General features: G+C 56.7%; 47 protein-coding genes and 2 CRISPR repeat arrays (2 of these 49 only partly in view). Of the genes, 12 read left to right on the plus strand and 35 right to left on the minus strand.

The window, feature by feature from the left end:
- The 19 genes from AAHA39_RS02745 to AAHA39_RS02835 all read right to left on the minus strand — a co-directional run.
- On the minus strand, nt 1–138 hold the 5' end (the start) of the coding sequence (locus AAHA39_RS02745) for a hypothetical protein (RefSeq protein ID WP_320656809.1). 363 nt of this gene lie to the left of the window's left edge; only the first 138 of its 501 coding nucleotides appear in the window; its start codon is at nt 136–138; its stop codon lies beyond the left edge, outside the window.
- Entirely contained in the window at nt 122–1117 is a 996-nt protein-coding gene (locus AAHA39_RS02750) for a radical SAM protein (protein ID WP_320656808.1), read from the minus strand. The genes AAHA39_RS02745 and AAHA39_RS02750 overlap by 17 nt, the downstream gene beginning before the upstream one ends.
- A 104-nt stretch (nt 1118–1221) precedes the next feature.
- Nucleotides 1222–1722 (minus strand): hypothetical protein, encoded by a 501-nt coding sequence (locus AAHA39_RS02755; RefSeq protein ID WP_088869031.1) that lies wholly within the window; start codon nt 1720–1722, stop codon nt 1222–1224.
- 96 nt (nt 1723–1818) lie between these two features.
- A complete protein-coding gene (locus AAHA39_RS02760; protein WP_320655059.1) occupies nt 1819–3507 on the minus strand; it encodes a GTPase in 1689 nt (562 codons plus the stop codon).
- Nucleotides 3500–3871 (minus strand): hypothetical protein, encoded by a 372-nt coding sequence (locus AAHA39_RS02765; RefSeq protein WP_320655057.1) that lies wholly within the window; start codon nt 3869–3871, stop codon nt 3500–3502. The genes AAHA39_RS02760 and AAHA39_RS02765 overlap by 8 nt, the downstream gene beginning before the upstream one ends.
- A 7-nt stretch (nt 3872–3878) precedes the next feature.
- On the minus strand, nt 3879–4643 hold the full coding sequence (locus AAHA39_RS02770) for a GTPase (RefSeq protein WP_320655055.1): 765 nt from the start codon (nt 4641–4643) through the stop codon (nt 3879–3881).
- 35 nt (nt 4644–4678) lie between these two features.
- A complete protein-coding gene (locus AAHA39_RS02775; protein WP_320655053.1) occupies nt 4679–6157 on the minus strand; it encodes a GTPase in 1479 nt (492 codons plus the stop codon).
- A 90-nt stretch (nt 6158–6247) separates the two neighbouring features.
- A CRISPR array of direct repeats spans nt 6248–6648; the repeat unit is 38 nt; unit sequence GTCTTAATCCCTTTAGTCAGGGCGTGGTCCAACAGGAC.
- 223 nt (nt 6649–6871) lie between these two features.
- Nucleotides 6872–7171, minus strand: a complete 300-nt coding sequence (locus tag AAHA39_RS02780) for a CRISPR-associated endonuclease Cas2 (protein ID WP_088869025.1) — start codon at nt 7169–7171, stop codon at nt 6872–6874.
- On the minus strand, nt 7161–8051 hold the full coding sequence (gene cas1, locus AAHA39_RS02785) for a CRISPR-associated endonuclease Cas1 (RefSeq protein ID WP_320655050.1): 891 nt from the start codon (nt 8049–8051) through the stop codon (nt 7161–7163). The genes AAHA39_RS02780 and cas1 overlap by 11 nt, the downstream gene beginning before the upstream one ends.
- A 74-nt stretch (nt 8052–8125) precedes the next feature.
- On the minus strand, nt 8126–9436 hold the full coding sequence (csm6, locus tag AAHA39_RS02790; RefSeq protein ID WP_201991563.1) for a CRISPR-associated ring nuclease Csm6: 1311 nt from the start codon (nt 9434–9436) through the stop codon (nt 8126–8128).
- 26 nt (nt 9437–9462) lie between these two features.
- Entirely contained in the window at nt 9463–9753 is a 291-nt protein-coding gene (gene csx16, locus AAHA39_RS02795) for a CRISPR-associated protein Csx16 (RefSeq protein ID WP_088869022.1), read from the minus strand.
- A gap of 11 nt (nt 9754–9764) precedes the next feature.
- On the minus strand, nt 9765–10991 hold the full coding sequence (locus AAHA39_RS02800) for a Card1-like endonuclease domain-containing protein (RefSeq protein ID WP_320655046.1): 1227 nt from the start codon (nt 10989–10991) through the stop codon (nt 9765–9767).
- Nucleotides 10992–11066: 75 nt separating this feature from the next.
- Complete coding sequence (gene cas6, locus AAHA39_RS02805) at nt 11067–11939, minus strand: CRISPR system precrRNA processing endoribonuclease RAMP protein Cas6 (protein ID WP_320655044.1); 873 nt, start codon at nt 11937–11939, stop codon at nt 11067–11069.
- Entirely contained in the window at nt 11939–14236 is a 2298-nt protein-coding gene (locus AAHA39_RS02810; protein ID WP_320655041.1) for a TIGR03986 family type III CRISPR-associated RAMP protein, read from the minus strand. Before AAHA39_RS02810 ends, cas6 begins: the two co-directional genes overlap by 1 nt.
- Nucleotides 14236–14769 (minus strand): hypothetical protein, encoded by a 534-nt coding sequence (locus AAHA39_RS02815; protein WP_320655039.1) that lies wholly within the window; start codon nt 14767–14769, stop codon nt 14236–14238. Before AAHA39_RS02815 ends, AAHA39_RS02810 begins: the two co-directional genes overlap by 1 nt.
- Before the next feature lie 6 nt (nt 14770–14775).
- Entirely contained in the window at nt 14776–16176 is a 1401-nt protein-coding gene (locus AAHA39_RS02820; protein ID WP_320655037.1) for an RAMP superfamily CRISPR-associated protein, read from the minus strand.
- On the minus strand, nt 16173–17807 hold the full coding sequence (locus tag AAHA39_RS02825) for a hypothetical protein (protein ID WP_320655036.1): 1635 nt from the start codon (nt 17805–17807) through the stop codon (nt 16173–16175). Before AAHA39_RS02825 ends, AAHA39_RS02820 begins: the two co-directional genes overlap by 4 nt.
- A gap of 3 nt (nt 17808–17810) precedes the next feature.
- A complete protein-coding gene (locus AAHA39_RS02830; protein WP_320655034.1) occupies nt 17811–18398 on the minus strand; it encodes an RAMP superfamily CRISPR-associated protein in 588 nt (195 codons plus the stop codon).
- Entirely contained in the window at nt 18395–20137 is a 1743-nt protein-coding gene (locus tag AAHA39_RS02835; RefSeq protein WP_320655032.1) for a Cas10/Cmr2 second palm domain-containing protein, read from the minus strand. The genes AAHA39_RS02830 and AAHA39_RS02835 overlap by 4 nt, the downstream gene beginning before the upstream one ends.
- A 306-nt stretch (nt 20138–20443) precedes the next feature.
- Between AAHA39_RS02835 and AAHA39_RS02840 the strand changes: the two genes are divergently transcribed.
- From AAHA39_RS02840 to rplY, 9 genes are all read left to right on the plus strand, one after another.
- Nucleotides 20444–21553 carry a hypothetical protein gene (locus AAHA39_RS02840; protein ID WP_320655030.1) on the plus strand — a complete coding sequence of 370 codons (1110 nt, stop codon included), beginning with the start codon at nt 20444–20446 and terminating at the stop codon, nt 21551–21553.
- A 62-nt stretch (nt 21554–21615) separates the two neighbouring features.
- A CRISPR array of direct repeats spans nt 21616–22377; the repeat unit is 38 nt; unit sequence GTCTTAATCCCTTTAGTCAGGGCGTAGTCCAGTAGGAC.
- Nucleotides 22378–22698: 321 nt separating this feature from the next.
- Complete coding sequence (locus tag AAHA39_RS02845; RefSeq protein ID WP_320655028.1) at nt 22699–23373, plus strand: vWA domain-containing protein; 675 nt, start codon at nt 22699–22701, stop codon at nt 23371–23373.
- A gap of 73 nt (nt 23374–23446) precedes the next feature.
- On the plus strand, nt 23447–24292 hold the full coding sequence (locus AAHA39_RS02850) for a PP2C family serine/threonine-protein phosphatase (protein WP_320655026.1): 846 nt from the start codon (nt 23447–23449) through the stop codon (nt 24290–24292).
- Nucleotides 24293–24440: 148 nt separating this feature from the next.
- Nucleotides 24441–25085, plus strand: a complete 645-nt coding sequence (locus AAHA39_RS02855; RefSeq protein WP_320655025.1) for an ADP-ribosylglycohydrolase — start codon at nt 24441–24443, stop codon at nt 25083–25085.
- Between the two features lie 709 nt (nt 25086–25794).
- The gene (locus AAHA39_RS02860) at nt 25795–27075 is read left to right on the plus strand and encodes an HD domain-containing phosphohydrolase (protein WP_320655023.1); all 1281 of its coding nucleotides are present in this window, start codon (nt 25795–25797) and stop codon (nt 27073–27075) included.
- Nucleotides 27076–27173: 98 nt separating this feature from the next.
- Entirely contained in the window at nt 27174–27593 is a 420-nt protein-coding gene (locus AAHA39_RS02865; protein ID WP_043850900.1) for a CBS domain-containing protein, read from the plus strand.
- A gap of 215 nt (nt 27594–27808) precedes the next feature.
- On the plus strand, nt 27809–31708 hold the full coding sequence (gene hrpA, locus AAHA39_RS02870; RefSeq protein ID WP_320655020.1) for an ATP-dependent RNA helicase HrpA: 3900 nt from the start codon (nt 27809–27811) through the stop codon (nt 31706–31708).
- A gap of 94 nt (nt 31709–31802) precedes the next feature.
- Complete coding sequence (locus tag AAHA39_RS02875; RefSeq protein WP_320655017.1) at nt 31803–32648, plus strand: hypothetical protein; 846 nt, start codon at nt 31803–31805, stop codon at nt 32646–32648.
- Nucleotides 32649–32750: 102 nt separating this feature from the next.
- Nucleotides 32751–33038 (plus strand): 50S ribosomal protein L25, encoded by a 288-nt coding sequence (gene rplY, locus AAHA39_RS02880; protein ID WP_042030867.1) that lies wholly within the window; start codon nt 32751–32753, stop codon nt 33036–33038.
- Nucleotides 33039–33148: 110 nt separating this feature from the next.
- On the opposite strand, the gene AAHA39_RS02885 is transcribed toward rplY, so the two are convergent.
- Nucleotides 33149–33544 (minus strand): MerR family transcriptional regulator, encoded by a 396-nt coding sequence (locus tag AAHA39_RS02885; RefSeq protein WP_033112630.1) that lies wholly within the window; start codon nt 33542–33544, stop codon nt 33149–33151.
- Between the two features lie 122 nt (nt 33545–33666).
- On the opposite strand from AAHA39_RS02885, the gene AAHA39_RS02890 reads away from it, so the two are divergent.
- Complete coding sequence (locus AAHA39_RS02890) at nt 33667–34830, plus strand: thiolase family protein (RefSeq protein ID WP_320655013.1); 1164 nt, start codon at nt 33667–33669, stop codon at nt 34828–34830.
- Here AAHA39_RS02890 and AAHA39_RS02895 read toward each other — a convergent pair.
- The 11 genes from AAHA39_RS02895 to AAHA39_RS02945 form a co-directional block, all read right to left on the minus strand.
- The gene (locus AAHA39_RS02895; RefSeq protein WP_033112632.1) at nt 34827–36050 is read right to left on the minus strand and encodes an EAL and HDOD domain-containing protein; all 1224 of its coding nucleotides are present in this window, start codon (nt 36048–36050) and stop codon (nt 34827–34829) included. The two genes, AAHA39_RS02890 and AAHA39_RS02895, sit on opposite strands and share 4 nt — an antisense overlap.
- A 116-nt stretch (nt 36051–36166) precedes the next feature.
- Complete coding sequence (locus AAHA39_RS02900) at nt 36167–37423, minus strand: OmpP1/FadL family transporter (RefSeq protein WP_320655010.1); 1257 nt, start codon at nt 37421–37423, stop codon at nt 36167–36169.
- Between the two features lie 252 nt (nt 37424–37675).
- On the minus strand, nt 37676–38953 hold the full coding sequence (locus AAHA39_RS02905; RefSeq protein WP_320655008.1) for an outer membrane protein transport protein: 1278 nt from the start codon (nt 38951–38953) through the stop codon (nt 37676–37678).
- Nucleotides 38954–39342: 389 nt separating this feature from the next.
- On the minus strand, nt 39343–40101 hold the full coding sequence (locus AAHA39_RS02910; RefSeq protein WP_320655006.1) for a DUF3379 domain-containing protein: 759 nt from the start codon (nt 40099–40101) through the stop codon (nt 39343–39345).
- A complete protein-coding gene (locus AAHA39_RS02915; protein WP_320655004.1) occupies nt 40094–40687 on the minus strand; it encodes a sigma-70 family RNA polymerase sigma factor in 594 nt (197 codons plus the stop codon). Before AAHA39_RS02915 ends, AAHA39_RS02910 begins: the two co-directional genes overlap by 8 nt.
- A 29-nt stretch (nt 40688–40716) precedes the next feature.
- The gene (locus AAHA39_RS02920) at nt 40717–42216 is read right to left on the minus strand and encodes a hypothetical protein (RefSeq protein ID WP_320655003.1); all 1500 of its coding nucleotides are present in this window, start codon (nt 42214–42216) and stop codon (nt 40717–40719) included.
- Nucleotides 42210–43673, minus strand: a complete 1464-nt coding sequence (locus AAHA39_RS02925; RefSeq protein ID WP_320655000.1) for a VWA domain-containing protein — start codon at nt 43671–43673, stop codon at nt 42210–42212. The genes AAHA39_RS02920 and AAHA39_RS02925 overlap by 7 nt, the downstream gene beginning before the upstream one ends.
- Nucleotides 43664–44653: a VWA domain-containing protein gene (locus AAHA39_RS02930; protein WP_201966275.1), complete on the minus strand. Its 990-nt coding sequence runs from the start codon at nt 44651–44653 to the stop codon at nt 43664–43666. Before AAHA39_RS02930 ends, AAHA39_RS02925 begins: the two co-directional genes overlap by 10 nt.
- Nucleotides 44650–45192 carry a DUF4381 domain-containing protein gene (locus AAHA39_RS02935; RefSeq protein ID WP_320654996.1) on the minus strand — a complete coding sequence of 181 codons (543 nt, stop codon included), beginning with the start codon at nt 45190–45192 and terminating at the stop codon, nt 44650–44652. The genes AAHA39_RS02930 and AAHA39_RS02935 overlap by 4 nt, the downstream gene beginning before the upstream one ends.
- Nucleotides 45177–46079: a DUF58 domain-containing protein gene (locus tag AAHA39_RS02940; protein WP_320654994.1), complete on the minus strand. Its 903-nt coding sequence runs from the start codon at nt 46077–46079 to the stop codon at nt 45177–45179. The genes AAHA39_RS02935 and AAHA39_RS02940 overlap by 16 nt, the downstream gene beginning before the upstream one ends.
- Nucleotides 46070–47020 (minus strand): AAA family ATPase, encoded by a 951-nt coding sequence (locus AAHA39_RS02945; RefSeq protein ID WP_320654992.1) that lies wholly within the window; start codon nt 47018–47020, stop codon nt 46070–46072. Before AAHA39_RS02945 ends, AAHA39_RS02940 begins: the two co-directional genes overlap by 10 nt.
- 183 nt (nt 47021–47203) lie before the next feature.
- Here AAHA39_RS02945 and fadI point away from each other — a divergent pair, with 183 nt between their 5' ends.
- Nucleotides 47204–48514 (plus strand): acetyl-CoA C-acyltransferase FadI, encoded by a 1311-nt coding sequence (fadI, locus tag AAHA39_RS02950; RefSeq protein ID WP_320654990.1) that lies wholly within the window; start codon nt 47204–47206, stop codon nt 48512–48514.
- Nucleotides 48514–50637 (plus strand): fatty acid oxidation complex subunit alpha FadJ, encoded by a 2124-nt coding sequence (gene fadJ / locus AAHA39_RS02955; protein ID WP_320654987.1) that lies wholly within the window; start codon nt 48514–48516, stop codon nt 50635–50637. Before fadI ends, fadJ begins: the two co-directional genes overlap by 1 nt.
- Before the next feature lie 165 nt (nt 50638–50802).
- Here the strand turns inward: fadJ and AAHA39_RS02960 are convergent, their stop codons facing one another.
- The 4 genes from AAHA39_RS02960 to AAHA39_RS02975 all read right to left on the minus strand — a co-directional run.
- Nucleotides 50803–52323, minus strand: coding sequence for a SpoVR family protein (locus AAHA39_RS02960; protein WP_041207641.1), 1521 nt, complete (start codon nt 52321–52323; stop codon nt 50803–50805).
- 9 nt (nt 52324–52332) lie between these two features.
- Nucleotides 52333–53604 carry a YeaH/YhbH family protein gene (locus AAHA39_RS02965; RefSeq protein WP_104014735.1) on the minus strand — a complete coding sequence of 424 codons (1272 nt, stop codon included), beginning with the start codon at nt 53602–53604 and terminating at the stop codon, nt 52333–52335.
- 23 nt (nt 53605–53627) lie between these two features.
- Complete coding sequence (locus AAHA39_RS02970) at nt 53628–55550, minus strand: PrkA family serine protein kinase (RefSeq protein WP_033113275.1); 1923 nt, start codon at nt 55548–55550, stop codon at nt 53628–53630.
- Between the two features lie 581 nt (nt 55551–56131).
- Nucleotides 56132–57671, minus strand: partial view of a RecQ family ATP-dependent DNA helicase gene (locus AAHA39_RS02975; RefSeq protein ID WP_320654982.1) — the 3' portion only. Its footprint extends 374 nt past the window's final position; only the last 1540 of its 1914 coding nucleotides appear in the window; its start codon lies beyond the right edge, outside the window; its stop codon occupies nt 56132–56134.

The following is a 57671-nucleotide window of genomic DNA, read 5'->3' on the forward strand; positions in this document are numbered from 1 at the left end:
ATAGCGCGATTCCATGGCGCCAATGTGATAGTTGGCCTCCTGTTGTGCTTCATGAGCACCTGCGATGGCCAGCTCGCACATCCGGTGCAGTTCCTGTTGCAGCATGGTGAGCAACTGCAACTTAAGCGTTCTGGACATAGATCCGCTCCTCATTTATCGCTGCAGGCTGACGGGGCGGAAAGCTAAACCCTCGCCCTTGCTTGAGGCACCACGAGCGGGTTGAGCCAGGAAAACCGCAGTTGAAGTTGCATTGGCCGGTTAGTACCAGCCGCAGCGGCATCTGCAGTTCCTGCTGATGTTGTGCCAGCCAGGCTGGCAGGGTTGCCAGTTCTGAAGAGGGCATCGAATGACCAAGCTCCTTGCGCATATAGCAGAGCGAGATACTCTCGTCAGGAAATACCCGCAGATAATCAGCGAAGCCCTCCAGGCAGTCAGCCTGTTGCGGACAGTGCCGGCACTGCTGCGCGCCACGGCGCGCCTCATCCCCTAACTTGTACTCGACAATGCCACCGTGCCGGGTTTGATAGCGAATACGGTCACGTCCTCCGTGCTGACTTGCGCTACGGCCAGGGGCATTCAGCATGCTGATATCGGCAAACTGGTTAAGTGCTTCATGTGGAGAGATATAAAAGCGTTCATATTGCTCCGCCATGCTGGGCATCCAGTAGAGATCCAATAATTTGAGCCTGAGCTGATGGCGATCAATAAATGCGATCTGCTCTGGCAGATCGGCGCAGTGGCCTTTCAGCAATACCCGATTGATGGCAAGAGGAAGCCTATTGGCGATAGCACTCTCCAGACCATCGATAAAGCGGTGATATAGGTTTTGACCTGTGATCTGGGCAAAGGTGTCGGGGTTCATGGTGTGCCAGCTCAAACGTACGAGATCAACGCCGGCCTGCTTGAGCGGCAACGCATGACGAGCCAGCAGGCTGCCATTGGTAGTGAGCGATACCGTACAACCACATTCTTTAAGGTAGGCGACGAGATCAGCCAATTGATGGTTGCCATCTCGCCATAGCAAGGGTTCCAGTGCGGCAAGCTCGATTTTTCGGTTACCACCGTGGGCCAGCCAAACCGTGATCAACTGGCGAATATAGTCAAAACGAAGTTGCATTTGCTCTCTCCTGAGTCCATTTCATGGGGGGCAAGATAACGCCGTGTGGGCCGCATTTAGCGGCGTGCTAAATGGTGGGCCGTCATGGCGAAGCGGGGGCGGGGTTAGCAGGGGAGCGGGGTTCCCACGATGACCTTGGCTTTCAGCAGCCCTGCTACGGTGCGGCGGTAGTGATAGCCATCCTCAGCGACAGGTTCTACGGGTTTGTCCAGCAAGGTTGCGGCCAGACTGGCATGGATCAGGTAGTGATGCCCCCCGCAGCAACGCAGAACAAAGCGTTCGGCGCGCTCAGAAAGTTCCATCCAGGCTCGGGGCAGATCGGCACAAATAAGGCGACGAAGAGCATGACGAGCCCGCAGGCCATGTTGTCGGCAGCTGGCCATGGCAACCAGTTTCCAACCGCGCTTGGCCTTGAACAGGGTGCTGGCTATGACCCGGCCACGATAGGTCACCAGCCGCCAGCGTTGGGTCTTGCTCAGCAGATCCGCTGGCTCTGCATAGTGCAGGCCGCCACTCACCTCGGCATAACTGGCGACCAGCAACGCCCAGACCTGGTCCAGATAGGGTTGCATCTGGCGGCTGTTAGTCAGGGTCAGTGTCTTCATGTAGCCTCCGTATGGGTGATTGACAACGTGGATATCCTAATGTTGTCCGGGAGGCACTGAAGACATCACCAGTTGGTGAGCGCGTTTCTGGATGATTTATGAAAATGCACTCTGTTCGACAAGCGTGGTGCAATGGGGCAATGCGGTGATGCACTGGGTCACGTCATCCAGATAGCTTTGCAGGGGGGAGAGGTAATCTTGCCGGATCTGTTCGATCAAGGTATCGATTGCCCTCTGCAGATCCTGCTCGATGGCCGAGCCCCCTTTACCGAGCAGGTCGCTGTTATCAAAACCAACCCGTTGTCTGCGGGTATGCTCGGTCGGCGCTCCCATAAATTTATCTGCGATAGCTGCAGCTGCCAGCGCGGAGATTGCGCTGACAACCGGGCCACCCAGTGCTCCCGCCAACCCTCCCAGCAGGCCGGCGCCCAGGCGGGTTAGGCTGTGCCTGCCCTGATGGGCAGGCTCCTGCCAGGTAACATAGCGATCCCGGTACTCCCCCAACTCGCTCACCTGAAGCAGGCTGGCTGGGGTGGGGAGTGTGGCCAGCAGTGGAGCGAGATGGCGCTCGATCAGCGTTGCCAGTGTCTGTTCACGCAGCGTCCGATAGTCGTTGAGAAGTTGGTCTCGCTGCTGTCCCTCTTGATGGCGTTCAACCAGTGTCGGCCAGGCGTCAAGCAGCGAGATCAGCGCTTCTTCTTGCAGGGTTTGCCGCAGGATGGGGAGCGCTTGCTCGATCCGCCACAAGGCCTGCTCCAGCCGGGTCAGTGCTGGTTTTAACTGATGCTCAAGGGGAGCGATTACGCTGCGCTGAATAAAATAATCGAGCTGAGCTTGCCACTTGGCGGGTTTATAGCGCAGTGATTGCTCGGTGAGGGTGGCAAGCGCCTCTCCCAGCCTGTCCAGACCATGATCAGAATCAGGAGCTGTTTTGGCGCAGGCCACGGAGAGACTGATAGCCTGACGTAGAGTCCCCTTGCTGAGCAGGTGCTGCTGTGCGCGCTGATAGAGATCCTCCTCTTGTTGCTCACGTCGCTCGGGGGACTTGGCAACCAGCTTGCTCACCACCTGATGGCTGGCTTCATCCCAACTCTCTTGCTGGATGTCGCTGCGACTGATCACCGGCAGCAGGGGCTTGCCCAGGGTCAGCTCTGCAGCAAGGGCATCGAGTTCATGGATCAGTCCCGGATTGGTGGAGGGGGTGATCCAGAGCAGGGCATCGGCGCTATCGGTAAAGCGCCTTGCCAGCTCGCCGTTGGCCCGGGTGACCGAGTGCAACCCCGGGGTATCGATCAAGGCCAGTTTGTCACCGATCAGGATCACCGCAATCTCGCGGGTGGTTTCAGTGGCCCCTTCCGCAAGTGGTAAAGGGTGGGGGAGAAGGCTGCCTTCACGCAGGATAAAGGCCTGCGCACTGGCCATCAGTGTGGCGCCAAGTCGCTCGCTGAGATAGTTGATAAGGCTCGATTTTCCGGCGTTCACCTTGCCATAAATCAGCAGTACCAACCGGTCGGCCAGTTGTTCGCTCAGGGCTCGCATCGGTGCTTGGTTTTGCCACTCTTGCTGCCAGCCGGTGGCCAGATTGCTGAGAGTCGTCGTGAGCTGCGCCGCATCGGCTGCCAGCGCAGAGTTGGCGGCTCGCGCTGCCAACGGGGCGGGCAAGGCCAGTTGTTGTTGCAACTGGTCAAGCTGAGCCAGTAACCCCGCCTCTCTATCATGGGCAGCCCGTGAGGCGTCGGTCAACTTGGCCAGTCCCAGCTGAAAAGGGGTGAAGGGATCACTCATGGTCTGCTCCTCGGGTTGGCAGGGCCAACGCCGCCAGCGCAGCTTGTAGCTGAACCAGCTGGGCCAACTCCCGTTCCAGCGGGGCGGCGGCCTGCTCGGCCTCTCGCTCAATCCTGTGCAGTAGCGCCTCATAACAGCTTTGCGGGTCTGCCTGCAGTGTTGTGATGCCAGGGCTGGCCACATTCAGCTCGCGGCAGAGTTGCTCCAGCATCAACTCGCCCTGATGGCGGCTGGCGGGGTTGGGTCCTTGCGGTGTCGGATCCTCATATTGCTCGCTATCGGTGTTGCTCTCACGGGTGGCCAGATAGGTGACTACGCCGCTCACCAGGAGACCGCCGAGCCAAAAAAGAGGTGCTGCCATCATGTGCTCCTTAACGGTTGAGGGTATCGATGATCTGGTTGAGACGATCGGCCAGGTTTTCCCGAGCCGACAGCGGTTGCAACTGCGCCTTCAACATCCTGGCTTGCAGCTGGATCTGGCGAGCCTGCAGGATCTGCTCGAGCGCACCCTTGAGTCTGGCAAAGCGTCGGTGACGGCGGGCAAGCCAGCCGGCAGCGTCAGCCATCAATTGCTGGCGCAGGGCCGGGATGCCACTGCTGGCCAGCACAGACGTTTCACCCACTCGTTTACCCAGTTGCCAGCGGGTACTGCTGCACAGTACCAGCGGGCCATCCCACTGCTGCAAAATGGCGGCCAGTGCGGCTTCCTGCGCCTCCTCGCTGCACTCGTCGATCCGGGTTAACACCAGGGTGGCATCGTGCTCATCCAGCAAGGGAAGCAGGTCGGGGGCCAATTCACCGTTGCCGAGGGCATGGAGGATCAACAGATGATCGGCCTGCGCCATCGCCTGCTGGCTGGCCATATCATCCGCGCCGCTCGGGTCGGCATTGAGCCCGGGGGTATCGAGCCAGCAGAGGCCGTGGGCCACTCCTGTTTGCAACTGTCGGGTCTCCCGGCGATCGGCCACGGTAAACAGGTCACGCTCCATCAGTGCGTTGAGCAGGGCGCTCTTGCCGGTGTTGTAGTCGCCTATGGCGGCGACGGTTGGCCGCGGATCGGCGCGGTACAGTGCCTGCAGCGGGGCGATCTGATCATGCAGGTCCGGATAACGGCCAAGCAGGGTATCGAGCAGCATGGGGGTCTCTCCTGTCACTAGGGTATGAGTCAGTATCACGCCGCACTTGGGCTGTCGGTGATGTCACCAAATGGTGCATCCTGCGGGGCCAGCATGATGGCTATCTCCTCCAGCCACTGCTGCCACATCAACCGCTGTCGGGCATCGGCACTGGCTTGGCGAGCCAGTTCGGCCAGCTGTTGCTCAAGTCTCGCCAGCGGCTCGGCCAGGGTGGCCCGGATCGCCTCGTCCAGTGCCAGTGCGATCGTGCTTTCCAGCTGTTGGCTGAGGGCGCTGAGTTGTTGCATCTCAAGCAGCTTTGCATCGCGGGCCAGCTCGGCTTGCCGTGACTGTTCACGCTGTTGGCGATAGATCTCGGCAGCACCCAGCAGCAGGGAGATAGCCAGATTAAGCCGCCCTCCCACCTTGGCGAGCCCCCCCTGTAATAGCGGCATACCGAGCTTCATTGCCTCATCGACCGGATCGGTGAGCGGCCCCGCCGGGGCAGTGTGAGGCAATGGCTGCGTCATCGGATTAAGGGCGCGCCACTGCCGATCGGGTTGTTCGCTGGCAAGCCAGCTTTGCAGCCCGTGACAGAGCGTTTCAACCAGCATGGCAACCTGGGTTTGTGGGTCAGTGCTGTGGAGCGCCGCCGTCAGCGCGGGGCGCAGCGCGTTCAACTGGCAGGTCAGTTGTAACCGCCCCTGTTTTTGTAGCCGCTGTGCCAGATGTTGCAGTTGTTGACGCGCCGTCAGCAGCGACTGACTCGCCGGCTCTGCTGCCCCCTGTTGCAACAGCTGGGTCAGCCCTTGTTGCAGGCAGGCCAATAGCGGGGCTCGCCAGGGTTCGCCGGCCAGTTGTCGGGTGGCCCACTGTTGTAAGGTGCTTGCCAGCAGTGGGTAGCCGCTGGCGGCCAGCAGGGGGCCGCCTTGTTGGCGGGCCTGCCAGGCGGTCTCCAGATTAAGGGGGATCACCGGGATGGCGGCCAGTTGCGCAGGGGGGATCCCCTCCTGCTCCAGCGCCAGCAGATGGCGGCAGAGCTGCTGCTGCCAACAGGCGAGTAAAGCGGGTTCGCTGCTATCGCCATTGAGCACGATCAGCAAGGGGTTGCCACGTTGCAGCAGGGAGGCCAGCTGGTGATAGAGGCACGCCTCATCCACATCACCGCTGCGCACCACCACGACCACCAGATCGGCGCTGGCCAGCGCCGCCTCGGTGACCGCCTGATGGGGAATGGGGGCGTTCAGCCCCGGGGTATCGCGCAGGCAGAGCCCCTGCCAGGGGTAGTCGGTCACCCGGTCGGTCAGCGGGATATCGCCGGTCGGTGCCAGCTCTTCGCCGCTAAGTACATTGACCAGGGTGCTTTTGCCTGCGTTGTAGTTGCCAAGCAGCAGCAAGGTGGCGGGCTGGTCGTGTAGTCGGGTCAGCCAGCTGGCGAGTGTCCGGGCCAGCGGCATGCCAGCCGGGGTGGCCTGCAAGGCCTGCTGCAGGGCTATGAGACGCTGTTGCAGCTGGGCCTGGGGAGTATGGAGCATGGTCGCTTCCTCGGTGATAAGCACAGGAAAGAGGATAGCGGTGGCGAGTAAAAAAAACGGGCTGGCCAATTGGCCAGCCCAGGGGGCATTTCTCTCATCCCTTTAGTCAGGGCGTGGTCCAACAGGACCGGAGTGTGAGGACTGGGTTCTCGACGGAAGAATGTCTTAATCCCTTTAGTCAGGGCGTGGTCCAACAGGACCCAAGCGTACTGGTACCAAAGGTAACGATTAAGTGTCTTAATCCCTTTAGTCAGGGCGTGGTCCAACAGGACTCAGTCCGACACTTACATGGTTTCAGCCAGCTTCCGGTCTTAATCCCTTTAGTCAGGGCGTGGTCCAACAGGACGCCTGTTCTATCAGGTTATGGAATCTCCGGCAGCGGTCTTAATCCCTTTAGTCAGGGCGTGGTCCAACAGGACAATTTCACAACCTGAAAGAAACCTGCGAAGCAAGGTCTTAATCCCTTTAGTCAGGGCGTGGTCCAACAGGACCGAAGCCATTTATAACTCATTGTTTTTATTGATGCAACTTATCCACTGGTGTGGACAGGGTTGTGGATGAAAAAATGCCATTTTAAGCATTTTTTATGCCCATTGGTTTATGGTGTTTTTCAACCAACTGTTTTTAAAAAAGTTATATTTACCACCATTTTTATGAGGCCTCACTGCAGGCCTCTCGTTTTTTTATCTTGCAATGGCGAGGGATTTGTGAGTGTCAAAATACATAATCCGCCAGCCGGGGATCGTCGTGAAAGAGCAGTACCGGACCACGAGGGCCCAGATGAAAGCTTCCTTCGACGACTGAAAAGGGCAGGCAGAGCAGGCGATCCTGCTCCGGCTCGATCAGCCCCTTCAGCTCATCACAGAGGGCGAGGCGTTCTGCAGAAGTCAGCGGCAGCAGATAGAGGGATTTTTGCAGTGGCCAGCCGGCCTCGGCACAGCGGCGTTGCATCCGGCGCAGGCGCCGTGGACAACTGATGTCATAGCCGATCAGCCAGAGCGGTTTAGTGGTCATGGCCAACCTCCCGCTTGAGGGTCTGCTCCAGCACCTTGCGACAGACTCGGGCCAGTTGTCTGAGCCGTGGCTTGCGCGTTTTTTGCCAGCCAAACCAGAGGGGATAAAAGAGCTGCTGGCCCGCCCGGGTCAATCGACAGCCCTGATCCGAGGTGGTGAAGTGCTCCGCCGTCAGGGTATGACTCTGCCACAGCTGCAGTAGCCAGCGTTCCAGCTCGGCCCGGGTCAACTCCTTGATATCTAGCAGCAGGCTGGGCCTGCGGTAGCCGGTCACATGGTGCAATCCCAGCTGGGGATCGAATCCTTCGGCCAGCAGCGGTGGCAGCAGTGCTCTGTCCTCCAGGGTGGAGGTCAGCGAGAGCAGGGCATTGACGGGATCACGTGGTGGTTGACGCTGACGCCCGGTAAAGCCGGTGCCGGCCAATTGCCTGGCCCATCCCTGCCAGTAGCGCAGACTCAATTCGGCTTCAGCCAGCATGGGATGGTGCAGCGGCTTGAGTGGTGGCAGAGGGGGTTCGCCCAGTTGAGCCAACACGCAGTTCTGCCCGATCCGCCGGGCGTTGAGCAAGCGGCGTACCAGTTGTTGCTGGCAATCAGGTTGGGTGATGGCACGATACTGGATCAGGCGCAAGCTGTCGGGGGCATGGTGCAGTGAGCAGAGATGAGTGCAACTGCGGCGCCCCATGGCAATAAAGTCGATGCCTCGCTCGGCCAGCTTGAGCAACAGATCGCTGGAGAGGGTGATGCCTTGGCCCACCATCAGGCGGCTGATCTGGCCAAGACTGTAGAGACGGGAGGGGAGGTCAGGGTGGGCGAGATGGAGCAAACCATCTTGCAGGGTGAGTTGGTAGTCGGGGTGATCGAGTAGCAGGGTGGTCATGGCGGCGCTCCGGCAGGGATTTGCTCCATGCTAGCGTGCCGCCATCGGCCCAACTGGCTGACCGGTTGGTGGGATTACCGGAAGTGAATATGGTCAGGCTGCAGTTTGAGCCCCTTGCATTCGTAAGGGGTACGTTGGCCCTTCTCCTTGATGCTGCTGACAGTGACTATTTGGTAGTAGCTGGCGAGACGGGGTCCCAACGCATGGATCAGCGCTTCATTGGTATCTTTTTGCAGCCGTACCCAGAGGTTTTTATGGTTTTTGAGCAGGGTCGCCAGATCGCGCTGGGGATGTTCTGTGTACAAAAATTGGGTAGTGCTGTTTTCTTGCAGCAACCATTTGCTGCGATATACCCGCTTGTCATCGGGTATATCGCCTGCGTTAAAACGCTCCGCTTCTCTTTGACACATGCGAGAGACGGCATCAGTGGCCAATTCAAAGAGATCTGCGAGTGAGATCTTGTCATCCACTAGGGTCGCGGGATGAATTGCCCCTCGGAAGAAGGCGGCCAGGCGTCCGTCAAGCTCTCGCTCTTTCATCCCTTCGCGCGGTGCATCCAGCCCTTCGCCCGGGTTCTCCTTGCTGTCTTGGGCCAGCCAACTATAGAAGGCAAAGCAGTCCGGTTTCAGGGGCACTTCGATGTCATCACACCAGAGGCTCATATGGTCAAAATCGAGGGTGACGCTGGCGCGTTCAAAGGTAAGGGCATTGGCCCGGTTGATGCGATCCACCGTCTGGGTGTAGCTGAGCTCATCACGGCGGATCAGGTCGGTTGGCATCTCCTCCCGCATCAGCACCAAGGGGATGGTTGCCAGGGTCACTTCGGCCTGACTCAGGTCATGTTTTCCCTCTTTTTTGGCATCCGCGCGCCAGACTGGGGTCGGCGTCGGGTAGTAAAAATCGGGCACCCGCTCATAAGGTTCGCTTACCAGCACATGGCTCAGGCAATCTTGCGGGCGACCAAAAAGGCTCATGGCATAACCCAGAGCAAAGCCCATAGTTTTGCGGCCACCGGCCAGCGAGGCGTGAATTGCCAGATCCGGATCGGCGGTGAGGGTGCGAACATGACGGGTGATGAAGTCGGTAATGATCTCCTGCTCGCGCTCGCTGCGTACATCCTCGAGGGGCAGACCATCGTCACCGCAAGGCACCTTGATGTCGGCCAAGGTAAAAATAAGCGGTGGCAGTTGGTAGTCCTGTTGCAGTCGGGTCAGCGGATTGTCATCACCCAACAGATTTTTGACCAGCCGCTCGCGCCCCTCGCCGGTTGTAATCACCTCGATGCGTGAGGGATATTTGGCGGGATCCTGGCGGTAGATACCATAGAGGGTCTCGGTGATGATTTGCGGGGTCATGCCCGAAACGGCCAGCAGTATGTGTTCCATAGCGATTCCTTGATGAGTCGGGATATTCAAAGCAGTGCCTCAACCTGATATTCGGTCAATGAAGCACCCAGTTGTTCCAGTTGATCTGCACTCAGTTCCTGACCCCGCAGCTCAGGGGGAACGGGCACCGACAAGTGCAGATAGCGGGCGCCACGTCGCTGTACCTCTGCCACCATGGGGAGCGGCAGGGTTCCGATCACCCGATCGCCTGCACAGATAAGTGCCGGATCGAGGTGGGGCAAGATGGCATCGATGGCCAGCGGCTGGCGTTGGCACCATGCGATGGCGCCGGGATGACGGCTGACAAGGTAGTTCATGACGCCCCCGCTTATTGCATCTTGTTGAAGTAGCTCTGCAAGGTGGTGTGGATTGCCTGGCCATCCGCCCTGTCGCAGATTTCGATACGGTTATCCTTTGCTCGCTGTACCATCTCGTCCGGCAAGGGGCGGGCGCTGATCAGCAGGCGCTCGCCAAACAGTCCCCCCAGTTTGCGTCCCAGGCTCTCGAGCTTGAGTACCACATCCTGATTGGTGCTCTCTCCCTGCTGGTGTGGTCCCCAGTTCTTGGCCTTGCATTCGATGGTGAGCAGCTGGTTGTTGTGACAGATCAGCACATCGAATTCGTTGTTTTTACCGCGAACACTCTGTTGCCGGAGCGCTTCGGTCTGCCACTCACCTTCGACACTCATGGCCACCTCGCTAAAGCCGCACTCCTGTGCGGTGAGGTAGGTCAGCTCCTCGAGCCAGCGACCGGCCAGATAGCGGCAAGCGTCTTCGCTGGCAAAGCGGATCTGCCGGCTACAACCATCCCAGTGCAGCAGGCTTGCCTCGACCAGGTGCTGATAGAGCGCAGCATAGGGTCCAAAAGGCACACTTGGCATGTTTTGTTCCTGCTGTTGGGGAAAATCCTTGCAGGCATCGGTAGCCATCCCTTGCAAACCACTTTGCATGTTCTGACATGGCCCCTGAAACTGCTTGCCCAGATAACGGGTCAGCTCGGCGCGAGCCCGGATCTCGTTATCATTGTGCGGGCCTATCCAGGTTTGACGTTCAAACCCGTTGGCGGCCAGCATCTCGTCCATAGAGAGCGCGGCTGGCCAATCCAGGGCGTAATCGACCCCGTCATTGAGCAGCAGGATCTCGCGATTTTGGCTGTCGGTATAGAAGATCAGGGCGCGGGGAATGCCGCTGCTGGCGCTCTCGGGATGCTCGTTGTTAAAGCGGTTGAAGGCGTTGGCAAAGACCAGTGCCATCGGCTTGGTGCCACAGGTAGCGTTCAGTATCCAGCGTTTGTCGCCATGGTGAGTCGCCAACCAGTCGATTAGCTCCCTGGCTTGCTGTTGCAGTTGTACCGGGCGGTGGCTGCTACGTCCTTCGCTGATCCTGAGGGTCGGTAGTCCATGTCCCTGATAGAGTCGGGTCAGGTTGTCTGCCTTGTCGCGCAGGGTATTGTCGCCCAGTACCAGTACGACTCCCCGACACTCTTCATCGGCAAAGGCCGGGATCAGATTGGGCAGCAACTGATCGGAGACCAGATTGATATGGATAGTCTGCATGGGAACTCCTTGAGCTTGAATGGTTGCCATTATGCGCCAGCGAACCTTCTTGCTGGCGCTGGCCAATTGGTGGGATCAGGCGATTAAGCGATAGCATCCGAGTCCAAATGTGGTTTTGCCACCAACCTGGAGCTGTTGGCCGATTTGTAACCAAGGTATTGCAGGTGCAATGTCGCCTTGATAACAGAGTTGACCAATAAGACCCCCAAAAGGAAGTTGTTCGCCTTGGCGTACCGAGAAGCGCTGCCAATCTTCAAAACGAACACAGGTGCCTTGTTGCTGATACTCACCCAGTGAGGGGATAGCCAGTGGTATGGTGGATAGCAGATGTTCACTTTCATCCACCCAGTAGTGGGTGAGTAAAGCCAAGCGACGAGCGATCTGTTCGAGTAAAAATGGCAATGGTAGAGGGATTTTTTTGACAATGTTGCCCTGATATTTCATCCGCAATGGACTTTCCAGTTGCAGAGCTACTTCATGCCAGATTGAAATCGGCTGTGGTTGCAACCAGTGATACAGTTGCCCAATGTGGATGCCAGGGTGAAGACCAAAGGGCGTGACTGTCGCGATACTGTGAATGGTGACCGGGATCTTTTGTGCTCCCAGTGGCAGGCATGGTGAACGGCCGAGGCAGGCGACCAGCTCTTCTGCTGCCTGACATGCAGCTCCCAACAAGACCAGGTCAAATGAGACAATATCGTCTTGTTGCCACAGTTCTTGCCGATTGCCATCTGTTTGGATTTGGTAGGGTTTGGGCTGTTGAACGGCATGATTGCCGTACAAAAGCTGATAAAGGGGGGGGGCCCCCTTTATCATATGACCCAGCCAGCCATGCCAAAGCGACCCCTTGAAAGGGGGGAGGCGGCCATCCTGTTGCAGGCGAATATAGAAACGTAATCTGAGATAGGAAAATCGCTCGGTGACTTCATAGATCTCTTGAGGCAACATCAAGCCAGCACCTCAGTGGCACAAAACCGTTGCTGTAAGGTAGTCAATCGCTGCTTTCGCAGGAGATATTTTTCTTTTGCTTTCTTGCTGAGCTCTTTTGGTTTCACTGTGGTATCGAAATAGCCGCTAAAAACCATATCCAGCGCAAAAGCTAGGATATGTTTCCATTCATGGGGGCTAACGTTGCTATCGTTGCTTACCATATCCAGCAGGCGGTCAATCTCGCCCGCGGCCCCCTCTCGCTGGTGGTTGGCATCTTGCGTGGTTTGGCCTTTGTAAGGTTCTAAACGTTTTTGTAAACGTAAACAGATTTGAAAAGGCTCTGACGCTGAATCAAACAAGGCTTGCTCTTTAGCGTGCGCTTGCGCTTGTTGCATTTGCGCTAGGCTCTCTTTTTCGAATTGAGACAATTCGTCTTGTGGCAGGGCTTGTAGCAATGCGGCTAAACGGCCTTGACCGATCGGCGTTACCGGGTTAGTTAACGACTCACTACGATTGAGTTTTTCCCCGTTTTGTTGCCATGCCGGTAACAGAGATTTAATACGGCCTTTTTGCGAGTCAGTGTATGACATCGCATCACTGAATTTACCGCTCGTTAATGGCATGTAGGTGAGGTTTTTACCTTCGTTATCCTGCTGGTCACCAAAGGCCAGTAAATGGCGCACTTGTGGGCTGTCTTGCCATTTAGTGGCTGAAGGGTATACCTGATTCATGTGCTCAACAAACAGGCTACGCAGGCTTTCGACAGTATGGTGACTCTCAAGACCCCGAGTACGTGCTAAACGGGCCGTGAGTTGCACTGCGCCGGCTCCCAATGATTTACCATGCCCCAAACCATGACAGAAATGTGCAATATCGTGCTCATTACGTGTTGGGGTAATGGCCCAAAGCAGTGCACCAAGCTCTACAGGGTTGAGATTATGAAACACAATGCGCCCCGTGAAACGGCTGCCCGGTTGCATCAACTCTAGGGTGCTTTGTACGTTGGTTTTGCTTTGTAAATCAGCAGGAAGATGTGCGTTGAACGCGTTTTGAGCCGGATAGCGTTTCCAACCGGCAATTTTGTTGCCTGTTGTATAGCCTTTTAGCTCACTGACCTGATCCTGTTGCTGGCTTTGCTCCAGATACGCATTCAGGTAACTGGCTCTCGGTTGTCCCAAAATCACCGGCGTTGATGTGGCTGTGCCCTTATTTTCTCGGCAGAGTGCATCGCCAATGGCGACGCGGCTTTTTAATGAGAAGCCGGAGTGCGATAAGGTGCCAAACATCAGTCCTGGCAGGTCAAAAATGCTGGTGCTATTGAGGGCTTTTTGTTGCTGCAAGAGTAAATCACCCACACTCTTTTCGTATGGCATGCGCGGCATTTTTGCCAATCCCATGGCCAGTATTTTCCCGCTTTGTTTATGCTTGCGCACAAAAAGTGGGATCCCCATGCTCGGGTAGGCACTGTGTTTGAGGTAGTTCACTAATTGTTCATTGTGAGCAGCAAACATACGGCAAATGCGTAAGGTGTCTTCTTCCGAATCCCAACGCTGGCTTTCGTTTCCTGCACGGTAGAACAGGTAGTGAAAGTTCAGTCGCTCATTTTGATACTTTTTGTCACCTGGGCGATAGCCAACAAAAACCGGATAACCTTCTAGCTCTGCGGTGCGTTCTAATTTGGCACAGGCCACGGTAACCGGTTTGCCTTTCGTTCCTTGTAGCGTACGCTCGCTCAAACTAAAGGGCAGAGTGTGGGTTGGCCAGTTTTTCTGGAACTTTTGGTATTTTTCCAATGCATCAAGGCCACTCTCATTGGGGATTTTTACTTTGGTGAAGCGTTCAATATCATCGCTAAAGAGCACCGTATGCTGACAAGGGGTGAACAACCATGCCTTGCTTTCGGCACTGTATTTTAGCCAGCCAGCTTGCAGAACAGAGTCTTGTAGCGTTTTGCTGTAGGCCGTATAAGCGGTAGATATATCACGAAACGAAAATTGAGGATCGTCGGTTTCGCTAAATTTGGCAAAACTGGCAATTTCCAACACATTACGCAGCATGCCTTTAAGGCTACTGCCAGGGATAATCGGATTACCCTGAGGATCGCGCGCCCAGTGGACATGGGCCGGATGATGTTCACGCGTGCGATCACTGCCTGCACCCACCAAAAGTGGGGTCAGGTTAGTCAGATCGAATTCGATAATGCCATCAACGCCGTCTTGCAGAGGATGGTCATGGCTGATCTGATGTGCCCAGTCAGGTGAATAAACCCACTGTGATAACGGAACAAAGTGGTAAGGGGCATGAACCTGCGTCATTACTTATCTCCTTGCGCAAAGCCGGCAAACTGTTGCGCCAGCGGCTGCCACAGGCCTTCTGTTGTGGCGGTTTGTCCTTGCTGCCACCACAGGCGGTAGACCAGCTCTCGGCCTTGGGCGTGTGGCAGATCTTGGCGTAATACCAGACGCTGCTCACGGTAAGCTTGAATGAGCGTGCTGTTGCCATGGCTATTGCCATTACAATCAAGGCTATTCAACAAGGTGATCCGATAGGTTGTACCGTGCTCGTGCTGAATATGCAGGCTGTTTCCGTTTTGGTGCCATTGGCCTTCGAGCAGAGCTGCCGTGTGGGCGGGTAAGCCCAGAGCTAATTGGCTGGCGGTTTGATACCAACCTTCAGCCTGCTGCCATTGTGCCAATAAGGCGTTTAACTCTTCACGTTGGCCACGGCGACTTTCAATTTGCAGATGCCCGCTGATGAGCGTAGGCAGTTGGCAACCGAGAACTTCCGGTTGCTGTTGGCTGCATTGCGCGAGCGAGTTATAGGTTTTCAATGAGGATGCTGCTTGCATGTGTATTTACTCCTTGCCGCTGCCAGTTAATTGCGCAAAGTCGATGTCCCACGGTTGATGTGGCTGATGCATCACCAGAGATAAGCCTCGCCCACTGGCTGCGCCTAATGGCAATAAGCCCTCTTTGAGATCGTTGAGCGTTTCCTCGAAGGCTTGTTGTACCTTCGCAGATAACGGTTTTCCCGGCAGTACGTGCAATGTCAGCGTTATTTCCGGTTGCCACAAAATCTCTTCACTGAATAATCGGCCCTGACGAACCCCACCGGTAAAGCGATCAATGCTGGTATGCGTGCGATGCAGGGGATGTGGTTGCAAAATCACGCAGTCATCCACAATTAGTCGGCCCGCTAAGGGTGCATCGCTATCTTCGCTACCAAACAATTCAGCCAGTGCTGCTGGGCGGTTTTCCCAGCTCTTGCTATCGGTTTCGGTAAGCTGTTCGGCAAAGTCACCGTTAAGTCGGCGCAAGTTATACGCGGTACGGTGCGCGAGAATACCTTTAATAGTGCTACCACAGAGCACAGCTTGAGGCTTATCGCACCAGGTGGCGTGCTGTTTTTGCCATTGAATGGCACTTTCAGTGAACGTGAAGGTATCCGTATGTTCAGTGGTATCATTCCCGATTGGGCGAGCACCACTTCCCGCACGCCAGCCGCCTAGTGCCGTCACGCCGAGGCGAGCAAAAGGTGTGGCCTCTGAGGGGGGCAGAGCTTGGCCTTGCGGTAAGGTATCGCGCTGGGCAAAACGCAGCATTTGTGCGCCCGCCTGTGGTTGGCCTTGCAATGTCAGTGGCGTGATCTCACTGCTGACTAAGCCTAATTTGCCTAACCCATTGCGGGTTGATGCGCCGAGTGCAAAGGCCGGATCGGCTAACAGCGCCAGTAATGCATGCCACTGTGCTTCACGCTCGGGTGACTCATCACATTGCATCCAACGAATATCGACGACAAAACGTAATCCGCGCGGCAGTAATACGGTATCAAATTTTCCTTTATCCGCAGCGCAGCCTCTATCGTTAATCCGAACGCGTTCACGGTGTAACGGGTTGGCTTGGTATAAGCGGCTAAGTAGAGGGTCTTGATGAATATCTTGCTCGGTCATCAAACCTTGAACCGGTTTACCTTGGCTGTTCAGTAACAAGCCATGATGTACCGAAAGCTGTGCGGATTCATTATCGGTAGTGCCAAACCAGTAATCGGCAATGGACTGACCCAGCGTGGGTGATGTGCCCAGCTGTTGTGTGGCTTTTTGACGCCATACGCCGACGAAGCTGGTGGCAGGAATATAGGGCAGCCCGTTGGCATCTCGCACTAATTGTTGATCAAATCCGGTATCGCGGTCACCAGAATGGATAGCAAGCGGTGAGCGGGTTTCAAAAAGTAGTCTGGCTAACCAAAGACGTTTCATTGTCCGGCCTCCTGCTGGTTGTCTGCATGATGGGTAGCATTGTTGGCCGCATATTTTTTACGGTAGGCGCGCAGACCGTCATCAGTTGACAGATCGTAACGGCATAACTCTTCAAGCAGTAAACGCAGATCATCAAGATCCAGTTGGTGACGCGTTACGGCCGCATCAAACTGTTGTGCAAAGGTGACTAATCGATCACCTTCTGGCCATTCGATACCCCAACCGCTCGGATCGTTGGTGGTTTTACAGATGGCACTTTCTGACTCAAAGGCAGCACGTCGCCAATCGAGAATGCCGTGGTGCTGGGCTCGGTCGGCATGCGATGAGCGAGCAAGATCGGCTAAACGACGCCACTGGCTGCTGCTAGGTCCGGCCTGATAAGCCGGTGGTGTGCGGTGATAGCGGCGCAGAGTCTGGTATGCATCGGCAATGTGGTGGTGCATGGATTGGCAACGCGTTTTGCGTTCAATAGTGCGAGTTTGCTTTGCCTGCTTGCTTTGCACCCATGCCAGCAGTGGGCTAGATGTTGCGTGGTTGGTCGGCGTTTCATGTAGAGCTGTCGGCTGTGGCAATGTCACGGCAAACGGCGTAAACAATTCGCTAGCTCCAGTACCAGGTGTTACTTGGTTTGCCCATGCGGGGTTAATCATGACCCAGCCTAAGCCTTGCTCTCTGGCGAAGCCACAACCTTGCTCCGTTAAGGCTTGTAGCGCCTGCTCTGTTGGCGCATCTTGTAACTGGTAAGTCAGTACGCTACCGGCTGCAATTAATAGTTGTTCGCTATTTAATCCACCTCGTGCGCGGTTAAAGCGGCGGACACGGCGACTACGAATAAAGGTACGTGTTGGGTCGAGCTCGCCACACAGCTCAGGGTGTAAATCTTGTGCACTTGGGGTGAGGGTTGGTTGGCCCAAGGCATCTAAACAAGCTACATCACTTAAACACCAGATCACCAACTCGTTACCGTGAGTCACCGTTGGCTGTGGCTGTGGCTGTGTTTGATACACGTTCAGGCTGACTTTGCCAAACTCACTGTTTCGTGAGCGCCCTAAAACGAACTCACCGTGCAGAGTTTGTTGGAGTAATGCAGCAAGTGCAGGTTCTGCGCAATCAATCCAGCCAGCAAATGTTTGTTCGGCTTGGATGAAGGCATATTGAAACAGCTGCCCTTCTTTAGCTCGCTGAGTTTCACAGTCTAATGCCGTACGGGCGGTTAGGCCGGTACGGATATCGGCGGCATACTGTAAGGTGTGCGCCGAAGAGATAAAACCTTGGCGTATTTGCTGGTACTGGGTTAATTCATCACGCGCAAAACGGCGAGCCGCATGGTTAGTCAGGTCTTTTTTATCCCCTTTTGGGGTGTGCCAACTGGCTGGCGCGGGTAAGGCAATTTCACCGTACTGTGGATTATCCGAACAGGTTACCACTGGGTAGGCGGGGGAAAAACGGCATTCACCGGAGTGAAACAGTGTAAACGCATCTTCTGTGCTCAGTTTTGGATATAGTTTACTGGCCACTGCTCCGAGTAATGCACTACCCGGAATATGATCCAACGTTTGGTGCTGTGTGGTTGCAGAACTGCGGCTAATGATCACAGGTTCGAGCGTGGTTAGGGTATAAAAAATACGCATCAGTTATTGCTCCTCTACCGTCACAATCACATCACCGAGGCCACGACGGCGTTTCCCACCGACGGAATTAATCAGCGGAAGCACACAAGAAAGCCAATGTGCAAACTGCTGCTGTATTTCTGCAGAGGTGGTATTGAGCTCGAGATGGGCATGCAGAGCTAACGGTACGACGGTTTCCATTGCTCGTAATGACCCCTCTTTAGCCGCACCCGTGTGGCTATCAATTGCGGTGGCGTGGCGCACTAAATAAAGGTGCTCTTTATCTTTTGGATTTGCGTTGAAATAGGAGATTTCGGTGGGGCTTAATGTGGCACTGCTGATGCGCAGTGCTCCTTGGGTTTGTGCGTGTGTACCTTCGCAACCAAACAGTTGCGTTAAGGTGTGAGTATCGGCACCTTCAAGCCATTGCAGCTCAGAGGCTTCACGAAAGGCTTGGCGCAATAGCCCTTTGATACTTTTTCCACTGAGCACGGGCAGGGCGTGCTGGTCTTTTAAGACCAAACTATCGGCATAGGCACCCCCTTCACGGCCGGTACCCACATGCCATTCACTGCGCAGATCAAATTTAAGGCAAAAATGCAGCGAACTCATTGGCAACCCTCCTGCTCTGGCATGAAGTGTTCATAAACCAGTAAATCGACAATCCAGCTGTGATATCGGGTTTCATCCATATCATCGGTTTGAGACCAGAACCAGTTTGGCTCTGCGTGCTGCGCTGAAGGCATCAATGACACCAAGTGTTTATCCCACTCGATGCGCTGAGTCGGCGTGAGTTGGCTCAGGGCGCGATCATAGATCCGCATGGCTTCATCACTGTTATCGCGACTTAGCTCTGTGGCCATTTGCCGGAATTTGTTGATAGACAACGGCAACGGCGCGTTACCCTTCACTTTTTGGCTCAAGAACTGGCGCATACGCTCAAGTTCAATGAATGATGGCCCCACTAAACTGGAGTTAAATTGATCATCGTTTTCAGTGATCAGATAACCCGGCAGCGCCCCTTGCAGCGGCTTACCTTGCCAGAGCCATTGCTGAGATTGTGCCCGCAACACGCGAATATCTTCAGCCAGTGCTTTACTGATGCGATAAAAACTTAATGCCGCCGGTAGTGCCGTTGGGGTGGCTTTGGTCACGGTTTTAGCTTCACTGCACAGCCCTTCCACTAAGTGATGGCACAGCATGAAAGGGTGATTGGCTTTGTGGTACAAAATGCCGCCACTGGCGGTCAGGTAAGGCAGTAAATCTGCGCTGCCTTTAAGGTAGCTAGTATGTAAGCCTTTGAGCTGCTCTGCAGAATGCGTCTGGAAAGCGCGGCAAAAACGCGTGGCATAACCTAAGGCTAAATCCGCGCGGCACAGCAGCGTAATATCATCGCCCCCTAGCACCAATGGGCGCATTGCGAGGTATGTGACAGATGCTTTTTTTAGCTGTGTTTGATAGAGCCATTGCGTGGCTTCTGCCGCGGCAAGCTCTGTGGCCTTAGCTAATGCATCTGAAAATTGGCGAAATGCCGTAGAAAATACATCATCTGGCTGATTTTCAAGGGCCTTGCGCAGAGCTCTTAACTGTTTACCAAGGCCGTTGCCATCAATATGAATGAGCGCCAAATCGCGCAAATCGGCATTCTCGGTTTGCTCGGTTTGCTCGGTTTGCGCATTGTAGAAGGCGCTGGTATCCAGAGGGAATTGCAGATCGGCGGGCAGATCAGTATCGGTACTGAATTTTTGCAGTAACAGTGAGTCACGTAATCCTAGAAAGCGATAGCACTGCCGATGCAATTCAGTATCGAGATCAATGTGCTGTTCACTTTCATTAGCCTGTGGCGCAATTTCGCGCCGTGCCGCAGTCGAAAGAGGCACTGCCGCTAATCCAGTACGTGGTGAGGCAACGCAAGGCGCAGTACTGAGCGGATAGTGAGGGCGCGGTAAATTACGTGCCGCTGCCAGTGCCACATGCCCTAGTTGTAAGGCGTTCTGTAAAGAAGCGTCTTCACACAACGCATCACAAAACGTCAGGCCAGGAAACAGTTGTTGGACAGTCAGCGTCCAGAGGCTTCGCAGCTGTAACAGCGGGGCTTTACTGTGACACCACGCATAAAAGGCCCCCCCTTTACAGCGTACAAAATGGATTTGCTCATCGTGTTGTGTGCTAGGTGGGACCAGCAGATCTGACTCAAGGCCACACTGTTCGATAACGTGAGCCAGAACGGAGGTTGGGTGATTATCAATTAGACGATCCAACCGCTCGCTGGCTGAAATTACATCTTTTAACTTACCTGACCGGAACAGGTAGGACTGTATCGATTTGGCTTCGAAGAGATAAGTGAACATGAGGCATCCTATAGAGTTCCATTAAGCAGGGCCGAAACCTGAAGAGATTTGCAATATTCAAATGCGGCCATTTTTAATCTAACTAATTAATTTGTAAAGTTTTTGACCAACACATCCAGTCGGAGTTGATCAATCTGAGCGGAACATCACGAAATTGGAAAGTGAATCAGTTCTTGGCCCATTTAATGGCATCGTGTTTCCAATCCTACGATCATGTCTGTCAATCAATCTTCTGACTAATTGGTCACTCATAATGGTTGCCGAGTGATTGCTAAAGTCCTTTCATCTAATGCAACGAGGTGAGAGATGGATACACAGGGCTGGCTCAATCAGATACTGGGGGCACTGGATAGGCCGATATCGGGCAAGCAGCAGGCTCGGGTGGCATTACCCACCAGGATGGCGAACCGTGAACAAGGGTTGCACCGGCAGGTATTCGATGCCACCGGCCGAGCGGTTGCTCTGGGTCCGCTGCTGGCCAGTGGCGGGGAGGGGAGTGTCTATCCGCTGGCAAGCAGGCCCGATGTGCTGGTGAAGCTCTACCATCCGGCCCGGTTGGCACAATCTGGGGGCAGGTTGCAGGCGAAAATAGAGGCGGCGATCATCTTGCGCCAGCGTATTCCCGAGCTGAGCCAGTTACCGCTCGCCTGGCCCCAGTTAGCGGTGTTTGATAGCCAGGGGAACTGGCTGGGGTATGCCATGCGACGGGCGCAGGGGCGGCCCATCCGTGGTTTTCGCAATCCGGCACTGGTGCGTCGCGATTTTCCCGGTCTGGGGCGTGCCCTGCTGGCCACTGCGTTGTGCGATCTGATAGAGACAGTAAAGGTGCTGCATCGTCATCAGATCTGTTTGGGGGATATCAATCTGGACAACTTTTTGCTGGATATGGCCAATGGTCGCTTCTGGCTGATCGATTGTGACAGTTTTCAACTGACGCTGGATCACACCCGTTACCCCTGTCCGGTGGGGCAGGAGAGCATGATCCCCCCGGAACATCAGGGTCAGGATCTCGCCTCGGTGCGGCGTACACCAGAGAGCGACACTTTCTCGCTCACCGTGCTGGTGTTTATGGTGCTGATGAGTGGGCGTCATCCCTTCGAACATGTGGGGGGCAGTCGGGTGGCCGACAATATCCGTCAGGGCCACTTCCCCTATGGCCAGTCGATCCGGCCCGGCAGTCAGGGGGCGGTGCCGCTGGGTCCCTGGTATAACTGGTGGAGCCATCTCTCTTACCAGCTCAAAACCATCTTTATGCAGACCTTTGGTGTTGGTGTGACCCAACCCGCCGGGCGGGTGCCCCTGAGCGAGCTGGCGACCCGGTTGCGACAGTATGGCTGGAGCATCCATCAGGGCCATCTCAGCGATGAACTGTGGCCGGCGCAGGCCAAGGTGGCCAGCCCGCCCCACGCTAGATAGCCGCTGGATAGCAAAACGCCCCACCCGGTGATCACCGGGTGGGGCGTTTTGCTTTTGCCAATCAGCCAATCCCTTTAGTCAGGGAGTAGTCCAGTAGGACTCAAACTGTTGACACAGATTGTTGTTCTTGTTCGGTCTTAATCCCTTTAGTCAGGGCGTAGTCCAGTAGGACAGACTGTGTCTAACGGTGCCACAGTGATTTATCTGTCTTAATCCCTTTAGTCAGGGCGTAGTCCAGTAGGACGTCAATGACGGCTACGACTACATGCGATTCTTTGGGTCTTAATCCCTTTAGTCAGGGCGTAGTCCAGTAGGACGAAGGTCGTCTGATCATCAATCCTGAGAATGCCGTCTTAATCCCTTTAGTCAGGGCGTAGTCCAGTAGGACGAATGGTGGGTAGTATCTACACAACCCAAGGACTAAGTCTTAATCCCTTTAGTCAGGGCGTAGTCCAGTAGGACGTCACGCGTGATGGGGTATGACCCTGTCACTACTGTCTTAATCCCTTTAGTCAGGGCGTAGTCCAGTAGGACCCAAGTTCAAAGCCAAAGTGATTCGGCGAGAAGAGTCTTAATCCCTTTAGTCAGGGCGTAGTCCAGTAGGACAAGCCGACGTCATGTTCCACGTACTGCTGCTGGAGTCTTAATCCCTTTAGTCAGGGCGTAGTCCAGTAGGACTTCGTTGCACGGTATGTAATGTTACCTGGATTTGAGTCTTAATCCCTTTAGTCAGGGCGTAGTCCAGTAGGACGTCTTGTGCTCGACTGGTAACGATGGGACTGTTCTGTCTTAATCCCTTTAGTCAGGGCGTAGTCCAGTAGGACTGAAGCAATTTATAACTCATTGTTTTTATTGATGCAACTTATCCACTGCAGTGAATAGGTCTGGGGATAAAAAAACGCCATTTAAGCATATTTCAGACCAGGATTATGGTATGCGTTATTAACGTATTAATTTAATAGGATATTTAAATTCACCTATTTTTTAAAGTAGGGGAATATTAGCCAAGAATGTTTTGCATTGACAGCTTCGCATTGCCTGTGTTAAGTGGCTTGTTTTCTTACCAGTTGGTGTCAATCTGTTTCCCTTTGAACGCTGTCATTATCTCTTCCGTCAGCCAATCCGGCTTTGTCACAGGAGAGAAGATGATGGAACTTGCCCATCTCGAGCAGAGTCTGCTCACCAACCCCGCCCCGCGTTGCCCCTGTATGTTGCTGCTCGACACCTCCGGGTCGATGCAGGGACGCCCTATTGCTGAGCTGGGGGATGGGGTCGGGCAATTTATCGCCGAGCTGCAGGGCGATGAGATGGCCGCCAGTTCGGTGGAGCTGGGGATTATCAGCTTTGGGGGCCAGGTACAGGAGCTTCAGCCATTGGCCTCGGTCGCCGAATTCGATTCTCGCCCGGCCCTGGTGGCTGATGGAGTGACGCCACTGGGAGAGGCGATTGCCCTCGGCATCGAACGATTGGCGCAGCGCAAGCAGGCTTATCAACAGGCAGGGGTGAGCTATTACCAGCCGTGGATGGTGATCATGAGTGACGGGGTGCCCACTGACAGTGGTTGGCCGGTACGGGCGGCTGAGCTCAGGGCGCTGGCCCAGGCGAAGAAGATGGTGGTGCTCTGTGTGGCCATCGGTGCCGAGGCGGATATCGGTGAGCTGTCGCGTTGCGCCCTGTTGCCACCCAAGCGTTTGGCCGGATTGCGCTTTACCGAGTTTTTTATGTGGCTCTCCCAAAGCATGCAGCGGGTGAGCGCATCTATCCCCGGTGACAAGGTGCAACTGCCTGCCACCTCAGGCTGGGACAGTATCGATGTGTAACAGGAGACCGGCAGAGCATGCGTTGCATGGGGCGCAAGCCCCCCATTTGGCCATTGAGGAGCCTGTTATGACGGTGGCGTCTTATTATCATCCCCTGTTGGCCCAACTGCCTCGTTATCTTGAGCAGTTGTCAACAGCGCCGCTGGGACTGTCGGATTGGCATGGGGTGGCTAGTCAGGCGGTGGGTTACCGCCATCTGCAGCATGGTTTGCCCTGTCAGGATCATGGGGTCATCCACTGTCAGGGACGGCCGTTGCTGGTGCTGTGCGACGGGGCAGGATCGGCCCTGTGCGCCGAGTTGGGGGCCCGTGCGTTAAGCGAGGGGTTACGGCGGCTGCTGATCTCGCTGGAACCTTGTTTGGCCAAGTGGCTTGATGAGGAAGAACAGAGCGCTGAGCTGGCGCAACTGGCCATGTTGTTGGTACGGCATGCCAAGGGGATCAATGCCGATCTGGCCGCTGCCGGTCGGCGCAGTGGCAATGATTTTCGTGCCACCTTGCTGTTAGCAGTAGCAGGCAAGCACACCCTGTTCTGGCTGCAAGTTGGCGATGGCCTGTTGGCGTTACGGGAGCGGGGTTACGCTGAATCGTCCTGGCGTCAGCTGGGCCAGGCGAACAAGGGGGAGTTTGCCAACCAGACTGCGTTCATCGATCCGCAGCTGAGTATGGCTCAGGTCAGTTGGGGGGCTGAGCCCGCAGGCAGGGTGGAGGCGGTTGTCGCGATGAGTGACGGGGCTGCCGAGCGACTCTATAGCAACGCACAGAGTCGGTTTGCCCCCATGCTCGATCAGTGGGTTGAGCAGAAGGTGACCGTACGCGAGCTCTATGAGTGCTTGAGCCAGGGTGAGTTATGGCGACGCACTACCGGCGATGACAAGTCCGTGGCCTTGCTGGTTGGCCCGGGTGTTAAGACAGTCTGATCGATCCGCTTGCTTTTGCTGCGATGGGGAAGAGACAAGCGCTGTTTTTCCCTGGTGGCGGGACGCGCTTTATCGCCGAGCTCTGTTGCAGTTTCCAGGTATCTTGATGAGCCAACCTTGCTTCATTATCAATCATCACTGGAGTGTCATGACATTGACGCCGGGATCGGATCAGCTGGCCATGCCACTGATCAGGGGGATCTATTGCCTGCTGTCAGCCGAGCGAGCTAGGGAGCTGACCGCTCTGCTTGCCAAAGGCGCGTGTCACCAAGAGGGTGAGACTTCACCGCTGGCGGTGGTGACGACATTGGCTATCCATGTCGAGCAACATCGGCTGGATCGCACGTTACAGCCCATCTACTGGGGACGTGAGCAACTGATGGCGGGTGCTGCCGATTTGCTGGGGGAGGTTGCCAGCTTTGAAGATCAGGATGCGTTTCGTCTGTTGGCACTACTGCTCGACAAATTGCTACGGGGAGGGCGTGGCAGCCGTCAGGCCAAGCTGGATGGACTCACACCAAGCGTGATGGAGCAGCGGGCGCTGGCGGCCACATCCTCGAATACTGGTTCGGTGGTGCGTGGTAGCTGGCGGCGCAAGTCACGCAATCAGCTGGGCCATGCCAGCTGGCTGGATGTAGTGGAGGCAGCCCTCTGGTGCTTCTGGCATGGTGACGATTTGGCAAGCGGCGAAGTGCTACTCGGTGTGCTGCTGGGCAGGGATGAGCGAGTGCGGCTTGTTTACGGTCTGCTGGTGGGGGCTTTCTACATGGGGGAGCCTTTCAGGCTCGAGTGAGGTTGTTTGAATTCTTCAGCAAGTGATTTAAATATAACAGGAAAATGAACTTCTGCAGTTTATGCTCACGAACTTCTGCATGTGGTGTTTCAAATATGAAACAGCTGGACGGGTCTGGCTTGGTTCTATTACGGAAAAAACGTACGGCAAAAACGGATGAAATCCTGTCGGTTAAGTTGCTCAGTCGAAGAGTGTTACTATCTGTAGCAATGCCCCTCAAATTTCACCACGTCCCAGTTGTGTACCACTCTCATCAGCGTTAGAGCCATAAACCTTTATAAATCAGGTCATTAAAAAAGACATATTGCAAAACGTGGAAATAGAAGGTCGGCTCGCTGCCGGCGTGTGCTGTTTTGCTCATGTTGCTCGAGATGAGGTATCCGATGACGGCGGCTAGCGCCTGGGTGGATGGTGCCAAGCACCACAATGGCCAGCATGGTAAACCATAGCGCAGGTAGAACGAAGGGTTGGGCCCTCATTCGTCGCTTTATTAGACAAGGGGACCCTTTGTGTACCAGTAACAACGCGCTGATTTGCAAATGTTCCGGCGGGTAGGAGGCTGCATGGGTACTTTTCACGGTAATCCTCTGCCACATCATACTTTTTGTCTGTCCACCAAGGCCAAGAGGAGGGCTGTTGACTAAATTATTTATATGAGCAGAGTAAAACGGCTCCTCTGATAACAACATGGCGGCATGGGATAGTGATCATGGACAGAACGCTGACAGGGAAGAACTCGTTCTCATTGCAGGTCGACATCAGACAGGTGGTATATGCCTTGTCTGCGTCGCTGGATCTGGTGGGTATTGGCGATGTTGCCCATGGTAAACGAGTCGGGATCATGGCAGCCGAGTGCAGTCGGGTACTGGGGATGGACGATGTGGAGCGCCGACTGCTCTTCGAGTTGGGCGTCCTGCATGACATCGGCGTCTCCTCGACAGTCATCCATCACCACCTGGTCAGCGAGTTTGACTGGGAGTCGTCACAGCTTCACTGTGAAGTGGGGTATCAGCTATTAAAGGATTTCCGGCTGCTCGCACCTCTGGCGCTTCCCATCCGTTATCACCACACTCACTGGAAGTTGCTGCGCAATTTACCCGACGTGGACAAGAAAGTTGCCCGTCAGGCCAATCTCATCTTTCTGGTAGACCGTTGTGACGCGCTGGCGGCCCCTCACTATAGCGACGGGTCGCTCTTGATGCATACCAACGAGATCCGCGAACGGCTGCAGGGTTATAGCGGTGAATTTTTTGACCCCGATCTGGTGGCGGCATTCCTGCAAGCTTCTCGCTCGGAGGCTTTCTGGCTGCAGCTGGAAGCTCGTTCCATCAATGACTACATGCTTGAGATGCTGCAAGAGCGCGAGCCTTGCACGACGACCAATGGCGAGCTGAAAGCATTGGCGCTGATTTTTTCGGGCATTGTCGATGCAAAAAGTGCGTTTACCATGGCTCACTCCTTCGGTGTCGCCCGTCTCTCGCGTCTACTGGCCGAGCGTATGGGGGTCAGTGCCACCCATTGTGACATGCTGGAAATTGCCGGATTGCTGCACGATCTCGGCAAGCTGCGAGTACCGGATGAAATTCTGGATAAGCCTGGGCGATTAACCTCTGAGGAGCGGGCCATCATCAATACCCACAGTTTCGAGACCTATCAGATCTTGCGCCATATCGAGGGGTTTGAAGAGATCGCGTGCTGGGCCTCCTATCATCATGAAGAACCGGACGGAGAGGGATACCCGTTTCATTTGCCGGCTTCGGCGATGGCACTGGAGGCGAGGATCTTGCGGGTGGCCGATATTTTTCAGGCCATGGTGCAGGACAGGCCGTATCGGCAGGGGCTCTCTGCTGGCGAGGCGCTCTCCTTTATGAAGCAGTTGGTACGAGAGGATCGGGTGGATGGCGACGTTGTTGCCGTGCTGGCTGAGAATTTGCCACAGATGGTACAGGCCGCCATTCCAACGGTAGAGGAGGTGCATGCGTACTGCTGACCTGCTCTGGCTTCCAGCTATGCTTGGAATAAGCCGTGCATGGTGCTGATATCCACGTGCAATACGCAGGCTTGACTGACCACCATAGGGGAGCAGATATGGAATCGCTAAAAGCCAGGGATTATATGCAGAGCAGACCCATCACCTTTAAAGCGGACATGATGGTACAAGCGGCAGTCGAGAAATTTTTGAATAGCCACCAACTGGGGGGCCCGGTGACCGATGAAAAAGGACATCTGATCGGCTGGATCTCCGAGCAGGATTGCATCGCGGTAATGCTCAAGGAGGCGTATCACTGTGAACAGGTGGCACAGGTGCGGGACGTGATGCGCAAAGAGGTGCTGACGGTGGGGCCAGATACCAGCATTCTGACTCTGGCTGAGATGATGATGGGACAGAAGCCCAAGATCTATCCGGTGGTGGAGGAGGGCCGGCTGCTCGGGGTGATCAATCGCCACAATGTGATGCAGGCGATCCACGCTCAGCTCACTACCTGTTTTGTCCATAGCCACGGTTGAGTGTTGCGTCTCTATGTTGGAGCAGGCCAATGGCCTGCTTCGTTATTTTGGGAGACAGAAAGTTCGCCGACCTGATGTTTTCAATGAAGTAAAGGGATCTACTCGTATGCCCCGAGCTTCACGTTAAGGCTTGCACCTCTCCTTCTCGCTCTTTAGGATCAGCCCCAGCTATCGATATGGCCCCTTGTTGGGCACTCTTTTAAGGAATTCGTACCTTGTCTCTCTCTATCGAGGCGCTGCGCCGCCGTCTCCCTGCCTGCATGAACCTTGACGCCCGCCGTCTCTCCAGCCGTCTGCACGGGGTCAAAAAGTTGCCTGAAGGCAAACAGGCTGCCGTGCTCGAGACCATCGCCGCCGATCTGGATGCGGCACAGGCGCGTTACCAGTCCCGTCTTGCGGGCGTACCCAAGGTCACCTATCCAGATAACCTGCCGGTCAGCCAGAAGCAGGCGGAGATCGCCAAGGCCATTGAAGAGCACCAAGTGGTGATCATCGCCGGGGAAACCGGTTCGGGCAAAACCACCCAGATCCCCAAGATCTGTCTGGCGCTCGGGCGCGGGGTGAAGGGCTTTATCGGCCACACCCAGCCACGCCGTCTGGCGGCCCGTACCGTGGCGGCCCGTATTGCCGAGGAGATGGAGTCCGAACTCGGCCACTACGTGGGTTACAAGGTGCGCTTTACCGATCAGGTGAGCGAGCAGACCCACATCAAATTGATGACCGACGGTATCCTGCTGGCGGAGATCCAGAACGACCGGATGCTCACCCAGTATGACACCATCATCATCGATGAGGCCCACGAGCGCAGCCTCAATATCGACTTCATTCTGGGCTACTTGAAACAACTGCTGCCCAAGCGCCCCGATCTCAAGGTGATCATCACCTCGGCCACCATAGACCCCCAACGCTTCTCCCGCCATTTCAACAAGGCGCCGGTGATAGAGGTCTCCGGCCGCACCTATCCGGTGGAGGTGCGCTACCGCCCGCTCACCAGTGACAAGAGCGAAGGGCTTGAAGAGCGCGATGAACTGCAGGGGATTTTCGATGCGGTGGAAGAGCTGGCCCGCGAAGGGCTGGGGGACATCCTCATCTTCATGAACGGCGAGCGGGAGATCCGCGATACCGCCGATGCCCTGCGCAAGCTCAACCTGCGCGATACCGAGGTGCTGCCGCTCTACGCCCGCCTTTCCAACGCCGAGCAGAACAAGGTGTTCCAGCAACATGCCGGACGGCGCATCGTGCTCGCTACCAACGTGGCGGAGACCTCGCTGACGGTGCCGGGCATCCGTTACGTCATCGATCCGGGCACCGCCCGTATCAGCCGCTATTCCTGGCGCACCAAGGTGCAGCGCCTGCCCATCGAGCCGGTTTCCCAAGCCAGCGCCAACCAGCGTAAAGGGCGTTGCGGTCGGGTGGCGGATGGTATCTGTGTCCGCCTCTACTCGGAGGAGGATTTCAATAGCCGTCCCGCCTTTACCGACCCCGAGATCCTGCGTACCAATCTGGCCTCCGTCATCCTGCAGATGCTGGCGCTCGGCCTTGGCAACATGGAGGCCTTCCCGTTCGTCGAGCCGCCTGAGTCGCGCCATATCAAGGATGGCCTGACCCTCTTGAAAGAGCTGGAAGCGGTGAGGGAGTTGCCCGCCACCGGCGATCGCGAAGCCAAGCTGCAGCTGACCGAGACCGGACGCCAGCTCTCGCGCATCCCCCTTGATCCGCGTCTGGCCAAGATGGTGATCAGCGCCGCGCAGACTGGCTGCCTGAGCGAGGTGATGGTGATCACCGCAGCCCTCAGCATTCAGGATCCCCGCGAGCGGCCCATGGAGAAGAAGCCGGCAGCCGATGAGCAGCACAGACGCTTTGAGGACAAGGATTCCGACTTCCTCGCCTTCGTCAATCTGTGGAACTACCTGAAAGAGCAGCAAGATCTCCTTGGCAGCAACCCGTTCCGCCGCATGTGCCAGAAGGAGTTTCTCTCCTACCTGCGGGTGCGCGAGTGGCAGGACATTCACTTCCAGCTGCGCCAGACGGTGAAAGAGCTGGGTTTTAAAGCCAACCAGGAACCGGCGGATTTCAAGACGGTGCACTGCGCCCTGCTGACCGGCCTCTTGAGCCATATCGGCAACAAGGATTTGGAGAAGCCCGAGTTCCTTGGCGCCCGCAATGGCCGCTTCCACCTGTTCCCGGCCTCGGGTCTATTCAAGAAGCCGCCCAAGTGGGTGATGGCCGCCGAGCTGGTGGAGACCTCGCGCCTCTACGCTCGCATCAACGCCAAGATTGAACCGGAGTGGGTGGAACCGTTGGCAGGCCACCTCATCAAGCTGCACCACAGCGACCCCCACTGGTCGAAGAAAAACGGCGCCGTGATGGCCAAGGAGAAGGTGACCCTCTATGGCCTGACTCTGGTCAATGAGCGCACCATCAACTTCAGCCGTATCGATCCGGCGTTGTGCCGCGAGCTGTTTATCCGCCGCGCCTTGGTGGAAGGGGACTTCGAGACCCGTCACCGCTTCTTCAGCGACAATCGCAAGCTCCTGGCCGAGGTAGAGGCGCTGGAGCACAAATCCCGTCGTCGCGACATTCTGGTGGATGACGAGGATCTGTTCCGCTTCTACGATGCTCGTTTGCCGGAGGATGTGATATCAAGCCGTCACTTCGACAAGTGGTGGAAAGAGGCGCAAAAGCGGGATCCCGAGCTGCTCAACTTCGAAAAAGAGATGCTGATGAAGGGGGATGCGGCCCACATCAGCGATCTCGACTACCCCAACTTCTGGCTGCAAGGGCGCCTCAAGCTCAAGCTGACCTATCAGTTCGAGCCGGGGGAGGCCGCCGATGGTGTGACCCTGCATATTCCGCTGCCGCTCCTGAATCAGGTGGAGGTGAAGGGGTTCGAGTGGTTGATCCCGGGGTTGCGTCATGAACTCTTGGTTGCCCTCATCAAGTCGATGCCAAAGCCGATGCGCAAGAACTTTGTGCCGGCGCCGAACTATGCCGATGCACTGCTAGCCAGCATCAACCCCGAACAGGGGCCGCTACTGGACGAGATGGAGCGTCAGCTGCGCCGTATGACCGGAGTGACCGTGCCCCGTGAATCCTGGGACTGGAATGCGGTACCCGATCACCTGAAACTCACCTTCCGGGTGGTGGACGACAAGCACAAGAAGGTAGCGGAAGGCAAAGATCTGGAGGCATTGAAAGAGTCGCTGCGCGGCAAGGTGCAGGAGACCCTGTCACAAGTGGCGGACGATGATATCGAGCAGTCCGGTCTCACCCTGTGGAGCTTTGGCGAGCTGCCCCAGGAGTACAGTCAGAAGCGGGGCGGGTTCGAGGTGAAGGCCTATCCGGCCCTGGTGGATCAGAAGGATTCGGTCGCCATCCAGCTGGTGGAGAGCCCGGTGGTGCAGCAGCAGCTGATGTGGGCCGGTCAGCGTCGGCTGGTACTGCTCAACGTACCATCACCCATCAAGTATCTGCAGGAGAAGCTGCCCAACAAGGCCAAGCTGGGGCTCTATTTCAATCCGTTTGGCAAGGTGGCCGAGCTTATCGATGACTGCATTGCCTGCGGCTGTGACAAGCTCATCGAGCAGCACGGCGGCATGGCCTGGGACGAGGTCGGTTTCGAGGCGCTCAAGGAGTATGTCCGCGCCGAGCTCAACGATGCGGTGGTGGAGGTGGCCAAGCAGGTGGAAGCCGTGCTGACGCTGTCCCATGAGATCAAGAAGCGGCTCAAGGGCAAGATGCAGCTCGACACCGCCTTTGCCATGTCGGACATCCAGCAGCAGTTGGGTAACCTCATTCACAAGGGCTTTGTCACCGAGACCGGCTGGCAGCGGCTGCCTGACTTGCTGCGCTACCTGCGGGCCATCGAGCGTCGCCTCGAGAAGCTCGCTATCGATCCCAACCGGGATCGGGTCTACATGCTCAAGGTGCACAGCGTGGAGTCGGAGTACAAGGTGCTGCTCGCCAAGATCCCCAAATCCCAGCTTATTCCCACCGAGGTGGCCAATATCCGCTGGATGATAGAGGAGCTGCGAGTGTCGTTTTTTGCCCAGAATCTGGGAACCCCCTATCCGGTCTCCGATAAACGGGTGCTGAATGCTATCGCTCAGTGCTAAGCTGCTATCAGTCTGTTTTAACTGCGTGATATAGAGTGTGGGAAGGGGTTGCCAAGGTGGTGGGCCCTTTTAAACGGAAGTCAGGGAGGCAAGGATGCTGGGGATCTGGTTGAGTGTGGCGCAGGTGGTGATCAGCGGTTACCAGCCTATTGCAGAGCAAACCTGGGTGCAGTTGAACCCGGAGTATTACCCCTTGGCGCGCACGCCACCCGCCATGTTTGTGGCATGGCACGGCAACCAGTTTCCGCCGCTGGCCCAGAAACAGAAAAATGGTCGCTGGCAGATCCTCTTTCCTGCCCGTCTGGTGCCCCCTTTTGATCTGTTCGAGGGGGAGGCCGAGCTCTCCAAAGCTTATCTGGCAAGGTTGCGGCGCATCGACGAGATGGCTTATGGCGTCGCATCCGTTCAGGCTGTTGCTGCAGTGCAGCAGCAGGGTCTCTCTCCGTTGGATGAAAATGGGCCGCTTGCCCCCTTTATTGCCGAGTTCAGTGCCGCGCATACCATACCGGTTCAGCTGGCGGTAACGCCTCGCTACGAGGCGGAGCCGTTGCTGGCGATGTTGGGGAGCGTTGCGCGTGAATCGGTAAACAATGCTGATATCCTGCTGGCTGCTGCCACCTCCACCGATAGCGCCACCCTTACGCTATCAGCCCCGGCGGCAGGAGGTGAGCGTGCAGTGTGTCATCAGGTGGTGGCTGGTGAGACGCTGTGGCGCATAGCGAACCAGCTCTCCAGTGCCATGGGGGCCGATACGTACAGCTATTTGCTGGCGTTAGTGGCTGAAAATCAGGCGCGACTTGGCCATAGCATTCGGGTCAAAACCGGGGATGGTCTCTACTGTCCCCGTGCCGAGACGCTGGCGCAGTTTGATGCGCTGAGCCCGGCCCAGCGGCAGCAGCAATTTGCCCGCCTTGAGCAGGGCGTTAAGGCACGGGATTAGCCTTGTATCCGCTATTGGCCCATGGTAGTATTCGCGCTCGTTTTGCGAGGTGCTGACCGGTCGCAGTTAGCACCATAAATTCATCCAAAAGAGATACATACTATGTCTTTCGTATTCCAAGCTGAAGTCCGTTCTGACCTGGGGAAAGGTGCGAGCCGCCGCCTGCGTCAAGCTGACCAAGTTCCTGCCATCGTTTACGGTGCAGGCAAAGAAGCTCTGTCCGTAGCTGTCGACCACAAGAAAATGATCCTGGCTCAAGAGAAGCCGGAATTTTATGAGTCCGTACTGACTCTGGTCATCAACGGCGAAGAAGTTAACGTAAAAGTGAAAGCTATCCAGCGTCACCCGGTACGTTACAAGCTGGTTCACCTGGACTTCGTTCGCGTCTAATCGCGAGCCGTCAGGTTGAAGAAAAGCCACTCTCAGGAGTGGCTTTTTGCTATGTGGCGTTTGGTTGTTTTCACTGTGTGAAAAGAGGGCATGTTTGCCCTCAGGCCTTATTACCCCAGCTGGTTCAGCGCCTGCTGACAACGCTGTTCGGCGGCATCCAGCTCCAGCAGCACCATCCTGATATCTTCCATCTGTTGCTGCAGCGTTTCACGTTTATCCGTTACCAGTCCCAGCATGGTTTGCAGCTGGGTGCGGCTGCTCTTGTCGGCATCATAGAGATCAAACAATTCGCGGATCTCGGCGAGGCTGAAACCAAGACGTTTGCCACGCAGGGTCAACTTGAGGCGAACCCGATCCTGCTTGCTGTAGATGCGGGTCTGGCCCTCTCGCGCGGGATTGAGCAATCCCTGATCCTCATAAAAGCGGATACTGCGCGTCGTAATATCAAATTCCCGAGCCAGCTCACTGATGCTGTAGCGCCGGGCTTCATCCCTGTTTTTGTTCATACAGACTTCTTGGCGAACTAAATCCTGCTGGCACCTTACCTAAACGTAAACTGCACTGCAACTCTTGTTCCCGTGACGCAGAAAACCTATGTTATGGCCATGTAACAAAAAGAGGCTGGCAAATGGATATTGCGATTGTGGCGGCAAAGAGGACCCCGATGGGGGCATTTCAGGGAGCATTGGCAGAGGTGACGGCGCCTGAGTTGGGGGCGTGTGCCATCGAGGCTGCGTTGCTGCAAAGTGGTCTGCATCCGGAGCAGGTCGACGAAGTCTTTATGGGCAACGTGTTGTCGGCCGGGGTGGGGCAGGCTCCCGCCAGGCAGGCGATGTTGAAAGCGGGATTACCACCATCGATACCCGCAACCACAGTCAACAAGGTGTGTGGTTCCGGTATGAAGGCGGTGATGCTGGCGGCAGATTCTATCCGGCTTGGCGACAACCGGGTTGTGGTCGCTGGTGGCATGGAGAACATGAGCCGTGCCCCCTATCTGTTGGATAACGCCCGTAGTGGTTTTCGGATGGGGCATCAGTGGGTGTTGGATCACCTCTTTCTCGACGGATTGCAGGATGCCTATGATGGCCAGCTGATGGGAATCCATGCCCAGCGCAGCGCTGATCTGGCCGGTTTGACCCGCAGTGCCATGGATGAGTTTGCCCTGGCATCGCTCCAGCGTGCCATTGATGCCCAACAGGCTGGCTCGTTTAGTTCGGAACTAGCGCCTTGCCATCGTGAGGGGCGCTTGCTGCTGGCAGAGGATGAGCAACCCGGCCGAGGACGGCCGGAAAAGATACCAACGCTAAAACCTGCGTTTGGTAAAGAGGGGACCATTACTGCAGCCAATGCGAGCTCCATCTCGGATGGTGCGGCGGCGCTGATATTGATGGATAGCGCTACGGCAGTTGCTCGGCAGGTGCCGGTATTGGCAAAGATCGTCGGTTATCAGAGCCATGCAGCCTTGCCAGCCGAGTTTACCTCGGCACCGATTGGCGCAATATCCAAATTGCTGGAGCGGCTCGACTGGTTAGTGGAGGAGGTTGATCTCTTCGAGATCAACGAGGCATTTGCCATGGTGACCATGTTGGCCATGGCGGGATGTGGTATCCCTCATTACAAGGTCAATGTACATGGTGGGGCCTGTGCACTGGGGCATCCGCTCGGCGCGAGTGGCGCCCGTATTCTGGTCACCCTGATCTCGGCCCTGCGTCAGCGGGGAGGGAAAAGAGGGATTGCCTCTCTGTGTATCGGAGGGGGAGAGGCGACAGCGATTGCGGTGGAGCTCGATTAGTCGGTTGCTTCCATCGCCTGCAGCTGCTCGTTGACCCAGGTGGTTGCAGCCAGATAGAGGTGGCTGACCTTCTCCTCGCTCAAGCCCAGTTTGGCGGTTCTGGCTGTGACCCGTGACCAGTTGGCATTTTCGTAGTCTTCGCAAAACGCGAGGTAGAAGCCGAGATTGCCCTTGCGCTCAAGCAGTGCCAGCCGGATTGCATCGATCAGTGGAATGGTGCCGAGCAGTTTGTCCATCGGCTGCTCCATCAACACATCCAGCAGGGAAAAGAGGCCGGTGATAAAGGCCTGTGGCGCCTGTTGGGTCGGGGCATGAGCATGGGCCAGCAGCTCACAGAAGCGGGCTCTGATCAGCGACATCTGATAGAGCTCAGCACTCTTTCCCTTGCCTGCACTGGTGGCAGCCACCAGCGAGACAAAACGCTTTAGCTGGGTGTTGCCAAGGTAGATGGCGGCCTGGCGAAATGAAGAGATGGGATTGGTGTGTCCCTTGAGATGGTTGACGTAGCGCAGTAGCTTGAGGGAAAGGGAGATATCCTGGCTTAGCAGCTGTTCGATCCGGTTGATGTCAGGTTCGGACTGATTGACTACGTTGAGCAGTTGCATCACGACGACTTGGGCTGGCTCCATGGTCGCTTGCTTGACCATTTCGGGGCGACTGAAGAAAAAGCCCTGAAAGAGCTGGATCCCCAGCTGCTTGACCCGTTCGAATTCCGCCTTGTCCTCTACCTTCTCGGCCAGATAGGTGAGATTCATGCTTTGGTGGCGCTGGATGAACACCTTGATCTGCAATAGCGGTGTTGCCCGCAGATCGAACTTGATGATCTTGATAAAGGGGAGGAAACGCTCCCAGTCTGGCGACATGGTGAAGTCATCGAGCGCCAGCGTATAGCCCAGTTTATGGAGTTGTTTGACCTTCTCCAGCAACGCATCGTCCGGTGCTGCATCCTCCAGAATTTCAATCACCACTTTCTCAGGTGGCAGGCACTCTGCCAAGCCATCCAGCAACAGGGAGTGGGGGAAATTGATGAAGCAGGGGCGGCCGCCCAGAAGCTGATCGATGTTTTGTTGCAGGAACTGTTCAACGACAAGACTCGACGTTGCTTGCCGTGAGGAGATGCTTGGGAAGACATTATTCAGGCTATCGCGAAAGAGCAGCTCATAGGCGTAGGTATTAAGGTCTCTGTCGAGAATGGGCTGTCTTGCAACGTAGGAATACATGCCTGGCTCCGATATGGGTACTGGCTTGATTTTATGGTGTTGCAGAACACTATGCCAGTCCTGACCCTATTGAGTAAGGCAATAATTGGCATAGTGTTTTTCTGTCAGAGCCGAATTTAGAAGAGATAGCTCATTTGTAAGCCAGCCAGCCAGGCATCCCCTTCAGAAGTGCCCTGGAAGGTTGACGTCGTTAGCGGGTTACCCGGTTGCAGTTCCATCTTCTCGGTGACATCGACCTTTTTACCGTCGATCAGGGTCAGCCCCAGATCCACAGTCAGGTTGGGGGTGAACTGATAACCCATGCCAAGGCTGTACCAGAGACGATCGGCATCCGGTATCGAGATGGTACGGCGATCTGCAGGTACCGGGCTTGCGTCATAGGCAACCCCGGAGCGCAGTTGCCATTGGGGGGTCAGCTGATAGGTCATGCCAATGGCATAGCGCCAGCTATCTTCCCAGTGCTCATCCTTAATGTGCATGCTCTGCAAGTGGTTGAGATCAGCTTCCAACTGAACGAATTTGCTCCAGTTGGTCCAGTTCAGGCTGCCATGAAGAGCCAGCTTGTCTGTCAGCTGATGAAATGCCGCCAATTCGGCCGTTGCGGGCAACGGCAGATCCAGACTGCCGGTATCTCTGATCTCGGTAACGGAGCCATCTGCATTGGGTCGGCCCACGATAGCATCACCCGAGAGGGTCAAAGTGACATCATGACGGTAGGATAGGCCAATCCGGGTTTGCTCCGACAACTCCAGTAAAGTGCCTACATTCCAGCCCCATGCCCAGCCATCCCCTTGCAGATGTTTTGCTATCAGGTTGCGAGAAGGGAAGGTGCCACCGACTTCGCCCTCGCCCTGAATAGCAGAGATCCCGGCACCAATTGACCACATCTCATTGATGCGATAGGCAAGGGATGTACCCAGATCCATGGTCTTGATATCGGAGACATTGCCAAAGTGACCGGCGCTGTAGTTATCCGGCATCTTGACGCCGAGACCGTAATAAGAAGTGGCCGAGAATCCAAGACGCCACTGCTCATTGAGTGGAATGATGAGATTGACGTTGGGAACCCAGGCATCGGCCGCGATATCTCGTGCAGTCGCATCGGCATGGGTCAGCAACCCCGTCGTTTTGCCTTCTATATTGACATCAGGGTTGACGTAAATTGCACCGCCCGAAAATGCCATCTTGTTGAAGCGAGTCATGGCTGCCACGTTGCGAGATAGAACGCTGGCATTGTCCACGATAGCTGCTTCTCCGGCAAAGGCTCTGCCAAGCCCGGTTGCTGATTGTTCAGCAAGCTGGAAACCGGCTGCATGGGCATGACTTGCAATCACCAGCAGGGAAAGGGCGGATAGTTTGAGAGTGGAATGCATGAATTATCCTTGCGTGAATACCGAATGTTCAGTCGGCCATATCATTGAAGGCGGGATTTTATATGGTACGACCAGCAAGGCAACGGTGATGGAGTACATCAGGGAAAAACGGGATTAAATGCTGATGAAACTAGCTCTAATAGATTGATTAAAAAAGAAAAATGAACAGGTGTGTGCTACATGTGTGCGCTGAAAGCGGGATCTTGCATAAAAAAAGAGCGCCTTGCGGCGCTCTTTTTAATTGTTCAGCAATCAGAACTTCATGTTGAACTGGGCAGATGCCAGGAAGGCGTTGCCGTGGGAAGTACCTTGCCAGCGAATAGGGTCCGAGTGGCTGGTCAGACCTTCGTTGACATCAACTTCTTTACCATCCAGGTAAGCCATACCGAAGTCAACGCTCATATCGGTATTGATATGGTAAGTTGCACCTGCGCTGTACCAGATACGGTCAGAGTCGGGGATACTCAGACTACGGTACTCAGCTTCGATGGGAGTGTTGTCGTAGGCAAAGCCCAGACGTGCTTCCCAAGCCGGGTTGATATACCAGGTACCGCCGATAGAGTAACGGGTGGAATCTTTAAATTTCTCGTCTTTCTGCAGCAGGGTCGCACCGGAACTTGAAGTCGCTTTCAGCTCTTGGAAGGCGCTCCAGTCAGTCCAGTTAACTGAATAGTGAACAGCAAATTGCTGATTCAGTCGATGGTAACCGGCGAACTCGGCTTGAGCAGGCAGATCCAGTTTTAGGTTGCCATCGACAGTATTATATTTAGAGCTCAAACCTTTATAGTCACCATCGAAGCTCATATTTACCTGAGAACGGTAGGTCAGAGCAAAGCGGTTGTTCTCGTTGACTTCATAGAGAGTACCGACGTTCCAGCCAAAACCCCAAGTGTCACCTTTCATGTGTGAGAGCGCAGTATCAGTACTGTGAGGAATGCCAGTTTTCGCTTGCAAAACTGGAGCAAGCATGCCGGCATAGCGGTTCAGCTCAGCTTCGCCATATACAGCATTGATACCGGCGCCAACACTGAAGTGCTCATTGATGCGGTAGGCAATGTTCGGGTTGATATTGAAGGTCACCAGCTCGGTGTCACCAGCAGCTGCACCAGCCGGGAAGTTCTTCGGATATTCGGTGGAGAGACCGTAGTTGGAGAAGAGACCGATACCCCAAGCCAGCTTGTCGTTGATCGGTTGGATAAAGTAGGTGGCAGGCACAAATGCGGAAGGTGCGATACCAGATTCACTAGAGGAAACCTTACCCAAAGGGGTTGATACACTTCCATTAACATCCACGTCCGGCTTGATATAGGTGCCGGAGACGGAGAAGGTCATTTTGTCGAAGGTGGTCATGGCTGCCGGGTTGCGGGCCAGAACGGAGGCGTTGTCGGCAATGGCTGCTTCACCAGCATAGGCACGACCCAGACCGGAGGCTGAGTGCTCGTTCAACTGGAATGCCGCTGCATGGACTTGACCGGTGGCCAGCGCAATGGTGGCGGCAATCAGGCTCTTCTTAAACATAGTTGTCGTCATGGTGGTCTCTCTTGTAGGCAGATTTTTTTGTCGATATTGGCGGCATGTTCAATGCAAACCTCGACAAAATCCGTTTTTATTTCAGCTTCTTCCGAATCAATTCTGGCGTGATTCTATGTATCTGGTAGGAGGTAAGAAATCAGACCAGTGACAGCAGAATACATAAAAGTGATCGATCTGTTAATCATTTGTTTTAACCGGGTGTTTAATTCATCAGTTACGGGGTAAAACAGGGCGTTTTTTAGGCGAAACGGTTGATCCGGCTCACAAAAATAATTTTGCTGTTTTTCGCAATTTTGCGACAAAAAGCAGGTAATGGGTCGGGAAAGAGAGGGGAAACAGGCAGCTGGCTGGTGTCGCTGCCTGTTTTTATCGATAGATTCTGTTCGTTAAATGTTCCAGTGAAGTCGTGATTGCAGGGCCGTAGCGACGGGGGCAAGCGGCTCCTTCATCTGGCCAATCAGTACCATATTTCCTCCTTGAAACTGGACTATTTCCCCTTTGAGGGTGCCATCTGCAAAACTGGGCTGCAGAGAGAGAGGAACATGCTTGGGAACCAGAAAGAGGGTAACGGGTCCCATCTTGCCCTGGATCACCATGTGCAGTGCCGGCCCCTGATAGAAGGCGCAGTGGTTGACATAGGTCACCTTGAGACCATCCATACCGCTCAGGGTCGCGCCATATTTCTCCATCTTGGCGTTGATGCTCTGCAAATTGACCCGCTCATCGATACCTTCGATAAACGGCTCCTCACCATAGACATGGGCCATCGCTACCTGAGCGAGGGAGAGTGTTTGATCGGAGCTGGCAGGCCAGCTTATCCAGCGGGTACTCACTCCAAGTAGAAAAGCGACGGATGCAGCCATGGCCACGGCTCGCCAATGGGATTTCGGCGCAGTGCTGCTGGCAACATGCCGTATTTTCTCCTGTTTCTCTTCACTCTGTTGCAGGGCTTGTTTGAGCAGGATCCGCTCTGCCAGCCCTGACGGCGGCTCGATACTCATGGTGCGCGCAATGTCTTGTTCGAGCGCTTTCATCTCATCGAGATAGCGCAGATTGGCTGGATTGGCACGGGCAGCCTCGAGGAAATCGGGTTGCTGATCGCCGGGCTGGATCATGGCGCGACGGCGAAACTCCAGTTCATCCATGTCCATCTCCTCTTGATAATTTCTTCTGCGCCATCGCCTCTTTCAGTTGGTTGCGGGCGCGAAACAGTCTTGTCATGACCGTGTTTTTGTTGAGCCCGAGCAGTTCGGCAATGTCCTCACCGCTAAATCCACCCAGCACCTGCAGCATCAGGGGCTCCCGATACTCTTCGGGCAGGCGGGCAATGTGACGATGCAACCACTCGTTCTCCATCTCCTCTTCGCTGTGCAATACATCGTGCTGAGGTTGGGGATGGTCGTCCAGATCCACCAGATCAAACTGTTTGCGCTCGAAACGGCGGGCATTCTCCCGGCGCAAGATAGTGATCAACCAGCCTTTGGCTGCCTGATCGTCCTGCAGGGCGTCGATACCCTTCCAGGCTCGCAGGAAGGTTTCCTGCACCAGATCTTCCGCGACATGAGGGTCTCTCACCAGCCAGTAGGCGTAGCGATAGATATCCTTGTGCAGCGCATGAACCAGCGCTTCGAATTTGGTTTGTTTGTCAGCCATAGGGTCATAGACCGGCAAAGTGGCCGGATCATTTCCACTTTTATGAGGCTGACCCCGCTTTTTTCTAAAAAAGAGCAATAGGAGTGTCTCCTGTTGTGGAGGCTGGGTTAACCCCGCAAGGGGAACCGGTGGGCCATCAGGGCAAGGAGCTGAGCGATGCCCGTTGTTTCAACGTGGCAGAGCTCACGGGAGATTGTGCGCCATGGCACGATCGGCGCCAGGGGGGCAAAGCAGGCGCGATCCAGCTCGGCTTGCCATCTTTGCAACTGCCCTGTATTGGCCGGTTTGGCCCAAACGGATGGGGCGGAAAGCGAGACCCAATGGCGCAGGGCCAGGCGGCTTTGCTCGCTCTGCTGGCTGGCAAGTGCTCGTTGCAGACGATAGAAGGCGAGCCAGCGCGGACTGTTGCGCCTTAGGCCTCGCAACAGCAGTGCCAGCAATGCCCACCAGAGGCTCTCGTTGGCCAGTGGCAGTGACTCGCCCGTACCTTGCCGGCTGGCCGGCTGGAAAACGAGGCGAGTGGCAGGCAGCTTCGCCTGTTCCATACGACCGGTCGCGGTATTGAACCAGGGTAGGGTGATTGCCGGTAGCTGATACTCTCCTGCCTCGCCGGCCAGCAGGGTTTGGCGCCACTCCCGCTCAAACAGCAGTTTGCCCTCCCGATAACGCTCCTGCTGCTGCTCGCCATCGGGGTGCGCTTGCAGCCCGGCGGGGAGCTGCTGCGCCATAAGAGGGGCAAGCTGCACCTGACTGCTGTCGCCATTTTCGAGCGTGATGGTAATGACCCGGATCAGCGGCTCCCCCGCGTGCCCCTCTGCTGTGGGCTCTATCCGCTGGGCCAGCAGCAAGCGACTGGCTACCGGCGTCGCGGGTGCTTGGTCTACGCGTACCTGAAGGGGGGCTGCTCGGGCGGCAAGGCGCTGCAGCTGGCCCCCGTTTTGGGGCAATTGTCCCTGTAGCCGCGGGGAGTCGATAAGCCAGAGGCCCGGTGCCTTGGCCTGGATTAGCCAGCTGCGGGTCAATCTGCCGGGTAGCCCGCTCTGCACTGGGGGAAGCCACTCATCGCTGCCAAGGCGACGAATGATGAAATGGGGCGAGTTGAGTTCACTGAGCCCGGGCTGCTGCATGGTGGTGGGGAGCCAGAGCGTGAGCCGATAGATCACCGGCTGACCGGGATAGAGGGGGCCCTGATGATCAAGCTGGGCCTCCATCTCCAGTGCGGCTGGGGGGGGTGGTGCAGGCAGAGTTGGTTGTGGTGCTGGGGCTTTGAGAGTCAGTTCGGGTGTCCACTCGTTGCCAAGCTTGAGCGGGGTTATCACCATGCCGGCAGGATCATCTGGCTGGCTGGTCAGGTGCAACGGGATCTGCCAGCGGGTCAACTGCTGCACCGGGGTGGATACCCGGCTCATGGTGACTCTGCCCACGGCGAACTGGCGCAGCAGCGGTGTGATCTCTAGTTCGTTGCCCTGACGCACGCCATCCGCCTCGATCACCAGCAACCAGTCAGCCGGGGTGGCACCAGGCAGCAATTCGGCCCTTGGCTGTGCCCAGCCAGGGAGGCTCAACACCACAAGCAGTAGCCAGCAGAGCATGTGCTGCTTCACCATGGCTCTTCTACCTTGATGAGCTCACGGCGCAGCGCCTCTTTGCGCAGCCGCTGTTCCAGCAACAGCACTGGCGGCGCAGGGGGCAGGGGTACCGCATCGATCGGTGTCTGTTCTGGCTTGCTGGATGCGCTGCTGGGCGTTGCCTCTGCAGGGGCTGCCGACTCACCGCCTTGCAGTAGCGAGAGGTTATAGAGGGCATCCTCATGGCGTGGTTCAAGGGCCAGTGCTGCCAGATAGGCCTCTTTGGCTGCGGCCAGTTCCCCCAATTGAACCAACGCATTGCCCCGGTTGTAGTGGGCGGTCGCGCTTGTCTCCTGCTCGTAGGCCGCGACGGCTTGCCGATAATCGCCAGCACGATACCAGGCGTTGCCGCGCCATACCGGGTTGCTGAATGTGCTGGCTGCCAGCCGGTACTCTCCCTTCAGATAGGCTTGCATGGCCTGCTCGTCTGGTGATGGTGGGAGGGGGGAGGCTTGCGTCGGGGCAGGCGCCAGTAGTGACCAGCCGATGGTTATTGCAATGAGCAGTTGGGTTCCCACCCGGGCAAGCAGCGCCAGGGTCAGTAGCGGCAACAACAGCCAGGGGCCGAGATCGCTCGGCGCCGGGGCGAGCGCCACCGTAGTGGTCGGCAGCGGAGCAAAACGGGGAGGCTCGCTACCCAGCCACTGCAGTTCGCCACCCAGCTTGCGCGCCAGGGTAGCCATGACTTCGCTCTGTGGTGCGGCCAGTTGGGTTGGGGGGCGTGTGGCAAAACCCAGTTCATTGGCCGGAATGGGTGGCATGGCCGCAGGTTCTGCACTGCTGGCAAGGAGAATATCGAGTCGTGGGCTATTGCTGTTGTGACAGAAAAGGCTCTCCTGACAGGGCCACTGCGCGGCAATCTCATCCATCTGTTTGTTACTCAGGCCGTCGGTGATGAGCAGCAGACGTGCCTGCTCACCGGGGGCAATCTGTTTCATGGCAAGGGCGATGGCCCGCGCGGGGTTACTGCCTTGCAACGGCATGATGTCGGGGCGCAGATCGGGCAGCAGCAGGGCGATGGCTTGATGATCCCGGGTGGGGGGCATGGCGAGATAGGCGTCGCCAGCGTAGAGAACGAGCGCAATCCGGGCGTTGTTGGCAGTGCCAAGCAGTTGCTGAAGTTGCAGCCTGACCCAGGTAGCACGATCCGGTTTTAGGTCGGTGGCCTGCATCGAGCGGGAGAGATCCAGGATCCAGATATCGAGCGGCGCGGCCGGTTGCGCTTGCCACTCACTGCGCAGGGCGGGGCCGCTGAGTGCCAGAATGACCGGCAGCGTCGCCAGCCAGAGCCAGGGACTAGCCGGATTAGCTTCTGGCAACAGGTAGGCGCGCATGGCCGGAGCCAGCATGGGGGGCTGGCGACGCCGCCGCCATCCCTGCCAGAGCCACGGGATGAGCGCCAGTAGCCAAAGTGGCCTGAGCAGGATCAGATCCATCGTCTCATTCTCAGCAGCAGGGCGCGGGTAAATCGGTTATCTACCCCGCCATGGCCTGCGGGCAGCAGTAACAGCGCACAGGCCAGCGCCAGCGGCCAGGGGTAAAGCTCTGTCACCGGTTGATAGTGGGCGACGGGATGGGCGGTGGGTTCCAGCTGGTTGATTGCCTCGTTGATTGCCTCCAGATCGTTCTGGCTGCGGGCGCGAAAATAGCGCCCATTCCCAATTTGGGCCAGCTGCTTGAGCAGGGGCTCATCAAGCTCGCTGCTGGGATCGCTCTGATCTGCGCCAGCGTCATTGAAAGGCTGCACAAAGGTATCGGGGTCGGCTCCGACCCCCAGGGTGTAGATACGTATCCCCTGCGCTGCGGCGAGTTTGGCCTCTTGCTCCGGATCGGCACTGCCTGCGGTATTGCGCCCATCGGTTACCAGCAGCAGCGCCGTCGGACGACCCCGCTCGGCATGCTGGCGTGCCAGCAGGATCGCTTCACCGAGGGCGGTGGTACGGCCAACCAGATCAAAGTCGAGTTCATCACTCAATGTCAGCAGTGCCGGGATCTCCTGAGTCAGGGGAGAGAGCAGGTAGGCGTGATCGGCAAAGACGACCAGAGCGATCCGATCGCCGGCGCGCTGGGCGATCAATCTCTTGATTTGCTGGCGAACCGCCGTCAGGCGCGCCAGCTGCTCGCCGCTATCGAGCATATCCGGGGTGCGCATGCTGTCCGAGAGATCGACCGCCAGCAGCAGATCACGGCTCCCCTGATAGCGCACCACCGGCTCTTCCCACCACTGGGGACGGCAGAGCGCCGCAATCAGGGCGCACCAGATAAGCCCGGCTCGCCACAAAGACATGCCTGCATGGGCGCGCAGCAGGGGAAAGCCGGGGTGGGCAAGATAACCGTGGCGCAGGGGCGGCAGGCCGAAGCGCACCAGCAATGGTAGTACCAGCGCGAGCGCAAACCAGGGCCAAGCAAGGGTCATCGGTTTCCCCTTGCACGGGCCTTGCTGGCCTGCCGTGGCTTGTACAGAAAATAGGTACGTCCCCAGCGGTAATAGTTCTGTTTAAGCTGCTCGCTCTGTTCGTGGTCGGGTGTCTGATTGCCGTAGAGCCAGCTGCTCCAGTGGTGGGCAAACTGGCTGAAGCGGGTACTGCCCTGACGATCCAGAAACGCGAGCCACTCCTCTCCCTGCAACAGGCGAGACTCGGGCCAGCGATGCAACGCCTCCTGGCGCAGGTGATCCTGGATGCGATTGACCAGCAGCTGTGGATCGCCTTCCAACTGCCTGCACCAGCGCCTGTATTGCTGTACTCGCATTGCCAATCTGATGATCAGCACCAGTAGCAAAACGAGGATCAGGAGCCATAGCAGAGCTTGTAAACGGGGATCGAGGAGTTGCTCGCCAATCTCGGGGCCTGGATGAATGTCCCGGATCCTGTCCTTCAGCAGGGCGTTCAGGGGGGCGGTAATGGCCTCCGATGCCGGACTGCTGGTCAGGAGTGGCGCTATCCCTGATGACATAACCCCTCCTGCCACTGTTGTTGCAGTGTCCGACCGTTATCGAGCAGATAGAGCCGCTGTACCAGCGGCAGCAGCTGTTGCCTGCCAAGTTGCAGTTGCTGCTCGGCCGCCTGCTGGTAGCGATGGGAAAAGCCGTTGTGCTGGCCATCGAGCCAACCCTGATAGGGGGCTGAAGCTCGGTTGATGGCTACCGGCAGCAAACCGCTTGGCGGCAGCGTGGCTTCCAGCGGATCACGGATCTGCCAGTAGTGAATATCGTGACGCAGCGAAAGTTGTTGCAGCCGTTTGCAGAGCGCCGATTCACAGGGGCGGTGATCGGTAATGATGGTCAATCTGGCGCCGTGGGGGAGTGCCGTTTGCCCGAGGGTATCGGCCAGCGTCTGGGAAAGCGGCTGGCGGGCCAGTCCCTGCCGGTAGTGATGGCAAAGGGATTCGAGCAGCGGCAGCACGTTGCCCCGCTGGCTCTGGCGATGGGGGGCAATCCCATGGCAAATCAGGGTGTTGTGCTGTTTCTCATGTCGCCAGATAAGGGCGGCCGCCAGCTCGCAGCCAAGGCGAGCCTTGAGCTGCATGGTGGAGCCGAAATACATGGCGGGGGAGAGATCGAGCAGCAGCCAGTGCGCCTGATCCTGCTCTTCACGATATAGACGGGTATAAGGGCGCCCAAGACGCGCCGTCACCCGCCAGTCGATATGACGAACCTCATCACCCGCCTGATAGGCGCGCAGCTCGCGAAAGGTGAGCCCGGGAGTGCGCCCGGGTTTGCCACGCTCGGTGCTGCTTCTGCCCGCGCGGGGGGGCGCCTTGGCCTTGGCCCAGTAGCGGATCTTGAGCAGCTGTGGCAGCGACAGGGCGATATCGGGATGGAGGTCCGGCGCTAGGGACATGGCACCTGATCCAGCAGCTGGGCGATCAGGGTGTCGTTATCCAGATTGTCCGCCAGGGCCTGATAGCTTGGGATAAGGCGGTGACGCAGCACCGGATAGGCTTGCAGCTGGATATCTTCCGGCAGCACGAAATCCCGTCCCGCCAGCCAGGCGCGGGCGCGGGCTGTACGGGCCAGTGCCAGCGTGGCTCTCGGGCTTGCCCCCACCGCGAGCAGCGGTTCAAGGGCAGGGCAGAGGCCGCTACCGGGGCGGGTAGCGCAGACCAGCTCAACCAGATAGTGTTCAAGCCTGCTCTGCATGCTGACCGCCAGCACTTCGCTGCGAGCACCTTGCAAGGCGCTCTGGCTCAGGGTCACTGGCGCTGCGCCAAGCTGTTCGCCGCCGGCATTGAGCTGCAAGATGGCGAGCTCCATGGCCGGGCTCGGATAATCGACTATCAGCTTGAGCAAGAAACGGTCGAGCTGTGCTTCCGGCAAGGGATAGGTTCCCTCTTGCTCGATGGGGTTCTGGGTGGCGGCCACCATAAAGAGCGGCGGCAGGCGCCAGCTCTTTTTGCCTACGGTGATCTGGTGTTCTGCCATCGCCTCCAGCAGCGCAGATTGCACCTTGGCCGGCGCCCGGTTGATCTCGTCCGCCAGTATCAGATGATTGAACAGGGGGCCGGGCTGGAATACAAAACTGGCATCCTGCGGGTGAAACACCTCGCTGCCGGTCAGATCTGCCGGCAGCAGATCAGGGGTGAACTGGATGCGGGAAAAACGCCCCTCGACGGCGCCAGCAAGCGCCTTGACGGCACGGGTTTTGGCAAGGCCGGGAGCGCCTTCGATTAATACATGTCCTTCACATAACAGGGCGATCAACAGCCCTTCGATGAGCTCATCCTGTCCCAGAATTTGACTGGCAAGATAGTCCCTCAGTTGTTTGAACTCCGCCGCTGCCATGCGATAAACCCGTTGTTTTTATGGAAGTTGATCTTTTTATACTCCAGTTGAGCCACAAGGGCGAGTGAAGGGCGCCAGCCTTGCTGAATTTAGTTTCAATCAGCTGTATGAAACTTGTGATTGGATTGTTAAGATGTGGCGCAATGAGGTCAGACCTCTCCCTTATAAACCCAAGGAGCCAGGATGAAACAGCCATTGAAACTGACGACTCGCCAGGGCGAACGGATTGCCGTCGTGGCGGGGCTGCGTACCCCATTCGCCAAGCAGGCGACCGCCTATCATGGCGTCCCTGCGGTGGATCTCGGCAAGCTGGTGGTGAGCGAGATGCTCGCCCGCACCGAACTCGACCCCAAGCTTATCGACCAGCTGGTGTTTGGCCAGGTGGTTCAGATGCCGGAAGCCCCCAACATTGCCCGTGAAATCGTGCTCGGCACCGGAATGAGCGTCAACACCGATGCCTATAGCGTCTCTCGTGCCTGCGCCACCAGTTTTCAGGCGGTGGCCAACGTCACCGAATCCATCATGGCCGGTACGGTAGATATCGCCATCGCCGGTGGTGCTGACTCCTCATCCGTGCTGCCCATCGGGGTGAGCAAGAAGCTGGCTCGCGCCCTGGTGGATCTCAACAAGGCGCGCAATCTGCAGCAGCGCTTCAATATTTTGCGCCAGTTGCGGGTCAAGGATCTGCTGCCGGTGCCGCCCGCTGTGGCGGAATATTCCACCGGCCTCTCCATGGGGCAGACCGCCGAGCAGATGGCCAAGAGCCACCAGATCAGCCGCGAGGCACAAGATGCGCTGGCGCACCGCTCCCATACTCTGGCGGCGCAAGCATGGGCTGATGGCAAGCTTAGTGGCGAGGTGTTTACCGCCCATGTACCGCCCTACAAGTCGCCGCTCGAGCGGGACAACAATATCCGTGAAAGTTCCGATCTGGCGAGCTATGCCAAGCTCAAGCCGGTCTTTGATCGGATTCATGGCACAGTAACTGCCGCCAATGCCACCCCGCTTACCGACGGCGCCGCTGCCGTGCTGCTGATGCGGGAAGGGCGAGCCAAAGAGCTGGGTCTCGAGCCGCTTGGCTATATCCGCAGCTTCGCTTTTTCGGCCATCGATGTGTGGCAGGACATGCTGATGGGCCCCTCCTATGCCACGCCGCTGGCGCTGGACAGAGCCGGTATCACGCTCAGCGATCTCACCTTGATCGACATGCACGAAGCCTTTGCCGCCCAGACCCTGGCCAACCTCAAGATGTTTGCAAGCCACGAGTTTGCCCGTGACAAGCTGGGCCGCGATCAGGCCATCGGCGAGGTGGACATGGAGAAGTTCAACGTCCTCGGTGGTTCGCTGGCCTATGGCCACCCCTTTGCCGCGACCGGTGCACGGATGATCACCCAGACCCTGCACGAGCTGCGTCGTCGTGGTGGGGGATTGGGACTCAACACCGCCTGTGCGGCGGGTGGATTGGGCGTGGCTATGGTGTTGGAGGTTGAATAATGAGCGCTAAGACTTTTTCCCTGGATGTTCGCCATGATGGCATTGGTATTCTCACCATGGATGTGCCGGGCGAGAGCATGAATACCCTGAAAGCCGCCTTTGTGGAGGAGATCCGCAGCGTGCTGGCCGAGGTGAAACGCAACAAGGATTTGATCGGTCTGGTGATCACCTCCGGCAAGAAGGACTCTTTCATCGCCGGAGCCGACATCACCATGCTGGCCGCCTGCACCAGTGCCAAGGATGCCGAGACCCTGTCGCGAGAAGGGCAGGTTATCTTTGCCGAGATCGAGTCAATGACTATCCCGGTGATCGCCGCTATTCACGGCCCTTGCCTCGGCGGCGGGCTGGAGCTGGCGCTGGCCTGTCATGGCAGAGTGGTGACCGATCACGGTAAAACCGTGCTTGGTCTGCCCGAGGTGCAACTTGGTCTGCTGCCAGGATCCGGTGGTACCCAGCGCCTGCCGCGCCTTATCGGGGTGGCCAAGGCGCTTGATCTGATGCTGACCGGCAAGCAGGTGCGCGCCAAGCAGGCCAAAAAGTTGGGGCTGGTGGACGATATGGTGCCGCCATCCATTCTGCTGGATGCTGCAATAAAGCTGGCCAAGAAGGGCAAGCCCCGCCACGAGTTGAAGCGGGATCTGCAGGGCAAGCTGTTGGAGACCAACAAGCTTGGCCGCAAGGTGCTGTTCGATCAGGCACGTAAAGGGGTGATGAGCAAGACGCGTGGTAACTACCCTGCGCCGGAGCGGATCCTGGACGTGGTGCGCATCGGTGTGGAGGAGGGGATGCAGGCTGGCCTCGCCGCCGAGTCCCGCCACTTCGGCGAGCTGGTGATGACAGCCGAGTCTGCTGCCCTGCGTTCTATCTTCTTTGCCACCACGGAAATGAAGAAAGAGGTCACCTATCAGGGAGCCGAGCCGCGCAAGGTGGGCCACGCGGCCGTGCTGGGTGGTGGTCTGATGGGGGGCGGCATCGCATTCGTCACTGCCACCAAGGCGGGCGTACCGGTGCGGATCAAGGATGTGGCAAGCGCCGGGATCGGCAATGCCATGCGCTACAGCTACGACATCCTGGCCAAGAAACTCAAGCGCCGTCATATCTTGCGCAGTGAGCTTGAGAAGCAGATGAGCTTGCTGACCGGTACTCTGGACTACTCCGGTTTCCACCGGGTCGACATGGTGGTGGAGGCGGTGTTTGAAGATCTCAATCTCAAACACCAGATGGTGAAGGATGTGGAGCGTGAGTGTGGTGAACACACAGTGTTTGCCTCCAATACCTCGTCACTGCCCATCAACCAGATAGCTTCAGTGGCGAGCCACCCCGAGCGGGTTATCGGGTTGCACTACTTCAGTCCGGTCGACAAGATGCCGCTGGCGGAGATCATCCCCCACGCCGGCACCAGTGCCGAGACGGTCGCCACCACTCTGGCCTTTGCCCGCGCACAGGGCAAAACGCCTATCGTGGTGAAGGACGAAGCCGGTTTCTACGTCAACCGTATCCTCGCTCCCTACATGAACGAAGCAGCACGTCTGGTGCTGGAAGGGGAGCCAGTAGAGGTGCTGGATAGCGCGTTGCTCGACTTCGGTTTCCCGGTTGGTCCCATCACATTGCTCGACGAAGTGGGCATCGATGTGGGGGCCAAGATCTCCCCCATCCTCGAAAAAGAGCTGGGTGGCGAGCAGTTCCAGGCACCCAAGGCGTTCGACAAGCTGCTGCAAAACGATCGCAAGGGGCGCAAGAACGGCAAGGGCTTCTACCTCTATGGCAAGGCAGCCAAAGGTAAGAAGAAGGTGGATGAGAGCGTCTACGATGTGCTGGGGATCAAGCCGGTGGCCAAACTTGCCAAACAGGAGATTGCCGAGCGTTGTGTGCTGCTGATGCTCAATGAAGCGGCCATGACCCTTGACAGTGGTGTGGTGGCATCGGCCCGTGACGGCGATATCGGTGCCATCTTCGGTATCGGTTTTCCGCCCTTCCTCGGTGGCCCGTTCCGCTATATGGACAAGCTCGGTATCGATCATCTGGTTGGCCGTTTGGAGTATTACCAGAAGCGCCATGGTGATCGGTTCGCCCCTTGCGCCCGTCTCAAGGCGATGGCCGCGGAGCAGCAAACCTTCTACTGATAACCGCTGCAGATTGTTCGCAAGCCAGAGAGGCCCGCACACCATGCGGGCCTCTTTCTATGTTTTGGTTTGTTCGAGTTTTCAGGTGGTGCTGCGATGATGCAGGCAGAGGCGAAGGCCGAAAAAATGGCCTACCGAAGTGGGCCATTTGCGAGGTTGCATGGTTCAGATACCCGGCTTACGCTCCGGGCAGCGGCCGATGATATCTGCAGGCAGATCACCGTTATCCTGTTCCAGCACCACGTCGAATCCCCACAGCTGATGCAGGTGTTTGAGCACCTCATGGCGTGAGTCGCCAAGGGGGATGCGGTTGTGGGGAACATAGCGCAGGGTAAGGGAGCGATCCCCCTTCACGGCTACGTTGTAGACCTGTATGTTGGGCTCTAGATTGCTCAGATTGTACTGGGCTGACAGGGTGTTGCGCACTTGACGATAGCCTTCGTCATTGTGAATGGCGGAGACCTTCAGATAGTTCTTCAGATCATCGTCATCAATAGCGAACAGCTTCATATCGCGCATCACCTTGGGACTCAGGAACTGGCTGATAAAGCTCTCATCCTTGAAGTTCTGCATGGCAAAATGCAGTGTATCCACCCAGTTGCTGCCAGCGTAATCGGGGAACCAGTATCTGTCCTCCTCAGTCGGGTTCTCGCAGATGCGGCGCAGGTCGGTAAACATGGCAAACCCCAGCGCATAGGGGTTGATCCCCGAGTAGTAGCGACTGTTGTAAGCCGGTTGATAGACCACATTGGTGTGGCTGTGCAGCACCTCCATCATGAAGCGATCGCTCAGCTTACCCTCGTCATAGAGGTGATTGAGGATGGTGTAGTGCCAGAAGGTGGCCCACCCCTCGTTCATCACCTGGGTCTGCTTTTGCGGATAGAAGTACTGGCTGATCTTGCGCACGATACGCACTATCTCGCGCTGCCAGGGCTCCAGCAGGGGGGCATTTTTCTCGATGAAATAGAGAATGTTCTCCTGAGGTTCGGCAGGGTAGCGTCTGTCCTCCACCCCAGCAGCTTTATGCTGCTTGGGCAGGGTACGCCACAGCTCGTTGACCTGAGTCTGCAGATAATCTTCCCGCGCCTTCTGACGCCGTTTCTCCTCTGCCATCGAGATCTTCTGGGGACGCTTGTAGCGATCCACCCCGAAGTTCATCAGGGCATGGCAGGAGTCGAGCAACTGCTCCACCGCTTCGATACCATGCTTCTCTTCACACTGGGTGATGTAGTTCTTGGCGAACAGCAGGTAGTCGATGATGGAGGAGGCATCGGTCCACGCCTTGAACAGATAGTTGTTCTTGAAGAAGGAGTTGTGGCCGTAGCAGGCGTGGGCCATCACCAGTGCCTGCATCGGCATGGTGTTCTCCTCCATCAGGTAGGCGATGCAGGGATCCGAGTTGATGACGATCTCGTAGGCCAGTCCCATTTGGCCGCGCTTGTAGTTGCGCTCGGTATGGATAAAGCGCTTGCCGAACGACCAGTGCTGATAGCCGATGGGCATGCCGACGCTGGAGTAGGCATCCATCATCTGCTCGGCGGTGATCACCTCGATCTGGTTGGGGTAGGTGTCCAGCTTGTAGAAGCGGGCGACCCGAGCGATCTCCTGGTGATAGGTCTCCAGCAGATCGAAGTTCCAGTCAGGCCCATCATCCAGTGGCGCTACACGTTTTTCAGTTTCGATCATGTGACCTCCTCACGCCGCTTGTTTCTTGAACAGCTCCCGGAATACCGGATAGATATCCTCGACCTTGCGAATATGCTCCATCGCAAAGTGGGGGAACTGGCTGGCCACTGATTCATACTCGTGCCACAGGGTCTGGTGGGCACGGGTGGTGATTTCGATGTAGGAGTAGTAGCGGACCCTTGGCATGATGTCCCGCGCCAGAATTTCCCGGCATTGAGGTGAATCATCTGCCCAGTTGTCACCATCCGACGCCTGCGCCGCATAGATATTCCACTGGTTGGCGGGGTAACGCTCGTTGATGATGTCGTTCATCATCTTGAGCGCACTGGAGACGATGGTGCCGCCAGTCTCCTGGGAGTAGAAGAACTCGTGCTCGTCCACCTCCTTGGCCTGGGTGTGGTGGCGGATGTAGACCACCTCTACGTTCTTGTAGGTCCGGCTCAGGAACAGATAGAGCAGGATATAGAAACGCTTGGCCATCTCCTTGGTGGCCTGATCCATGGAGCCCGAGACGTCCATCAGACAGAACATCACCGCCTGACTGGAAGGGACGGGCCGTTTGACGAAGTTGTTGAACTTGAGATCGAAGGTGTCGATAAATGGCACCGCATCGATCCGTCGTTTCAGCTCGCGGATCTCCTTCTCGAGCTGGGTAATTTCGGCAAAGTGTTCGTTGGGATCGGCGGCCAGCTGTGCCAGTCGCTCTTCCAGCTCATGCAACTGGCGCTTTTTGCCAGCTTGCAACGCCATGCGACGCGCCAGCGAGTTTTGTAGCGAGCGCACCACGTTGATGTTGGCGGGCACCCCGTTGGAGGTGTAGCCCGCCCGATAGGTTTTGACTTCCATCAGCTGATTGAGCTGGGTTTTCTGCAGTCTGGGCAGCTCCAGATCTTCAAACAGCAGATCGAGATATTCATCCTTGGAGATTTGGAACACGAAATCATCGGCTCCTTCCCCCTGATTGGATGCCTGCCCCTCGCCAGAACCCTGTCCGCCGCCCCCTCCTTTGGGGCGGTCAATCTTGTCGCCGGAGACGAATTGATCATTGCCGGGATGCACCATCTCCCGTTTACCGCCTTGCCCCTGATGAAAATGGGGCTCGCCGATGTCCTTGGTCGGGATGCTGATGCTCTCGCCCTTGTCTACGTCCTGAATGCTGCGCTTGGAGACAGCATCAGAGACCGCTTGTTTTATCTGCTTCTTGTAACGGCGGATGAAGCGCTGCCGATTGACAGCGCTTTTGTTTTTGCCGTTGAGCCTGCGGTCGATAAAATGCGCCATAACTCCCCCTTGAACAGTCAGGGTCAGGATGACTTGCGTACCCTGAGATACCATTCGGAGAGCAGTCGCACCTGTTTACGGGTGTAGCCTTTCTCCATCATCCGTTCGACAAAGTTATCGTGCTTCTTCTGCTCCTCGGCCGAGGTTTTGCTGTTGAAGGAGATAACCGGCAGCAGCTCTTCCGTGTTGGAGAACATCTTTTTCTCGATCACGGTGCGCAGCTTCTCGTAACTGGTCCAGTTGGGGTTACGGCCTGCATTGTTGGCCCGGGCACGCAGCACGAAGTTGACGATTTCGTTACGGAAATCTTTCGGGTTGCTGATCCCTGCGGGTTTTTCAATTTTCTCCAGCTCGCTGTTGAGGGACGCTCTGTCAAACAGTTGGCCGGTTTCGGGGTCACGGTACTCCTGATCCTGGATCCAGAAGTCGGCGTAGGTGACGTAGCGATCGAAGATGTTTTGGCCGTACTCGGAGTAGGACTCGAGATAAGCGGTCTGAATCTCCTTGCCGATGAACTCCACATAGCGCGGGGTCAGATAACCCTTGATGAACTCAAGGTAGCGGTCGTGCAGCTCTTGCGGGAACTGCTCGCGCTCGATCTGCTGCTCCAGCACATAGAAGAGGTGCACCGGGTTGGCGGCCACTTCCGCGTGGTCGAAGTTGAAGACGCGGGAGAGGATCTTGAACGCAAAGCGGGTAGAGAGACCATTCATCCCCTCGTCCACTCCGGCGTAGTCGCGATACTCCTGATAGCTCTTCGCCTTCGGATCGGTGTCTTTGAGGCTTTCGCCATCATAGACCCGCATCTTGGAGTAGATGCTGGAGTTTTCGGGTTCTTTCAGCCGTGACAACACCGAGAACTGGCCCAGCAACTCGAGGGTACCCGGGGCGCACTTGGCCTCGGTGAGCTCGCTGTTGACCAGCAGCTTCTCGTAGATCTTCACCTCTTCGGAGACGCGCAGGCAGTAAGGCACCTTGACGATGTAGACCCGGTCGAGGAAGGCCTCGTTGTTCTTGTTGTTGCGGAACTGCTGCCACTCGGATTCGTTGGAGTGAGCCAGCAAAATACCGTCAAAGGGGAGGGCTGAGAGCCCTTCGGTACCGTTGTAGTTCCCCTCCTGAGTTGCAGTAAGCAGCGGGTGCAGCACCTTGATGGGCGCTTTGAACATCTCCACAAATTCCATCACGCCCTGGTTCGCCTTGCACAGCGCACCGGAGTAGGAGTAGGCATCGGCGTCATCCTGGGCGAAGTGCTCCAGCATGCGGATATCGACCTTGCCGACCAGTGAGGAGATGTCCTGGTTGTTGTCATCACCGGGTTCAGTCTTGGCGATGGCGATTTGATCGAGGATGGAGGGGTTGACCTTCTCCACCTTGAACTTGGTGATGTCGCCGCCAAACTCGTGCAGGCGCTTGGCAACCCAGGGCGACATGATGGGGCGCAGATAACGGCGCGGAATGCCGTACTCTTTTTCCAGGATTTCGCCATCCTCTTCGATGTCGAACAGACAGAAGGGGTGATCGTTGACCGGTGACCCCTTGATGCGATAGATAGGCACCTTCTGCATCAGGGATTTGAGTTTTTCAGCCAGCGAGGATTTACCGCCGCCAACAGGGCCCAACAGATAGAGGATCTGTTTCTTCTCCTCCAGCCCCTGGGCGGAGTGTTTGAGGTAGGAGACAATCTGTTCGATCGCCTCTTCCATACCGTAGAAATCTTTGAATGCCGGATAGCGTGCCACGACGCGGTTGGAGAAAAGCCGGCTCAGTCTGGGGTTGGCAGAGGTGTCTACCATCTCAGGTTCACCGATGGCGGTCAGCAGACGTTCGGCTGCAGAGGCGTAGCAGGCTTTGTCCTGCTTGCACATATCCAGAAACTCCTGGATGGTGTACTCCTCTTCCCTTGCCTTTTCGTATCGCTGTTGGTAGTGCTCGAAGATGCCCATAACTTTGCCCTCGTTATAGTCGCTTGCCCTGAAAAAGTTGGATGACTGCTTTTGTGTTGTTTGCAATGTTAAGCCTAGTCAACAGCCCCCAGTAATCCATCAAGGTCGATTGGTTAAATGCGGAGGAAACCTGCCCGATCCTTGTGCGGGAGGGTCAGTCAACAACACACCTATGTTACTGACTGTTAAATTATTTTTGCCACGATAGTGAGGTAAATGTCAAAGACATAAAAAATAAATGTTTATTGGAAAGTGGAAACTGCCGGTGTTGCCTGAAAGGTGAGCAGTAAAAGATGAGGCGGGGGTTGGCTTGTGCAGATATGGATAAAAATGTCATTACGTTTACGTCAACGTAATTTTAATGAATTAGATATTTAGCTCTAATTTTTACATTGACGCTACATTCTTGCTGCCCTAGATTGGCCATGTGTGAGCAGCGAGACGCTTTAGCAAGAGAGTGTATCGTGACCTCACCAAGCTCTGTTTAAGCACGTTTCCGTTGGCTTGACCCTCGCAATAGCGAGGGTCTTCTTTTTTCAGCATGTGTGAGCCGTTGCGTGATTCAAGAGGTGTACGAATGGTCAGGCGTAGGCTTGCTCGACCGCCTGCAGCACGTCAGCAAATGGATGTTGTGCCAGCTGGCCGAAGCCGGCCAACGATCTTGCCTTGATTTTGCTGGTGAGCGGCGTGGCTATGCCGCACAGAAAGCGGGTGAGCATGCGTGCGTCCTGTGAGCCAGCCTTGGCGATGAGTGGATCGCACCAGGCGTGGATCCCCGCATCATTTGGCATAGTCTGCAGGGGCAGCGGAGGCAGTACAGCAACCTGGCCACGACAAACCGAGCAGTGACCACACTGGGTCGACGCCGCTTCATCTGCGAAATAGCGTGCGAGGCGGTGGCTCAGGCACTCATCCGAGGTGAAAAAGTCGAGCATGGCTTGCAGTCTGGCCAGCTCGCTCTGCTCTTTTTGCAGAAATAGAGCGTGCAGTGCGCTGGCCTGTGCTGCGGGTTCCCAGTCATGACGGTTGATCCGGTAGACCTCGGTCATCTGCTTGCTCTCAAGCTCGATCCAGCCTTGTTGCTGCAGGTAGTCGAGGGCTGCGACCGCTCGTTGCCGCTCCCCCTGGTAACTCTGCCAGAGGGCATCGAAATCCATGGTGCACCAGCTGCGTGCCAGTGGCGCGCAGGCGAACAGCTGCTCCAGAAACTGACGTCGTCCCGGGTTGAAGCGGGCAAGAATGTCACGCTTCTCCAGCACGAATTTGAAACGATAGTCGGCGTAGTAGCTGTAGGCCGGCGTGATGATGCCCGCCATCTCCAGATAGACCAGCAGGGTTTTAAGTGGCAACTGGCGGATATTGGTATCGTTCGAGAGGCGAAGCAGGGTGAACTCCCACTCGGGTCCGCTTTGGTGGATCTGGCCGAGGAGTTGAACAATGGTGTTCAGATCGGGCGTATCGCCATAGACAAAGTTCTCCAGCACCGGCAGCTGGCTCTGGTTGGCCAGCACAATGCAGCGTGATGGCTGGCCATCTCGCCCGGCGCGGCCAATCTCCTGGCTGTAGTTCTCGATGGACTTGGGCAGGTCATAGTGGATTACCTGGCGGATATCGGCCTTGTCGATCCCCATGCCAAACGCGATGGTGGCGACGATGCAATCCACCTTGCCGTTCATGAAGTCGAGCTGGATCTGGCTGCGTAGCGCCGCATCGAGCCCGGCATGGTAGGCACGGGCGTTGATCCCACGTCTGGCCAGCACCTCGGCGCACTCCTCTGCCGTATGTTGCAGGGTGACATAGACGATGGTCGGCGCCCCTTGAGATTGCGCCAGCGTCTGACAGAGCCATTCGCTGCGCGCCTCCGGCAGCATCGGGATGACGGACAAGTCGAGGTTGGGCCGGTAGAAGCCGGTGATGACCACCCCTTGTGGCTCAATGGCGAACTTGGCTTGCATGTCGCCAATAACGGCTGGAGTCGCGGTGGCTGTCAGCAGCAACACCTGCGGGATCTGCAACTCTTGGCGGTAGTCCGGCAGCTTGAGGTAGTCGGGGCGAAAGTTGTGGCCCCACTCCGAGATACAGTGCGCCTCATCGACGACCAGCAGCGAGAGCTGCACCTGC

Origin of the sequence: Aeromonas sp. SE22, from assembly GCF_038739755.1 — a bacterium.
In the GTDB taxonomy this organism is placed as follows: Bacteria; Pseudomonadota; Gammaproteobacteria; order Enterobacterales; family Aeromonadaceae; genus Aeromonas; species Aeromonas jandaei.

Bases quoted from the DNA above. Each gene is read 5' to 3' on its own strand.
- AAHA39_RS02760 (WP_320655059.1), bottom strand. From the start codon at position 3,507: ATGAGTGATCCCTTCACCCCTTTTCAGCTGGGACTGGCCAAGTTGACC.
- AAHA39_RS02830 (WP_320655034.1), bottom strand. From the start codon at position 18,398: ATGAGTTCGCTGCATTTTTGCCTTAAATTTGATCTGCGCAGTGAATGG.
- AAHA39_RS02930 (WP_201966275.1), bottom strand. From the start codon at position 44,653: ATGACCCTTGCTTGGCCCTGGTTTGCGCTCGCGCTGGTACTACCATTG.
- AAHA39_RS02865 (WP_043850900.1), top strand. From the start codon at position 27,174: ATGGAATCGCTAAAAGCCAGGGATTATATGCAGAGCAGACCCATCACC.
- AAHA39_RS02820 (WP_320655037.1), bottom strand. From the start codon at position 16,176: ATGAAACGTCTTTGGTTAGCCAGACTACTTTTTGAAACCCGCTCACCG.
- AAHA39_RS02800 (WP_320655046.1), bottom strand. From the start codon at position 10,991: ATGCAGACTATCCATATCAATCTGGTCTCCGATCAGTTGCTGCCCAAT.
- rplY (WP_042030867.1), top strand. From the start codon at position 32,751: ATGTCTTTCGTATTCCAAGCTGAAGTCCGTTCTGACCTGGGGAAAGGT.
- AAHA39_RS02960 (WP_041207641.1), bottom strand. From the start codon at position 52,323: ATGATCGAAACTGAAAAACGTGTAGCGCCACTGGATGATGGGCCTGAC.
- fadI (WP_320654990.1), top strand. From the start codon at position 47,204: ATGAAACAGCCATTGAAACTGACGACTCGCCAGGGCGAACGGATTGCC.
- AAHA39_RS02835 (WP_320655032.1), bottom strand. From the start codon at position 20,137: ATGTTCACTTATCTCTTCGAAGCCAAATCGATACAGTCCTACCTGTTC.
- AAHA39_RS02810 (WP_320655041.1), bottom strand. From the start codon at position 14,236: ATGACGCAGGTTCATGCCCCTTACCACTTTGTTCCGTTATCACAGTGG.
- AAHA39_RS02845 (WP_320655028.1), top strand. From the start codon at position 22,699: ATGATGGAACTTGCCCATCTCGAGCAGAGTCTGCTCACCAACCCCGCC.
- AAHA39_RS02900 (WP_320655010.1), bottom strand. From the start codon at position 37,423: ATGCATTCCACTCTCAAACTATCCGCCCTTTCCCTGCTGGTGATTGCA.
- AAHA39_RS02750 (WP_320656808.1), bottom strand. From the start codon at position 1,117: ATGCAACTTCGTTTTGACTATATTCGCCAGTTGATCACGGTTTGGCTG.
- csx16 (WP_088869022.1), bottom strand. From the start codon at position 9,753: ATGAACTACCTTGTCAGCCGTCATCCCGGCGCCATCGCATGGTGCCAA.
- cas6 (WP_320655044.1), bottom strand. From the start codon at position 11,939: ATGTTGCCTCAAGAGATCTATGAAGTCACCGAGCGATTTTCCTATCTC.
- AAHA39_RS02940 (WP_320654994.1), bottom strand. From the start codon at position 46,079: ATGTCCCTAGCGCCGGACCTCCATCCCGATATCGCCCTGTCGCTGCCA.
- cas1 (WP_320655050.1), bottom strand. From the start codon at position 8,051: ATGACCACCCTGCTACTCGATCACCCCGACTACCAACTCACCCTGCAA.
- AAHA39_RS02920 (WP_320655003.1), bottom strand. From the start codon at position 42,216: ATGGTGAAGCAGCACATGCTCTGCTGGCTACTGCTTGTGGTGTTGAGC.
- AAHA39_RS02970 (WP_033113275.1), bottom strand. From the start codon at position 55,550: ATGGGCATCTTCGAGCACTACCAACAGCGATACGAAAAGGCAAGGGAA.
- AAHA39_RS02815 (WP_320655039.1), bottom strand. From the start codon at position 14,769: ATGCAAGCAGCATCCTCATTGAAAACCTATAACTCGCTCGCGCAATGC.
- AAHA39_RS02780 (WP_088869025.1), bottom strand. From the start codon at position 7,171: ATGACCACTAAACCGCTCTGGCTGATCGGCTATGACATCAGTTGTCCA.
- AAHA39_RS02775 (WP_320655053.1), bottom strand. From the start codon at position 6,157: ATGCTCCATACTCCCCAGGCCCAGCTGCAACAGCGTCTCATAGCCCTG.
- csm6 (WP_201991563.1), bottom strand. From the start codon at position 9,436: ATGGAACACATACTGCTGGCCGTTTCGGGCATGACCCCGCAAATCATC.
- AAHA39_RS02890 (WP_320655013.1), top strand. From the start codon at position 33,667: ATGGATATTGCGATTGTGGCGGCAAAGAGGACCCCGATGGGGGCATTT.
- AAHA39_RS02825 (WP_320655036.1), bottom strand. From the start codon at position 17,807: ATGCGTATTTTTTATACCCTAACCACGCTCGAACCTGTGATCATTAGC.
- AAHA39_RS02925 (WP_320655000.1), bottom strand. From the start codon at position 43,673: ATGGATCTGATCCTGCTCAGGCCACTTTGGCTACTGGCGCTCATCCCG.
- AAHA39_RS02840 (WP_320655030.1), top strand. From the start codon at position 20,444: ATGGATACACAGGGCTGGCTCAATCAGATACTGGGGGCACTGGATAGG.
- fadJ (WP_320654987.1), top strand. From the start codon at position 48,514: ATGAGCGCTAAGACTTTTTCCCTGGATGTTCGCCATGATGGCATTGGT.
- AAHA39_RS02895 (WP_033112632.1), bottom strand. From the start codon at position 36,050: ATGTATTCCTACGTTGCAAGACAGCCCATTCTCGACAGAGACCTTAAT.
- AAHA39_RS02770 (WP_320655055.1), bottom strand. From the start codon at position 4,643: ATGCTGCTCGATACCCTGCTTGGCCGTTATCCGGACCTGCATGATCAG.
- AAHA39_RS02905 (WP_320655008.1), bottom strand. From the start codon at position 38,953: ATGACGACAACTATGTTTAAGAAGAGCCTGATTGCCGCCACCATTGCG.
- AAHA39_RS02965 (WP_104014735.1), bottom strand. From the start codon at position 53,604: ATGGCGCATTTTATCGACCGCAGGCTCAACGGCAAAAACAAAAGCGCT.
- AAHA39_RS02765 (WP_320655057.1), bottom strand. From the start codon at position 3,871: ATGATGGCAGCACCTCTTTTTTGGCTCGGCGGTCTCCTGGTGAGCGGC.
- AAHA39_RS02860 (WP_320655023.1), top strand. From the start codon at position 25,795: ATGGACAGAACGCTGACAGGGAAGAACTCGTTCTCATTGCAGGTCGAC.
- AAHA39_RS02885 (WP_033112630.1), bottom strand. From the start codon at position 33,544: ATGAACAAAAACAGGGATGAAGCCCGGCGCTACAGCATCAGTGAGCTG.
- AAHA39_RS02855 (WP_320655025.1), top strand. From the start codon at position 24,441: ATGACATTGACGCCGGGATCGGATCAGCTGGCCATGCCACTGATCAGG.
- AAHA39_RS02875 (WP_320655017.1), top strand. From the start codon at position 31,803: ATGCTGGGGATCTGGTTGAGTGTGGCGCAGGTGGTGATCAGCGGTTAC.
- AAHA39_RS02945 (WP_320654992.1), bottom strand. From the start codon at position 47,020: ATGGCAGCGGCGGAGTTCAAACAACTGAGGGACTATCTTGCCAGTCAA.
- AAHA39_RS02935 (WP_320654996.1), bottom strand. From the start codon at position 45,192: ATGTCATCAGGGATAGCGCCACTCCTGACCAGCAGTCCGGCATCGGAG.
- AAHA39_RS02755 (WP_088869031.1), bottom strand. From the start codon at position 1,722: ATGAAGACACTGACCCTGACTAACAGCCGCCAGATGCAACCCTATCTG.
- AAHA39_RS02910 (WP_320655006.1), bottom strand. From the start codon at position 40,101: ATGGATGAACTGGAGTTTCGCCGTCGCGCCATGATCCAGCCCGGCGAT.